At 29.9% G+C, this 47,690-nt stretch carries 40 protein-coding genes, 1 rRNA gene and 1 other annotated feature; of the genes, 20 read left to right on the top strand and 21 right to left on the bottom strand.

The genetic code is table 4. The features are described from left to right. Positions 1–333: 333 nt before the first annotated feature. On the bottom strand, positions 334–1,242 hold the full coding sequence (locus tag OF377_RS03000; protein WP_263836404.1) for a DegV family protein: 909 nt from the start codon (positions 1,240–1,242) through the stop codon (positions 334–336). Between the two features lie 104 nt (positions 1,243–1,346). Between OF377_RS03000 and thrS the strand changes: the two genes are divergently transcribed. From thrS to OF377_RS03010, 3 genes are all read left to right on the top strand, one after another. Beyond that, positions 1,347–3,059, top strand: a complete 1,713-nt coding sequence (gene thrS, locus OF377_RS03005) for a threonine--tRNA ligase (RefSeq protein WP_263836405.1) — start codon at positions 1,347–1,349, stop codon at positions 3,057–3,059. A 223-nt stretch (positions 3,060–3,282) separates the two neighbouring features. After that, complete coding sequence (locus OF377_RS03300; protein WP_443080806.1) at positions 3,283–3,408, top strand: DNA methyltransferase; 126 nt, start codon at positions 3,283–3,285, stop codon at positions 3,406–3,408. Between the two features lie 579 nt (positions 3,409–3,987). Beyond that, on the top strand, positions 3,988–4,260 hold the full coding sequence (locus tag OF377_RS03010; protein WP_263836406.1) for a hypothetical protein: 273 nt from the start codon (positions 3,988–3,990) through the stop codon (positions 4,258–4,260). 388 nt (positions 4,261–4,648) lie between these two features. Here the strand turns inward: OF377_RS03010 and OF377_RS03015 are convergent, their stop codons facing one another. Beyond that, positions 4,649–5,425 carry a hypothetical protein gene (locus tag OF377_RS03015; protein ID WP_263836407.1) on the bottom strand — a complete coding sequence of 259 codons (777 nt, stop codon included), beginning with the start codon at positions 5,423–5,425 and terminating at the stop codon, positions 4,649–4,651. Between the two features lie 88 nt (positions 5,426–5,513). Here OF377_RS03015 and lepA point away from each other — a divergent pair, with 88 nt between their 5' ends. The 6 genes from lepA to ruvB are packed head-to-tail and all read left to right on the top strand — an operon-like array spanning position 5,514 to position 11,925. Continuing rightward, positions 5,514–7,313, top strand: a complete 1,800-nt coding sequence (lepA, locus tag OF377_RS03020) for a translation elongation factor 4 (RefSeq protein ID WP_263836408.1) — start codon at positions 5,514–5,516, stop codon at positions 7,311–7,313. Then, positions 7,313–8,704 (top strand): MFS transporter, encoded by a 1,392-nt coding sequence (locus OF377_RS03025; RefSeq protein ID WP_263836409.1) that lies wholly within the window; start codon positions 7,313–7,315, stop codon positions 8,702–8,704. The genes lepA and OF377_RS03025 overlap by 1 nt, the downstream gene beginning before the upstream one ends. A gap of 2 nt (positions 8,705–8,706) precedes the next feature. Further along, positions 8,707–9,210, top strand: a complete 504-nt coding sequence (locus OF377_RS03030) for a hypothetical protein (protein ID WP_263836410.1) — start codon at positions 8,707–8,709, stop codon at positions 9,208–9,210. Beyond that, positions 9,210–10,349, top strand: coding sequence for a lysylphosphatidylglycerol synthase domain-containing protein (locus tag OF377_RS03035; protein WP_263836411.1), 1,140 nt, complete (start codon positions 9,210–9,212; stop codon positions 10,347–10,349). The genes OF377_RS03030 and OF377_RS03035 overlap by 1 nt, the downstream gene beginning before the upstream one ends. A gap of 42 nt (positions 10,350–10,391) precedes the next feature. Then, positions 10,392–10,994 carry a Holliday junction branch migration protein RuvA gene (gene ruvA / locus OF377_RS03040; protein ID WP_263836412.1) on the top strand — a complete coding sequence of 201 codons (603 nt, stop codon included), beginning with the start codon at positions 10,392–10,394 and terminating at the stop codon, positions 10,992–10,994. Continuing rightward, positions 10,981–11,925 carry a Holliday junction branch migration DNA helicase RuvB gene (ruvB, locus tag OF377_RS03045; RefSeq protein WP_263836413.1) on the top strand — a complete coding sequence of 315 codons (945 nt, stop codon included), beginning with the start codon at positions 10,981–10,983 and terminating at the stop codon, positions 11,923–11,925. The genes ruvA and ruvB overlap by 14 nt, the downstream gene beginning before the upstream one ends. Positions 11,926–11,972: 47 nt before the next feature. Here the strand turns inward: ruvB and OF377_RS03050 are convergent, their stop codons facing one another. Next, positions 11,973–15,941 (bottom strand): MnuA family membrane nuclease, encoded by a 3,969-nt coding sequence (locus OF377_RS03050; RefSeq protein ID WP_263836414.1) that lies wholly within the window; start codon positions 15,939–15,941, stop codon positions 11,973–11,975. A gap of 330 nt (positions 15,942–16,271) precedes the next feature. Here OF377_RS03050 and OF377_RS03055 point away from each other — a divergent pair, with 330 nt between their 5' ends. From OF377_RS03055 to OF377_RS03075, 5 genes are read left to right on the top strand one after another with little or no spacing between them, the layout of a single operon-like run. After that, positions 16,272–18,491, top strand: a complete 2,220-nt coding sequence (locus OF377_RS03055) for an ABC transporter permease (protein ID WP_263836415.1) — start codon at positions 16,272–16,274, stop codon at positions 18,489–18,491. A 2-nt stretch (positions 18,492–18,493) separates the two neighbouring features. After that, positions 18,494–19,276, top strand: coding sequence for an ABC transporter ATP-binding protein (locus OF377_RS03060; protein ID WP_263836416.1), 783 nt, complete (start codon positions 18,494–18,496; stop codon positions 19,274–19,276). Continuing rightward, positions 19,257–21,770 carry an aromatic motif membrane protein gene (locus OF377_RS03065; protein ID WP_263836417.1) on the top strand — a complete coding sequence of 838 codons (2,514 nt, stop codon included), beginning with the start codon at positions 19,257–19,259 and terminating at the stop codon, positions 21,768–21,770. Before OF377_RS03060 ends, OF377_RS03065 begins: the two co-directional genes overlap by 20 nt. A gap of 4 nt (positions 21,771–21,774) precedes the next feature. Further along, positions 21,775–22,797 carry an aromatic motif membrane protein gene (locus OF377_RS03070; protein ID WP_263836418.1) on the top strand — a complete coding sequence of 341 codons (1,023 nt, stop codon included), beginning with the start codon at positions 21,775–21,777 and terminating at the stop codon, positions 22,795–22,797. A 6-nt stretch (positions 22,798–22,803) separates the two neighbouring features. Then, positions 22,804–25,332: a Vmc-like lipoprotein signal peptide domain-containing protein gene (locus OF377_RS03075; protein WP_263836419.1), complete on the top strand. Its 2,529-nt coding sequence runs from the start codon at positions 22,804–22,806 to the stop codon at positions 25,330–25,332. A gap of 556 nt (positions 25,333–25,888) precedes the next feature. On the opposite strand, the gene OF377_RS03080 is transcribed toward OF377_RS03075, so the two are convergent. Genes OF377_RS03080 through OF377_RS03090 form a run of 3 tightly spaced genes read right to left on the bottom strand, consistent with a single transcriptional unit; the run spans position 25,889 to position 27,941 of the window. Further along, positions 25,889–26,749 (bottom strand): type II restriction endonuclease, encoded by an 861-nt coding sequence (locus OF377_RS03080; protein WP_263836420.1) that lies wholly within the window; start codon positions 26,747–26,749, stop codon positions 25,889–25,891. After that, positions 26,750–27,733, bottom strand: coding sequence for a DNA adenine methylase (locus tag OF377_RS03085; RefSeq protein WP_263836421.1), 984 nt, complete (start codon positions 27,731–27,733; stop codon positions 26,750–26,752). Then, complete coding sequence (locus OF377_RS03090) at positions 27,714–27,941, bottom strand: helix-turn-helix domain-containing protein (protein WP_263836422.1); 228 nt, start codon at positions 27,939–27,941, stop codon at positions 27,714–27,716. Before OF377_RS03090 ends, OF377_RS03085 begins: the two co-directional genes overlap by 20 nt. 442 nt (positions 27,942–28,383) lie before the next feature. Here OF377_RS03090 and OF377_RS03095 point away from each other — a divergent pair, with 442 nt between their 5' ends. The 3 genes from OF377_RS03095 (at position 28,384) to OF377_RS03105 (ending at position 29,165) form a co-directional block, all read left to right on the top strand. Then, a complete protein-coding gene (locus OF377_RS03095) occupies positions 28,384–28,521 on the top strand; it encodes a hypothetical protein (RefSeq protein ID WP_263836423.1) in 138 nt (45 codons plus the stop codon). Between the two features lie 131 nt (positions 28,522–28,652). Next, positions 28,653–28,820: a hypothetical protein gene (locus tag OF377_RS03100; protein ID WP_263836424.1), complete on the top strand. Its 168-nt coding sequence runs from the start codon at positions 28,653–28,655 to the stop codon at positions 28,818–28,820. Positions 28,821–28,835: 15 nt separating this feature from the next. Continuing rightward, the gene (locus OF377_RS03105) at positions 28,836–29,165 is read left to right on the top strand and encodes a hypothetical protein (RefSeq protein ID WP_263836425.1); all 330 of its coding nucleotides are present in this window, start codon (positions 28,836–28,838) and stop codon (positions 29,163–29,165) included. Positions 29,166–29,579: 414 nt separating this feature from the next. On the opposite strand, the gene guaA is transcribed toward OF377_RS03105, so the two are convergent. The 14 genes from guaA to OF377_RS03175 all read right to left on the bottom strand — a co-directional run bounded on the left by guaA (position 29,580) and on the right by OF377_RS03175 (position 45,250). Next, the gene (gene guaA / locus OF377_RS03110; protein ID WP_263836426.1) at positions 29,580–31,106 is read right to left on the bottom strand and encodes a glutamine-hydrolyzing GMP synthase; all 1,527 of its coding nucleotides are present in this window, start codon (positions 31,104–31,106) and stop codon (positions 29,580–29,582) included. Positions 31,107–31,108: 2 nt separating this feature from the next. Next, positions 31,109–31,690 carry a xanthine phosphoribosyltransferase gene (locus OF377_RS03115; protein WP_263836427.1) on the bottom strand — a complete coding sequence of 194 codons (582 nt, stop codon included), beginning with the start codon at positions 31,688–31,690 and terminating at the stop codon, positions 31,109–31,111. Between the two features lie 94 nt (positions 31,691–31,784). After that, positions 31,785–33,134, bottom strand: a complete 1,350-nt coding sequence (locus tag OF377_RS03120; RefSeq protein ID WP_263836428.1) for an NAD(P)/FAD-dependent oxidoreductase — start codon at positions 33,132–33,134, stop codon at positions 31,785–31,787. A 180-nt stretch (positions 33,135–33,314) separates the two neighbouring features. Further along, the gene (gene rpmA / locus OF377_RS03125) at positions 33,315–33,614 is read right to left on the bottom strand and encodes a 50S ribosomal protein L27 (protein ID WP_263836429.1); all 300 of its coding nucleotides are present in this window, start codon (positions 33,612–33,614) and stop codon (positions 33,315–33,317) included. Between the two features lie 4 nt (positions 33,615–33,618). Next, positions 33,619–33,924: a ribosomal-processing cysteine protease Prp gene (locus OF377_RS03130; RefSeq protein ID WP_263836430.1), complete on the bottom strand. Its 306-nt coding sequence runs from the start codon at positions 33,922–33,924 to the stop codon at positions 33,619–33,621. A 7-nt stretch (positions 33,925–33,931) separates the two neighbouring features. Continuing rightward, complete coding sequence (gene rplU, locus OF377_RS03135; protein WP_263836431.1) at positions 33,932–34,231, bottom strand: 50S ribosomal protein L21; 300 nt, start codon at positions 34,229–34,231, stop codon at positions 33,932–33,934. 14 nt (positions 34,232–34,245) lie between these two features. Continuing rightward, positions 34,246–34,330 (bottom strand) — a sequence feature (ribosomal protein L21 leader region). Between the two features lie 85 nt (positions 34,331–34,415). Next, positions 34,416–37,451, bottom strand: a complete 3,036-nt coding sequence (locus OF377_RS03140; RefSeq protein ID WP_263836432.1) for a S41 family peptidase — start codon at positions 37,449–37,451, stop codon at positions 34,416–34,418. 79 nt (positions 37,452–37,530) lie between these two features. Next, positions 37,531–38,367 carry a DNA-formamidopyrimidine glycosylase gene (mutM, locus tag OF377_RS03145; protein WP_263836433.1) on the bottom strand — a complete coding sequence of 279 codons (837 nt, stop codon included), beginning with the start codon at positions 38,365–38,367 and terminating at the stop codon, positions 37,531–37,533. A 10-nt stretch (positions 38,368–38,377) separates the two neighbouring features. Continuing rightward, complete coding sequence (locus tag OF377_RS03150; RefSeq protein ID WP_263836434.1) at positions 38,378–39,244, bottom strand: 5'-3' exonuclease; 867 nt, start codon at positions 39,242–39,244, stop codon at positions 38,378–38,380. 2 nt (positions 39,245–39,246) lie between these two features. Continuing rightward, on the bottom strand, positions 39,247–42,069 hold the full coding sequence (gene dnaE, locus OF377_RS03155) for a DNA polymerase III subunit alpha (protein WP_263836435.1): 2,823 nt from the start codon (positions 42,067–42,069) through the stop codon (positions 39,247–39,249). A 3-nt stretch (positions 42,070–42,072) separates the two neighbouring features. Continuing rightward, a complete protein-coding gene (locus tag OF377_RS03160) occupies positions 42,073–42,258 on the bottom strand; it encodes a hypothetical protein (protein ID WP_263836436.1) in 186 nt (61 codons plus the stop codon). Further along, positions 42,248–43,234, bottom strand: a complete 987-nt coding sequence (locus tag OF377_RS03165; protein WP_263836437.1) for a DHH family phosphoesterase — start codon at positions 43,232–43,234, stop codon at positions 42,248–42,250. Before OF377_RS03165 ends, OF377_RS03160 begins: the two co-directional genes overlap by 11 nt. Beyond that, positions 43,227–44,423 (bottom strand): tRNA uracil 4-sulfurtransferase ThiI, encoded by a 1,197-nt coding sequence (gene thiI / locus OF377_RS03170; protein WP_263836438.1) that lies wholly within the window; start codon positions 44,421–44,423, stop codon positions 43,227–43,229. Before thiI ends, OF377_RS03165 begins: the two co-directional genes overlap by 8 nt. After that, positions 44,408–45,250, bottom strand: a complete 843-nt coding sequence (locus OF377_RS03175) for an MPN551 family DNA-binding protein (protein WP_263836439.1) — start codon at positions 45,248–45,250, stop codon at positions 44,408–44,410. The genes thiI and OF377_RS03175 overlap by 16 nt, the downstream gene beginning before the upstream one ends. 316 nt (positions 45,251–45,566) lie before the next feature. Between OF377_RS03175 and rpsT the strand changes: the two genes are divergently transcribed. The 3 genes from rpsT to OF377_RS03190 all read left to right on the top strand — a co-directional run bounded on the left by rpsT (position 45,567) and on the right by OF377_RS03190 (position 47,492). Continuing rightward, a complete protein-coding gene (gene rpsT, locus OF377_RS03180; RefSeq protein ID WP_263836440.1) occupies positions 45,567–45,824 on the top strand; it encodes a 30S ribosomal protein S20 in 258 nt (85 codons plus the stop codon). A 366-nt stretch (positions 45,825–46,190) separates the two neighbouring features. Continuing rightward, positions 46,191–46,697 carry an NAD(P)H-dependent oxidoreductase gene (locus OF377_RS03185; RefSeq protein WP_263836441.1) on the top strand — a complete coding sequence of 169 codons (507 nt, stop codon included), beginning with the start codon at positions 46,191–46,193 and terminating at the stop codon, positions 46,695–46,697. Then, positions 46,698–47,492 (top strand): phosphotransferase, encoded by a 795-nt coding sequence (locus tag OF377_RS03190; protein ID WP_263836442.1) that lies wholly within the window; start codon positions 46,698–46,700, stop codon positions 47,490–47,492. 108 nt (positions 47,493–47,600) lie between these two features. Here OF377_RS03190 and rrf read toward each other — a convergent pair. After that, positions 47,601–47,690, bottom strand: a 5S ribosomal RNA gene (gene rrf, locus OF377_RS03195); the annotation flags it as partial.

Consider the following 47,690-nt stretch of genomic DNA (forward strand, 5'->3'; position numbering starts at 1 on the left):
AATGTTTGTATGGTGATACAACTTTTGGATATAAAGTTCTTTTTTAATCATTAATTTGTTAAACTACGATTTTTACCAAAACCTAGCTGTCATAAGTCTTGGATGAAACAACAAACAAAAGCGACTATTTTGAAAATCACAACGGATGATAAATGGTAAGTATTTATAAAAAAACACCACTGAAAAGTGGTGTTTTTGTGTCTAAAAATTTAAAAATCCAAGCTAAAATGCCGTTTTTAAATAAATATCTTCCTTAAATTAGGAATAATAATGTTAAAAATAAAAAGTGTTGGGTAAATATGAATTTTAATTGTTAAAAAATATTAAAAATTGTTATTGTAGTGGATAATACTCTTTAACAATAACCTTCTTAATCTTAGTTACAACTTGAATTGCATATGACTTTTCCCGTGTATAAACAGTAAAAACATTTGGTCCAGGTCGATAAACAATTTGGTTAAGGTTCAACCCATAGTGTTTAATCAAATAACTTGTAATTTTATTTAAATAGAAATCATCCAAATTGGCATGTAAAATACAAATTTTTTCGATATTATCCTGATCTAATTGATTTGCATAAACTTGATCAATTAAATCAACCATTTTAATATACGCTTCATCATATTTACGTGCCAATCCACCGTAATGATTCTTATATTCCTGTTTTATAATCGGAGAAATATGTGTCATCTTTAGAAAAACACCTTTTATTTTAGAAATTCTTCCCGATTTAACTAGACTCTTGATATCTTTGCATACAAACATACTTGATGTTTTAAGTGCGAACTGATTAATTAATTGTCGAATTTCTATTTCACTTAAATCTTTTTGACTCAATGTTTTTATTAGCAACTCCGCTAAATATTCAAGGGCATAACCAAAAGTTTGTGAATCCTCGACAATTAGTTGATTCGGATACTCGCGTTCAAGAATTTTCAAATTATTGTATTGTGAACTAAAACCTTTAGAAATGCCAATATAAATAATGCGTTCATACTCCTGAGCAAGTTGAGCAATTGTTTCATGAACCGTCCCTAATAAACTTGTACTTGTCATAAAACTATAATCCTTGTTTAAGTATGCAAAAACTTCGTTATGGGGTAGTGTTGTTGGCTCATCTACAAAAAGTTTTTCATCGCTTCGCATGATTGTTAGCGGAAGAACTCTAATCGCTAATCCGTTTGTTTCATTAGGATTAACTGTTGATGATGAATCAGTTAAAATAATAAATTTTTGTTTCATAGTACCACCTTTTATATAAATTTTATAACAAAAGACTAGATTAAAAAATAATATAATTATTATTAGTGTTTAATTATGAAATAAATTTAAAACAAGGAACAAAAATGGACAATATTAATAATAAACTTAACTGACAAACTGCTTTTGGATTAGCTTATACACTAACTCGTTTATACAAAGATGTGCAAATCGCAACTATTAACTTACAAGACGAAGGTTTTTATGTTGATTTTAAGGTCAATGATGATCTTAAAATCAATTTAAACGATTTTAAAAAAATCAAAAAAAATTTTGAAAAATTGATTAACAATAAAACCGAAGTTTCACTAATTACAGATGCTTCGATTAGTAATGTTTATCTTGCTGATTTAATGAATCAAGAACCTAACTTTAATTTATTTAGTATAGATGATTTTATTTTTGGATTAAACTTAGACAAAGATTTCAACCTTTTTAACAGTCGACATTTTGAGCTCTTAAATTTAGGCGGTAGTTACTACCAAAACAACGCTAAATTAGATCAATTAGTGCGCATTAGTGGAATCTGTTTTGCATCAAAAGAGGAATTAGATAATTATTTAATCCTTTTACAAGAACGTAAGGAGCGCGATCATAGAAAATTAGGAAAAGAACTTGATTTATTTACATTTAATACTCTAGCGGGACAAGGATTGCCAATCTGAAAACCAAACGGAACAATTATCAAACAAAAAGTTCAACAATTTATCAATGAATTAGAGTTTATGTATGATTTTACGCCTGTTATTACACCAATTCTTGGAAGTATTGATTTATACAAAACCAGTGGACATTGAGATCACTATCAAGAAAATATTTTTCCGCCAATTAATGTAGATGATGAAACTTTTATTTTGCGTCCAATGACATGTCCACACCATACATTAGTTTATAGTGATAACCTGCGTTCTTATCGCAATTTACCTGTCCGTTTATCAGAGCATTCAATCTTACATCGTTATGAATCATCAGGTGGTTTAACAGGCTTCGAGCGAGTACGAGAAATGATTCTTGAAGACTGTCACGTCTTCTGCCGTATGGATCAAATCGAAGAAGAAGTAAAAAATGCTTTTGAAATGATCGATAAAGCTCATAAGGGTCTAAAAATTCAAGCGTTTGAAATTCATTTATCTTTATATGATGAAAATGATCATGAAAAATTCTATAATGACCCAATAATGTGAAAAAACTCGCAAGACGCATTACGTGCAATGTTAACCAAGAATAACATCCCCTTCAAAGAAATGGTTGGGGAAGCTGCTTTCTATGGCCCGAAAATTGATTTCCAAGTTAAAACTAGTTTAAACCGCATCATTACTATCTCAACTATCCAGTTAGATTTTTTATTGCCGAAACGTTTTGAATTAACTTATGTTGATTCACAAAAAAATCTTGTTCCACCAGTAATGATTCATATCGGTATTATCGGAACTTATGAACGTTTTTTAGCAATTTTATTAGAACAAACAAAAGGTGTTTTACCATTTTGATTAGCCCCTGTACAAGTTATCATTATTGCAGTTAATGAAGAAATTCACGGTGTATATGCCCAAAATTTACATAAAAAACTTAAATCATTAATGTTACATAGTGTTTATGACGACCGTAATGAACGAATTTCTAAGAAAATCCGCGAAGCTCAAATGAGTAAAATTCCTTACCAAATTGTGGTTGGGGATAAAGAAATCGAAGATGAAAACTTGGTGACATACCGAGAGTATGGACAAGAAACAACAAAAACTGTTTTATTTGATGATTTCATCCAGTTATTACAAACCAAAATTGCAAGCAAACAATAATTAAAAAATTAAAAAACCAGATTTTTCTCTGGTTTTTTAATTACTCTAGCTGTTAAAATCTAGAGGTTACTCAAGCGATAAAAATTTATTGAACTTTACAAGGAAAAAAGACATGTTTTTAAAGATGGGCGTCCTTATTCTAAAAAATATTTAGAAGAGGCGACAAATAACGCTCAATCGGTCTTGATTTTTTTCAAGACAAGGAACGAATCATTTAAAGAAAATAGGTTTAACAGGTTCATTCGATACTCCCAAACCTGTTGAACTGATTAAATTTTTGATTAGAATTTCAACAAATGATGATGACATTGTTTTGGATTATTTTGCTGATTCAGGAACGACTGCTTAATTTGTTTATGAACTTAATTTATTAGAAAATAGGAACAATAAATGCATTCTTATTCAAACCAAAGAACCGGTTAAAACTAATACGTCTGTTTTTAAAAAATGTATGGATTTAGGAGTGAATCCTTTTATTAGCGATATACTTCTTTTTAGAATTAATAGATATATCAAAACTAAAGATTACGATTTAGAATATATTTAATATTAAAAGGAAGGTAAATAAATGAAATAAAAATAAAACTTGAAGAACTTTTTGATAAAGGTGAATTTCAAAAAATCAATTTATCTTTTGTAAAAGAAGGCGTTGATGTTTTACAACAAATAAATTTAGTACAAGAAAAATACGATAAAAATGATACAGATACATTTATAAATGAATTAAGGGACTCAATTGTCGAAAATACTTTAGGATATGGTTTAGTTAACATCAGAAAACACGGTTTTAATTGTAAAAAAGAAAACAAAAATATATCTTGAAGTTAAAGATGCTAGTTTTACATCTGATTCTTGACAAGCAACATTTAACGATACAACACTGGAAAAAGCAAAAGCGTTTCAAGACCCTAGACTTTATTTGGTGCTAGTGGTATGAAAAGGTGCAAGTGATTTATTGGTTATATGTTATGGTCAAAATAAAGAGATAGGAAAACTTCTTGAACAAAAAGTGAATGCTTTCAAAAACAAAGGAAAAGTTGTAAGAAGCACACTAAGCATAACTTTATCAAAATTAGTTTTTACTTATGGTTTTAAAATATTCCCCGTTTCTAAATCAAAGGAAGAAACAAAGCAATTATTAAAATTAATGAATAGAAGTTTTAGTAAATTAACTGATGATATGTTTGGAATTTTAGATTAATAGAAAAAATATATTGTATGTATAAAAATAAAAAACAACCAAAAATAAAAGATTATGATATAGAAAAATTCAAAAATCTACTCAACAAAGCAATAATTAATACTAAAACTAAACAAAAAGCACAAAAGCAACCTTAATAGTTGCTTTTTCTTTACCTTTTGATTATTTCAAGGTTGTGTTTTACATACATTGCAAGGATATATACCTTATTTTCATTTAAAATGTTTTATCCTCAACACATGCAAGTAGATCAAAATAGCAATAATGCAGTTCTTAGGACATAAAAATAAAACCGAGTTCTAACTAGAATTAGAACTCGGTTTTTAATCACATTTTTTTAGTAAACCTTAATATTCTATATCATCAATCTTGTTAATATCAATAGTTATTAACGACCAAAAAAACGCGCAATTCATCGCAAACGAATCAGTAAAATTAATAATCATAAAAGAACTTGTGCATATGCATAAAACATTGTATTGCTTAAATACATAATTAAACCTTTATGTTCTAAATTTTGATTGTCTTCGGTTATGCTACGCAGATCATTCATTCTCATAACTACACTAATACTAAAAGTAATCACAAAAATAATTGAAATAATTAAATCGATTCAACTTACTGTTTTAAAAACTGTTTGGTTTTTAAAAGCAACAAAATATAAAACAAACGACAAAATCATTAAAACAGATGCAATTCCAATAATCACACGAGTAATTGTATATAAAACAATTACGGTTTTTTTACTAACAAAATAACCAATAATGCTTAATGTTATAAATAAAACTAAACTAATTCCTATCATCACTAGAAATGTATAAAATTCTAACGCGCCTGCTATAAAAGCGATCACAACACTATACACAATCATCATAAAAATGCCGTAGATAATATTAAAGGCAAAGTTTAATTCGTATTTTTCAGGTTTAAAACGCTTCATTAAAAACATAATAAGCACCCCAATTAAGCTAACACCCCCAACGGATGCAAACCCTATTATTGTGGGAATAAAATTAGTTGCTCAACCATATTTTAACAAGAAAGTTAAACCAATCATTAAGGCAACAAACAAAGTAACTTGAATTGTCGTTGCTATCATTGTTTTTGCAAATAATTTACTTTGTTGTTGGTTGAGGGGTTGTTTCTGTTGATTTCAAAAATTCATATTCGCTCCCATATTTATAATGTATTCCTATATTTTAGCACCTAAATATTATAAAATATAAAGATATACTTGAAGATGCGTGATCCTTATGAACAAAAATAACATTAGAAATTTTAGTATTATTGCCCACATTGACCATGGGAAATCAACCCTATCTGACCGAATTATTGAAATTACTAATACGCTCGAAAAAAGAGAAATGAAAGATCAGATTCTAGACTCGATGAGTATTGAAAAAGAGCGAGGAATTACCATTAAACTAAATGCTGTGCAAATTAAATATGTTGCAAAAAATAATCAGGAGTATATTTTACACTTAATCGATACTCCGGGACATGTTGATTTTACATATGAAGTTTCACGTTCACTTGCGGCTTGTGAAGGAGCAATTTTAGTTGTTGATGCCGCTCAAGGAATTCAGGCACAAACATTAAGCAATGTCTATTTAGCATTAGAAAATAACTTAGAAATTATTCCAACAATTAACAAAATTGATCTTCCTTCGGCTGATATTGACAAAGTCAAAAAAGAAATTGAAGATGTTATTGGTTTAGACACAAGTAATATTCCTCTAATTTCTGCGAAAACAGGCTTAAACATCCAGGATGTTTTAGAAGCAATTATTGAGCATGTTCCTCCACCGATAGATAGTGATGATAATAAACCTTTGCAAGCCTTAATTTTTGACTCTTACTATGATGCTTATAAGGGAGTTGTTTGTTTAGTCCGAATCAAACAAGGGACTTTAAAAGTAAATGATAAGATTCGAATGATGGCCAATAATAAAGAATATACTGTTACCGAAGTCGGAGTGCGAACTCCCAAAATCGTAAATAAACAAATTCTTGTTGCAGGCGAGGTTGGATGAATCGCCGCTTCCATTAAAACCGTTAAGGATATTCATGTTGGGGACACAATTACATTAGCAAACAATCCCGCGCCCGAACCATTAACAGGTTACAAGAAAATTTCCCCAATGGTCTTTTGCGGTTTGTATCCAGTGGATACAGCACAATATGATGATTTCAAAGAGGCAATGGAAAAGATTAGTTTATCGGACGCTGCTTTGATTTATGAGTATGAAACTTCGAAGGCTTTGGGTTTTGGAATTCGGTGTGGTTTTTTGGGTTTATTACATATGGATGTTATTCGTCAACGAATTGCCGATGAATTTAACATCGAGCTAATATTAACCGCTCCATCAGTAATTTACAAAATCACCCTAACAAATGATGAAGAAATTTTCATTGATTCACCCGCTAAAATGCCTGAAGTTACAAACATCAAGATGATCCAAGAACCATTTGTGCGTTTAAGTATTATCACTCCAGATGAATATGTTGGCGCAATTATGCAATTATGCCAATCAAACCGTGGTATTTATTTAGATTTAGAAGTTATCGACTCAACCCGTCGTAAGTGTGTTTATGAAATGCCATTGGCCGAAATTATGTACTCATTCTTTGACCAATTGAAATCAGTTACTCGTGGGTATGCAAGTATGGATTATGAATTAATTGGTTATGTAACTAGTAAATTAGTTAAAGTGGATATCATGCTTAACGGAATCAAAGTTGATGCCTTAAGTATTATTTCGCATAAAGATTTTGCTTATGAAAAAGGGAAAGTCATTTGCGAGCGCTTGAAAGAAGTAATTCCTAAACACCAATTTGAGATTCCTGTTCAAGCATCGATTGGTTCGAAAATTATCGCTCGTGAAACCATTAAAGCAATGCGTAAGAATGTACTTGCAAAATGCTATGGGGGAGACATTAGTCGAAAGAAAAAATTACTTGAACAACAAAAAGAAGGAAAGAAACGTTTGAAGGCTATTGGAAACGTATCTGTTCCTCAAGATGCATTTGTGAAGATATTGAGTGAAAAATAATGTTTTTTGATAATCAGCAAAATATTATTAGTTTTAGCGTTAATACAGCAGTTTTTGTCGTAGTACTAACTGCTACCATCATTTTTTTAACTAAAATTAAAATTCCCAACAAAAACTACTTAATGGCTTTTATTTACTATCTTGTATTGTGAATTCCTATTATGTTGGTGCGAAGTCAAAATGCACGACTACAAATACACTTAAACGAATTTGATTTAATGTGAGTGGTAATGAGCGCATATGGATTTGTCGGAATCTTTATGCGCTTATTCGCCGATTATTTATATTTTCTAGTTCGCTACCGTAAAGCATTTTTATTATTTGCCTTAATTGGTGTAATCATTAGTTTTATTCCAATTATTGCCCACATCAATACCACAACTAATATTATTCAAAGTGTAGGTGTGGGAATCGCTGCCAGTTGTATTGGTACTTACCAGTTATTATTCAAAGAACAATATATTCAGGAAAAAACATTTTTATCAGTTTCTTTACTATCCATTCCACCGCTACTAGCAAGTTTTTTAACAACTCCTGTGCGCTCTGTAATTTCTGTGTGGGCAAACGACCGTATTCATCACGTTATTAATTTTGAAGCAATACGACTTTATTGAATTATTGCAATTATTTTCTTCGTTATTGCTTTCATTTTATGGTTTTTTATCAAGGAAACACGCGGAATTGGGCTGTTAAAACATCAACCAATTCATTTTAAATCCCAAGTTGTTAATAATTTAGGATTTATGCTTATCGCTATGACTGGATTAATAATTTTAATGATGAAGTTTTCAAATAGCGGTTCAGTCGCATCTATTCATATTATGATATTAGATAAACACCAACCAGAAGATGCATTATTTTACAAATCATATTTATCCTTAATCCATAACTTCTTCCAATTATTTGCAAGTATGTTTTTATTACATTTTTTAATTAAAAAACTGTCAATGCAAAAAATTATTTTTTTAGGGATAGGGTTGTTTGCAATTTATCATACTATCATCATCTTTATTACATCACCAATTATGTTCATTAGCGTACATTTTATTAATGGAATTGCTTATGGAATTGTTTATAATGGATTAATTTCAATTGTTTTAAGATTGCACATTAAATCTAAGCATTTTACCACAATGGGAATTTATCAGTCTTTACTATCCATTGGGATTATGCTGGCTGGTGTTATTGCCAACTTTGTAAAATTTGGCTTTAATAACAATAAAGAATCTTATGATAGCTTTTTTCAACACAATTTAAACTATAATTTAATTATGTTAAGTCTATTATCTGTTGCAAGTGTGATGTTAGTAATGGGTAATTACTTGATCAAAAAAAATACATACTACATCAAATTACCAAACTATTTATATATGTATAAAAAAGGGTTATAGATATGAAACAAAAAATACAAAAGCGTCTAAAAATTTTGGGCTTGTTATCAGGCTTAACAGCTCTAATGATAACTCCTATCATTGTTACTGCATGTAGCAGCAATAAAACGCTAACTTTTGATCAATCAAAAGCTAGTGTTACGGTTAAAAATGGTCATTATTTCCTAATCATTAATGATGCAGCAATTAAAAATTACAGCAAAAAAATAACTGTTGATGCATTAACAAAAAGTATTTGAAAAGTACAAACACCACAAACTAACGGAATTGCAAATTATGAATTAAACAGTATTCCAAAAGATGTTCAAATCCAAACAAAAAATAACGAAACTTTTTTAACACTCGCTTTGGATTTAGGGGAAAAAGTTGTCCTTGACCAAATTTTTGAACAAGTTAATCAAGCTGCAATTAATGAGGACACAAAAGAAAAAATTGCAACTCTTGGTCACCAAATCTTGGTTACACCTGATCAATTTTTTGTTAGTATGGTTTTAAATTTTAAATAATGCAAACGAATAAACAAAGTATCTTTACTAAAAAGAACATTCTCTTCATCATCACAAGTTTTTGCTTTGCTTGTCTAATGGTGGTTGTGAGTGTTCTTTTTGTCTTGAAAATTGATTTTTCAACACTTAAATCTACTTTAAAAGTATGAAATAAATCCAATGACAAATTTATTTTATATATATTTGCACTTGCCTTATTTAGTGTTTTTCGTGCTGTAATTTTTGTGCTTGTGATTATTATCCAAGCGCATAAGATGAAAAATAAAATCAAATGATACCATTATATTGCTTTGGGTTGAATGATCATTTTCTTATCCAATGTGACTCCCTTTGCCATTGGTGCTGAACCTTATGTTATATTTTTTATAAATAAATACTTGTTTAAAAACATTAAGCAAGCGACAGCCTTTTGGTTAGTCAACAATACCTTTGTCCAGCTTGCGCAAATCATTATTACATGACCTTCTTTTTTTTATGTTACTGATCAATATCTGCAATTAAGTTATCAAAATCAATTCAATTTTCCTTACTACTACTGGTTAGCTCTAGGTGGTTTGTTGCTGGATATTTTTGTTACAAGTTTATATTTTGTGCTTGCATTCAGTATAAAAGTACATATCTTTTTTCATAAAGTGATAATATGATTCAAAAAAATATTACATTTAAAATATTTACCAAAAAAACAATTAAAGACTAATTTTAATTGGTATGTCCGTTATTATTACTATCAAAAATGATTAATCCTTATGGGCTTAGGCGTAGGGTTTGTCTATAACTTTGTCTTGTATAGTTTGATATTTATTGTTTTTTTATGGTCAGACCGTCAAACTAACAATCTTAATTTTATAGATTGATATAACTTTACTAACATTTCTGTTACTGCTACTAATTTCCTCCCTATCCCAGGATCCGAAGGAGGAGTCCAATTTATATTAAAAACTTTTATTCAAAGTTTAAGTAATTTACAGACAACATCATCCGATGTAGATATTATTGTTTTTTTATGACGTTTTTTTAGTGCTTATACTGGAACATTTATTGGTTTGTTGCTGTTTATGATTTATTTTCCGATGCATTCCTACCAGTATTATCAGAAACTAAAAAAACCTAATTTAAAAGTATTTAAATTTAATTTTTAGTAAATTTAGTTTTTCACACGGTTAATTAAACGAGGTGAAGTAATGAATTATATTATCTTAAAAATTACACAATGCTATAGTAATTATTTACTAGGAGAGAACTCGTTTGTTGGCTATCTTATTAAAACACCAAAGGATTATGCCTTAGAAATCAATAAGTACGCAAAAATTTTTATCTACGAACATCTTGTTCAGGTGAATAATAAAAATAGTTTTCGTAATGAAATGTATGGCTTTAAAACCCTAAATGAACGAAACTTATTTATTGATTTATTAACCATTAACGGGGTTGGTGTTAAAATTGCTTTAACTATTCTTAAACATGATTGTGATCTAATTATCCAAGCATTAGCCAATAGTGATATCGATACTTTATGTAACATTAAAGGTTTCAATCAAAAACTAGCTAGTCTAGCTGTTGGTTTGCTAGGTAGTAAATATGCAATGCGCTTTGCAAATGAACAACAACCTAAACTAAATAATACAACGAAAGAATTAGTTAACGGTTTAAAGAGTTTGGGGTATGACAAACAAGCGATTAATTATGCACTCAATAAGTTACAGGAACAAAAAGAAGAAGTACAAATTAACGAACTTTTATCATTAGCAATAAAGGAAATTAGTTTATTAAATGCCAAACAATAGTTATGATTTGCGCCCCAAGAAATTAGCTAATTTTATTGGCAAACAAAGTCTAGTTAATAATTTAGAAACCGCAATTCAGGCAAGCAAACAACGTGGAATCAATTTAGATCATATTCTTTTTTATGGATATCCTGGAGTAGGAAAAACAACACTGGCGTTTATTATTGCTAATGAATTAGGAGCTAATATCCACATTACCCAAGGAAATCTATTAACAAAAACAACAGATATTATCAATTTATTATCCTTGATTAAGGAAAATGATGTCGTTTTTATAGATGAAATTCATTCGTGTCCACCCATCGTTTGTGAAACACTTTATTCTATTATGGAAGATTTTGCAATTGATGTTAATTTAGGCAAGGAAATGAACTCTAAAATGACTCGTTTAAAAATTCCACATTTCACATTAATTGGAGCAACCACATCTTTAGGTAAAATTCCTCAACCAATGGAAGAACGATTTGGATATCTATATTATTTATCTGAATATACAAATGAAGAAATTAGTCAGCTATTGAAGCGAAATATGCAATGTTTTCATCTAGATTTGTCTGACAATGATCAAATGCTAATTGCTAGTTACTGCAAAGGAATTCCTCGGATTGCGAATCGATTGATGAAACGCATTGCAGATTATAAACTAATTCATCCCAATTTGTCAGTTGATGAAATTTTTAAAGCAATTAAAATCTTTGATGATGGTTTAGGGGAAGAAGATGTTAAATATCTAAAAGTTTTATATATGAATGAAGACGAGGTTGGCCTAAAAACAATAAGTCAAATTTTAATGACGGACCCGTTAACTATTGAAACTAAAATCGAACCTTTTCTTATTAAGCATCAATATATCAGCAAAAACCTAAAAGGCCGCAAAATTACAAGTAAGGGTTGCCATTTTATCGAACTAAACCACTTACAAAATTACTAAAAATAAAAACTACTGAGAGGCAGTCTTCAGTAGTTTTTATTTTTATACTATTTATTATCTCTTGGATCTAAATATAACTCAAACGATGTTGGGCTATGATCCGAAATCATTTGACGAATTATTTCTCAATTTTCAAATGATCCCCAGCTAATATCCTTGTAAGATTTGTATGCAAGATTTAATCAATCTTGACCTACAATCCCTTTTTTAAAGAAATCTCAAATTGGAAAAATATCTGGATTGGTTGTCTTTAAATTAGTGTTTACAAAAATTTTATCATATGGATTTGCGTATACTTGGTCCTTGTTAGAAAGCGAAGTTTTATAACGTTCGCTATCTTCGTATAAATTTTTAAAACCAGTTTCAATAAAATGTTTGAATGCTCATCATTCTTGGTTAATTTTAGTGTTAGTATCGCCCATAAAAATAAAATCATCATCACTATTATTATCCAAAACTCTAATTTCTTCAATAACTTTAACTAAATCATAAGCATTATCCGCTTCTCTAGAACCAATTCCAAAACGTGCATTAACGAATTTATTACTATCAAACCCTTTTGAGGTTAACAACTCTCTTGTAATTTCTGTTTCCGCTTGAGACGCTTTAACTCCTGGAGAATCAAAATGGCCAATAACTAAAGTAAAATCATTAACTATATCTCCCTTAGATTCAAATTTAATTGCATAAGGTGGTCGTGAATAATCAATTTGTTCACCTTCTGTGAAATATCCAGAGTGTCTAGCGTTTGAATAAATATGTCCAATGTTTCCATCTGCAAACGCTTTTGGCACAACTTTATCAAGTTTATAAATCACACCTACTCGTTCAGTTGACGTATGTTGGGAAGTTGCTAAACGTTGGTTATCGGCACCTTCTAAATTTCTCGAAACAATATAACCATAAATTGGTTCTTCTAAATTTTGATTTAATAAATCCACAATCGATTTAACTGGTGTATCATTTTCTGTTTCATCAGTTTTTAATGGCATAATTTCCGTTAATGCAACCAAATCATAATTATATTTTTTGATCAAATTTGCTAAAGCAATATTCTTTTCATTGTTCTTCCCATCTTGGTGTAAAACATTTCAGTGTCCGATTTTAAGCTTCGGTGCTGCAAATTCAGTTTTCTGCTTCTTACCTATTTTAATATTTCAAAGCAATTCTAATAATTCTGTTCTTAATAATTCAGCGACTGTTGATTGATTATCTGCGAGCTCTTTTATCTTTTCAAATCTATTACTAATTTCATTTTTCGTAGATTCATCACTAACTAAATCTAAATATGTTTGTTTTTGTTCATATAAAAATTTTGCTTTATTTTTATAAAAACTAGATTCGTTGAAATCGCTTGAAACAAATCGATCTTGCAAAATATTGAAAATAAAATCATCATATACTTTATCAATATCTGTTTCATTTTTAAGAGCTCGAATTAAAATTTCGCGAATTGGTTCTTGATCATCATCTTGAATCGAACGTGTTACAGCAACTGTTTTGAAAGCGAGTTTTTTCTTATCCTTTGCAAAAATAAAATCATTATAGATTACATCTGGAATTAAAATAGTAATTTGATCGCTATTATTTTTTAACTCAAATATGTTTGTTTGGGCATTTTTAACATAAACCTGTGTAGCGTTGCCATTTTCATCATGTACAATTCGAATCGTATTTGATCAAGAGAATGCATCTCCTTCACTATTATACAAGTTTAAATGTTCAATAAGCTTTTCGATAGTAATATCAATGCTTACAAAGTAATTACTAAAATAAATCATTTGAAAAATATCGTTTAATGTTAAATTTTCTTGATTAATTATGTTTTTGTAAATACTTGAACTATTTAAGAAAACACCATCAAATGGTTTAGAAGTAAATTTAAATTTATGTTCTCCAGTAAAATTAAAATTATAATGTTGATATGTTTTTTGAACTAGATCAGCTACATAACTATTTGCAGATGCAACACTGGTTTGATTTTTAATTAGATCAATACTATTTAAATTATTAAATATAACTTCTTTTTTCTTAGTCTCTAAATCGTTTCGCAGGAATTTTTTTGCAGCAATTGCAAAAGCACTTAGCGATCAATGGTAATTTCCGTTTTTTGTTGGATCCAGTAAATCCTGCTCAGTTGTAAATTCATCCGATCCTTTTTTATTTTTTTTATACTTACCAGATGTTGTAATTTTTTTAGTTGTTGATGAAATGGTTGGTTTGTTATCACTAAGTAAATGATCAAAATTCAAATCTACAACCACAAATTCACGATTATGTTCTTGAATATGAACATAAGGGACATTTTGTTTATTTTTAAAATTAACTTCGGTTTGATTTTTTGATTGTTTGATCCCAAATACTAAATCGATTTCACCATTAATGTGCTCTGCAATCTTATCGATTTCACTTTGTTTTTTATTTTTGTCGCCAATTTTAATATTTTGACTTGATGTCATTCAAACAATAAACTCAGCTCCATCTGCTTTTAATTTTGTGATTTCTTCATCAATTGTGTTTGCGATTTCTTCATAGGAATTATTTTTTAAATTTTTAATAACATTGTATGCATTAGTTCGGTTCATTTTAATTGTTGATGAACCAACTATTCCAATTTTATGTCCTTTAAAATTAATAATCTTTGAACCATCAGTTAGTTTTTTATTTTCATTGTTTTTTAAATTAGCACTTAAAAAGTTTGCTTCATTAGGGTTTGCAAACATCGCTTTAGTATACGTACGAAGATTTGCAACTTCTTGGTTATTAGACACTAAATCAAATGATCACAATAAATCACGCTCATTAATTGTGCTAGCTTGTGGTTTCAAAAAGGATAAAGCAAGTGCGGCATATTGACCTTGAGATAAATCATTAATGTTATTTCCTGCTACATGAGTTTGGCCAGTTAAATTAGAACCATTTAATAAAACAACAGAGTTTGCAAAACCTTTTTCTTTTTTAACTTTATTAACTTCATTCAATAAACGTAGAAATCCTTGTTTTTTCAAGTAAGTCTTCTGATCAGATCAATCATCGTATGTCTCTTCACTAATTTGACCATTAATACTTCCGACTAATATTAAAGACAGTATGTTTGAAGATGGATGGTTAGTGTTCTCATTTTTGATTTGATTTAACTTTTCTAATAGCTTTTGTTTTGTATTCGGATAAACGTTGTTCAAATTATTAATTTTAATTTCAACATTATTTAATTCTTCCTCAGTTGCTTGTTTATCCGAAATATCTAACAATGATTGATAGGTTGATAAGTAATCTTCTTGCCCTGTTTTGTATGTTTGTAATTCAGCACTAAGAACGTTTAATTGTTGAATATCACTTAACATTTGAACCTGATTTGTTTTTTGATTAATTAAATCATTAGTTTCTAAACTCAATGATGATAAAACTTCGTCATGTGTTTGATAGATATATGAATCAAACAACATGATATCATCCATTTTATTTTTGATTATATTTTTTTGTTCACTAATTGCCGGATTTATTTCTGCAGTCGAGTTTTCATCGTTTGAATTTTTGGCATTATTTATTTTATTTGAATCTGTTGCCTGTTCTGTTGAGTAATTGTTGTTAATTGCAGATTCATTAGATTCAACGTTTTTATTTGTATCTATATTTTTTGTCTCTGATTGATCATTTGTTTTTGCCGACTCAACTTGGTTTTTATCGATTGATGAATTTCCTAAATCGTTTGTATTCGATGTTGATTCTTTGATCTTTGATACTTCTTTTTTTGTTTCCTTTAATAAACTAGCTAATTTTGTGTTAAAAAAATGAGCATCGTTTTCGTTTTGTTTTAGTTTATCATACGCTTGTTTTGCGTTGTTATAAACAGCACGAAATTGCTCATTATTTAATGTATTTAGATAAGTTTCAAAAGTTTTCATCATTTGCTCATCTCTATGAATTTTTGCACAAGCAAAACTGATTGCAGTTAATCCGCTTGCTAACAACAATGATGATATAGTTGAAATAATAATTTTCTTTTTACGTCGCATTCTCTTCTTTCCTTTTTGCTATTACTATATTTAAATAGATAGGAATATAATAAACCATAAAGCCCAAAGAAACTAGATAAAAATAAAATTTTTTTAGTGTGCAAAAATCATATTAAATTGTTATAATATTGCTTCATTTTATCTTAAAAATATAAAATTTTTGTTCCTTAAATTTTGTGTAATTTAACATTGTGGGCAAAATGTGCTATTTTTTCGCTTAAAAAACACCATTTTTTCTATTTTCTAGGAAGAAAATGTTAAACCTTTTTTAATCGGAATAAAATTTTTGTGTAATCAAAAATATAATATTTTTTAGAAAGGAAATTAACCTTGAAAACAAAACATATGGGTTTGTCTGAAGCTTTTAAAAAAAGCTATTCATACTCGTCTTTTTTGGGTCATCTTATTTTCAAGAAAGTTAGTACATGAAGCTTTGTATTAATTCTTTTCTTATTAATGATCCCTTTTACCCTAATTGCTCGATTTGTAGCACAAGATTTGAAACAATTTTTAATTATTTCTTATGTCTACATTTTCGTCAATCTTTTATTAACTGTAATTTTAAGTGTGATTAAGTCGTTAAATTTATTTAAGGATTTATCGCGAACCGGAATTGATATTTTAGTGTATTCTAAATCAATTTCACGAAACAATATTATTCTCACAAAAATTGGTTTCCTTGTTTTTATGGGAACAATTTGAAGTGTTTTAACTTTTATTAGTTTTATTGTTTTTTATCTTGGTAATTTTAATTACCAACACGAAGTAAACTATTGATATGTATCAGGTTTCTTCAGTGTAATCTTCACTTTCTTAATTTTCGGATTTATGACAAGTGTTATTGCATTAAAAGCATCTTCAAAAGTTGCAATTATTGCCCCTATTATTACTTTTATTCCGCTTGCAGTAGTTGGATCAATCGCTGGAATTGTATCAACTCCCGCAAACAATAGAATGGCTGAATATTTAAATACAAAAAAACCTGAATACCACAGTGGTACTATTGGTAACGTTGAACGTTTTTATTTAAATAACAACCAAGATGAAGTTTTTATTATTCCTAAATTAGAGGAAGAAAACCAAAAAGTTGATGTTCGTAAAGAAAACGCTTTTACTTTACGTCAAGATCAACTATTAACTGATATTAATAGCAAAGCGCAATCTGCTGCATCGCCTTGACAAGCAATCTCATGATTGTCAGTTCCTTATCAATTTATAGATGTTTTTGCAACACGTGACCGAGATCCGATCGCATTAAATGTAAATTCACAACCTAATTATTTAAAGAACTATTTGTATGCAAATAATACACAATCATCAGAATACAACTATCACATTACAAAAGATGTTACAACATTAAAAAAATATAATGTGAGTGCAAATCCGCAAGCAGGAACTGATGTCTCTCCTAACTATTTAGTCCCTGGACTATTGCGTCGTTATTCTTTAATTTCAGAACAAAACATCAATGCAATCAAAGATCGTGAACTTGTTTATGCACGTAAAAACGCTGATAACATTAATGTTGAATTTAAGGAAGATAACAATATCTTTGCTGACCCTTCAAATCTTGTCGGAAAAATTGGTTGACGGGTTGTTAAAGATACGCTTGATTCACCAATCTTTAACGCAAAAGCTGCTCAGTTTTATGACAACGTATTAAAAAATCTATTTGTTAACAAAAATGATTTAACTGATTTAGAAAAGAAACAAGAAATCTTAACCCAAATTAGTTACATTACTCGTTTTGATAACGACAAAGATCAAACATTTAATGCTGTACTAGTTTATCTAGATGAAGTTTTAACTTATCTAAATAACAAACAAAAAAAATCAGAAAATATTGGTGGTAACCCAAAATCTAAAGCAGTTACATTAGAAGAAGTAACAGAACAAGTTGATACAATTCTTGAAGATGAAATTATCAATACAATTCGTCGCAAAGACCTGCAAAAACAATTAAAAACAATTACTGCTACTGATTTAAAATCTTACATTGCAGCTGCGAAGGATATAATTAATTCTTTACATGAACAATACACATATAAAGAGCAAAAGAATTCATTCTTAAGCTTAAATGATGATGAATCTGTATCACCATTATTAAACTCTAACTTCGTTAATGAATTAGAAAATCAAATGCAAAAAAAAGTTTATCTAATTACATCAATGATTTACTGAATCTACTTTAACAAACAAGACTCAGATATTTTAGATTACTTGTTGAAAAACAATAACCCAAATCTAGAATACACACCATCACAAATCGAAGTTACGATTGATGGATATGTATACTACATCGGTGGATATGAATCATATTCATTAACTCAACATAGTAAAGAAAACAAACAAGGTTTAAGAACAATTGTTCACCGTTATGAATTAAACCGTTCAAAAAACTTTGTTTTCCAAAACGTTAGTGAAGTTCAATCAATTAAACGTTCTCGCAAAGTTGTTGTGAAAGGTGTGTATAGTGTTATTTGAATTTCACTTGCCGCTTTACTAATGATTGGTACTTACTTAGGATATGCACGAAAGGATTATAAATAGTTATGAGCGAAATTAAAAACAAAGCAACTAACCACAATCCCGAAGATATTTTAGTAGTAAGAAATTTAACGAAAATTTACAAAAACTCTGACCGCGGTGTGCGTGATATCAACTTCGTTGTAAAAAAAGGTGAGATGCACGCCTTCATTGGGGAAAATGGTTCAGGAAAAACAACAACCATCAAAACCATTATTAACGCTTACACTAATTACCAAGGAGAAATCCTTATTGATGGGTTTGATCATAAATTACCAATTTCACGTGCAAAACTAGGTTATGTACCTGAAGTTGCATTGTTCCCAGAAGAAGTTACAACTTTTGAGTATCTATACTCATTAGCAATTCTTTCGGGGGTAAGCAAAAAAGATGCGAAAGAAAAAATTCGTTTTTATCTAAATAAATTCGAAATTAGTAATTTAGAAAATAAAAAACCAGTATCTTTTTCGTCTGGTCAAAAGAAAAAAGTCTTATTAATTCAGGCGTTAATTCATGATCCAGAATTGATTATTCTAGACGAACCAACCGCAAACTTAGACCCTTCTTCACGTCATGAAGTGTTTATGATTTTAAAGGAATTAAATGATAATAACAAAACTGTTTTCTTATGTTCGCATATTCTTCGGGAAATGGAATCGTTTGCGAACTCTTTAACTTTAATTCACCGTGGTGAATTAGTGTATACTGGACCAAAATATGATGAGTTAGAAAAAATCTATTACGACCGTGTAATTAAATTAGAAAAACTTAAAAAAGAAGGTCATAACAGTGAAGAACAAGAAGCTTAAAAAAATTATTTTGCCAAGTGTCCTTGGCACAATTGGAATATCTGCAATGATCACAACTCTTGCAGTTAGTTTGGGTATTAAAAATAATGAAAATAAACAAACTGGCGCAAATTCACAAAAAGTTAATAGTTTATTAAGCCAGGAATACGAAACATTATTAGAAAATTTCTTTGACCAAGACGCAAGTCAAGCGGCACAATATGCCTTTTCACAAAAACAAATTAGTACCGCTCATATTCAAGATTTGAAGCTTGCATTTTCATTCTTCAATCCCCATCGAACACGAGGTTATTCAGAAAGTCAAAAGGATGATTTAAGTTTTAACAAACGTTACAAACGTACGCGAATCCGTTCTCGTGACCAAATGTTTAGTACAATGACCACTGATTGATTGTGAATGCTATTAAATATTGATAAGTTTGAATTTTTATTTAATCCTTACCCCCATGACGGATATAGCCGGTTTGATAACGAAGAAAACTTATTCTTACGTTCTAAACAAAATTTAACTACGACCATTGAACAAGTCGATAATCATTTGGTTGCAAAATTTGACACTGATCAATTAAAAAAAGGTTATTACTATAACTTTTCAGGGTTAGAACCTGATACTAACAAAATTGATATGATTCGTCGGGTTAATACATTAACTAATAACGAACGATTAATTAATAAAGTCTTTATGTTAGAAAACAATCAATTATTCACTTATATTGATTTAAAAAATGATACAAGTCTAACAAACATATCACTTTCATTAATTGATCGCCAAAATAAAGAAGTTGTCTTACACGCAAATCCAGAAAATGGTTTATTATCTTATAATTTGACAAAATCAGATCTTGAACCAAACAAGGAATACCAAATTAAGCACTTATATGCATATAATGATCAAAATCAAAAAATTAATTTGGATCAATACTTAACAGTAATGCATTTAAATTGATTTACAGTTAATGATTTAACTTTTGAAATTAACAATACTCGTCATGAGCGTTATCTACCATTCAACGTGAGTTATGATAGTAATATTTCTGAAACTGAATTGTTTGAAAAATACAAAGACGGAATGAGTGCCACTGGTGTTTTTGAAATCTGAAACGAAAATCGAAATGTGTTAAGTATTGAAAATCCAATCTATAACCTATCTTATGAAGTTAACTGAAACTATAATCAAAACAATACTTTTCAACACAAATCAGTTTTTTATCTAGTTTTCGACCACAACAAAATTCTACGTTTAACTAAACTTAAAGACCATTCACTTTTCTATGGGCGTTTAGATTGAGATTTATTTGTTTTCGACCACAAAATTGATTATAAACAACTACAAACATTTGCTGAAGACTATGAAGCTGAAACTAAAAAACAATACGCTTTAGCCATTGAACAACGTATCGAAGATTGAAAAGATAGTGTTTTAGGTAGCGTTTCTGAAGAGAATGAAGAAGAAAAAAGAAAAGAACTCGAAGAATATGCTTCTGAAAAAAGAGCAGTTTTCACTAAGGAATTTGAGGAAAGTGAATTCTTCTTTAACACTAAACCGCAAATTCTTGAACTTAATTACCGAACATCAAAAGCTTTAGAAAATAAATATCCATTTAAAATGTATACTTTACGTTCGGTTAAAGCTGGTGTTTTCTTAGATACTATTGAACCAAAAGTAAAAGAGAAAGAAAACAAAGAAATCATCAAAATTCCAGAATTCTTAAAAAAATACGATGATGAATCATTAAATGTTATCGCTAAAAATGAAACCATTGAGCAAAAAATTTCTAAAGGAATTATCGATAGCCTATTAAATGAAATTTACGATTATGATACACTTTTAATTCACGATTATGTTCAACAACAAGAAGATCCTGAATACCAAAAAGAATTAATTGCTCAATTAAAATCTTATTCACAAGAATATCGCAAGGAATACCAAGGGCATTTAGCAACTACTGATAAACGAAAAATCTTTGATTCTCGTACTGATGCATATTCACAACTTTTATCAAAAAACTGATACTTTGTGTTTACACACCTTGAACATTTTGAATTCCTTTTCATTGACTGATTCCGCTTACCAAAAAACCTTGATACTGGAGCTGAACATTCAGCCGCATATGAACAACGTCTGCAACTTGCTGATCCATATAAATCATTCCGTTTCGGTGATAATATTCTAGAAGAATTAAGCGAAACCGATGTGTCAAAAGCACATAATAATGATGCTCGAACTCGGGAACTAATGTTAAAGAAAAATAATTCATTATTCTGATTTAACATTTACACAAAAAACCGTATTAATGATAATATGGGGATTAAATTGTATCCATATACAATAACATTTAAGAATTCAAAACTTAGTATTTCAATCAGCACACTAACAAGTAACTTCCACTTGTCATACATTCACGGTGATATTAGACATTACAAAATTTTTGAGGATAAACTAACAGCTCAATGAGGTTTACCCGCAAAAATGTTAATGGTATGAAAGGATTAAGACAATGAAAAAACATTGAATAAAATGATTAAGTATTCCTTTATCCTTAACCGCTGGTACAACCATCATTGCAACTGCAGCTGCTTGTAAATCAACAAGCAGCAAAACAGCAAATTGATTGGATAATGAAAAATATCATATTAATAACGAAACAAAGGCTTACGACTGAAAATTATTTTTAGATAACATCCCAATCAGTTTGATTTTAAAGGATATTTTTCCTAACGAAGAAGATCGTGAACGATTTATTGATCAACAAAAAGCAATTGATGATGGTTATCTAACTGAATTACGAAGTGCGTATGCATATGCTAATCCATTAAATAACGAAAACGACTCAAAAGGTTTTACACCTTTTAACCAAAACACACCTTTTATGGCAAAACGCCAACGTTATTTATCAACATATGGACCATTTACTAATAACTGATTGTGGTTTTTATTTAATATTACTAACTTTGTATATGTCTTAAATCCTGAAAAATCAGACGATCCAACAGTTTTAATTCGTCAAACTTTAAGTGATTTGATTCGAGACAACACTTTAAACGAGAAATTTTACCGTCCAAAAACTAATAAATTTGTTGATTTTGTTAAAATCATTAACAATAACAATCTTGAATCAACTAAAAAAACAATTCAACACCCTATCACAAAACAAATGGTAGAAGTTGTCGAAACTGAAGTTGATTATTATTTATTAAGTCAAGATGGATACTGAATTCGAATCACAACAATTCAATCATTAGACGAAAATAGTAAACAAGTTTTACTAAACGGTGTTACTTTGTATGAACGATTAACTACTTTGCCTAAGCTGAAAAGTTTCAAAAAAGATTTATTAAAGAAATTTAATTTATCTAAATACTTTGATGCCAAACGAGGTAGTGAATCGGGAACGAAATTAATTGCTAAATATTCGGAACTACACATCAATAATATTAATGATTATTATGGTGGTGAACCCGTTGACTACTTAGTAGTTGAAATTTTAGATGAAAAAAATGAAAATAAACGAGGAGAATAGTTAATAATGAAACTCAAAAAAACAAATAAACGCTTATTAATTGCTAGTTTAAGCTCAATTGCTCTAATTTCTGCTGTATCTGCTGTGGCTGCAAGCTGTAGCAAAAATACAGACGCAACAGCTAATTGAAGCGAATTAAACAAACAAACGATAATCACTTATAACAATGCCCCAAACACAGAATTTGCAAACGTTCCTAATTCTTTAAACAAAACTTTATTTACTTTTAGTAACTCAAACGTTGGTGTAAGCATTGAGTATGTTGCTGCAACCAAGGAAACAAATAAAATTGTTGTAAAATACCAACTTAAAAAAGAAAGTAAAATCTCTGCTGTTTTGACAAAGGAAATTAGTGCAGAAAGTTTTAAACACGATCATAACCATGCGCATGATCATGGGGATGAACATGATCATGAACACAATCATGGCACAGATAACAACACAGAAAACGAAACAAACACACCAAGCCAATCAGGCGATAGCAACAGCTCAAGTGGTACTAGCAACTCAGATCAACCTGCACAACCAGAAGACACACCAGTTGTTGACCGCGAAGTATCACTAATGGGAAGTGTTGTTAGCTTGAATAACAAAGAATTAAAACAAACAACCCTTTCATACATAAGTTTATCTAAAGGTTTTGTTCGTTTTGTTACTTCAAGCTCAACCAATGAACCTGACTATGTACTGCATCTAGGCTTAACATTTAGAAATAATGCTTTTGTTAAAGTTTATTTAAAAGAAGTTAATGCAAATAACGAAGCAATTGGCGATTTAATTCCCGCAACAAGAAACGCACAAGTTGAACAAGGAACATTATCAGCACACTTCTCAAACATTGACGTTAATAAAAAATATACTGTTGCCAAAGTTGAAATTTTCAAAAACGAAAGAGATGCTACGCCATTTGAAACAATTGAATCAAATGACCTACCTGGTTTTAAAGTTTACGCTGGTTCATATAATGAAAAAATGCTTAATTCAAATGTTTATTTAGACGATCAACATGTTAATTTATACCGAAGAAGAAATGGAAATTATGCTTTAACTTTGCGTTTAGATAACCCCAGTGCATTTTATGGTAAGAGCTTTTCTGTTCGTGTAGGAACTAACGATAAATTTATTGGCTTAAATGACACAAGTGATGAAGATGATTTATATTCAAGTAGTGAAACAAATGTTGATTCTGATGGTAATTTAATTGTTTATTTTACAAGAAGTGGCTTGGCATATGAATCATCGCCAAAAAGATACTATATAAAATACATTCAAGTTAAAGATTCTAACGGCGAAGATGATAACGAATCAAAACAACCGAAAATTAATGTGAAAACATTAGATGCAAAACCATTCCTTTCTGCTGTTAGACTTAGAAAAGAAGATTTAGATAAGGAAGAGATAGAATATCTAAAATCAAATAATGTTTGATATAATTACGAAAAAATAAAAACTTTAACATTACCTGAATATGGAGAACTTCATGTCGATGATTTAGAGCCTAACTACTTTAATAGATTAACACTTGGTCAATTAAATTCAGGAAGCGTATCCGAAGAAGTAATTAAAGACCAAAAAGCAAGTCATAGTTTTAATCTTCGTTTACGTATGTTAGATAAAGATAACAATCGTTTAATTAATCTAAGCCAGGATTCTTATATGGTTATTGAAACCGTAGAATACGATGAAGATGGATACCGAACACACAAACCACACGTTTTCTCAGAACCAATGCAAATTAAATCAAGTGGACGTTTCTTATTAGAATTTCATGGTAAACGTTCATACGATGGGGCAGTAAAAACTGATTTAATGACACAAGATAGATACTATAAAATTGTTGGTGTTAAATTCTATTCTGACTATAACAAAACTCAAGAATTAACAAATGTTGACTTTTCTAGTTTAAACGGAATATACTTAACAACAATTAATAGTTATAATAAAATTCCGAATTTCAATGCAGTAGATTTTTCTGATGAATATAACCCTAATGAAGAAGGTTATAATCCTAATGAAAAACCAGACTCAACATCAGGCTCAAACGATACTAACCCAAGTACAGGAGAGTCAACAACTCCTAAACAACCAAGCAATGAAAACCAAGAAAACAATGCTGGTAGTGTAGAAAATGCACCAACTCCTCGTGGAGTGTTTGGTGAAAACTACAACACTGGAACTTGAACAAAAACAAGCGACAGCATTAAAATTACTCTAAACAATGTAAATATTAATCTTAATGCAATTAAAAAAGTGTTTGAAAGTGATGGTACAGAATTAGATTCATTAAATTTCCCTATTGTATTTAAATTTCAAATATCATACACTAACGACGAAGGAACGTCTTCAACTGCATTTGGTTTAGCAAAAGCAACTAATGCTACTGATCCACTTGTTATAACAATTGATAAATCTAATGCGGCAGATAATACACAATTTACCTTTGATTGAGTCTTATTAATGGATAAAGAAAACGAAGAAGAAGCCGAATTTGTTAATTTAGATATTCGTCAAACTTTGAATATTACAAAAGCTTAAAAAAATATTAATACAATAAAAAATCCCTAGTTAGGGATTTTTTCTTTTTATAAAGAATACTTATATCAAAAAATGACTTAACACGTATCTTCTAATATCTATTTTTCGGGTATATCTAAATTATATTCATTCTTATTTCTGTAACCACAATTGTGCAAAAATGTTGATTAATGAATTTATATAGCAATGAAAAAAATAATAAAATAGAAAAAACAAGCAGACTGTAAATTCTGCTGGTTTTCTTGTTTTCTCTCAAAAGTAAGTCCCTAGTTTTTTTCTTATTAAAAAGTGGTTTAGCTGGATGGGCTCAATTTTTCTAATATTCAATAGTTATTGACGTTTTAGAAAACCACTCAGCTGTTCTTACACGATAATTCCCAATAGACATTTACTTTTATATTTTGTATTTAGATACTAATTTATTTCTTTTTTAGGTGATTTTATAAACTTTTAGCATCAAAAGTGTATCAGGAGTAATGATATATTCATTTAATACTATTTCATAATCTTTCTATGCTATTTATTAAAAAATTTTAGAGAAATTTTTTTACTTTCATTATTTAAATACTTTTTTCATTATCCCTTTTTTCATATCATCAATACAGTAAATATGTTCCATTGTATCAAAAGTTTCTTCTAAGTTTCTTTTTGCACTTTTCCAACCTTCGCCATCTGTAAACCATACAAAGGTAACTCCATTAATTCTGTCCACTTCTGTTGCTATTGTCTTGTAGCTTCTTGCAGTTTCATTTAATTTGGAGCCACCACTTGCATAAAAGTTGGTTTCTATTAAATAAATCTGATTATCTGTTTTTATAACATAATCAAAGCGTTTTTCCATTTTGCCTTGATTCGATATTTCAGATAAATCGATGTTCCATTTTGACTCTATCTCGTGAATATACATTTCCTTGAAGTAGTTCTTTTCCTTCTCAAATCCCGTTTTTATGATAAAACTTTCAACCAAGTTTTCCATCAAATGTCCACCACGATTTTTTCTGCCATTTGAGCCAAGTCCAGTTTCAACGCCTGTTACATAATCATATAGATTGTTAACGATATGTTTTTCTAACAAGTCAAACAAGCCTGTTTTTTTCATAAATGAAGCGTATTGTTCAGGAGAATGATTCATTTTCCTGAAAGAATATGTAAACTCCCCTTCAGCATCAACAGTATATATTTTGTTAGTTCTTACTGCAAGTAGAATCGGAATGCATTTTAAAGTTTCAGGATATCTATTTACTAAATCAATGAATTCCTTTTCAATATTTTTTGAGCCAATTAAAGAATTAAGGATATTGAGTTCAACTTTTATTTTTTCAACATTTTTATAAACTTTTTTAAAATCCGTGTAGTATCCGTAAGATGCAATACTTTTTCTAAACCCATTTAGCCATTCTTCAAACACTCTACTCATTTACTCTCCATCCTTAAAAAAATTTGTAATTAGTAGCTCATTAACATTTCCACGCTTACTAGCGTTTGAATTAATTCTTCTTTTTGACTGAATTCTATTAATATGAAATCCTTTGTACAAATCATCAAAGAAATTATCTTCTTCATCAGTATTCCTAGGATCTGAATTACTTAAAATACACACAGCTCCTTTGGCGCTTACTTTTTTATAATATTCTGCCAATTCTATTTGTTCCTTATCGCCAAAGACCGATTTATCATAAGATGTAAAACTTGCCGTTTCTGTAAGTGGTCTGTAAGGCGGATCAAAATATACAAGTGTATTTTCATCAATAAAATCAATGGATTTATCATATTCAGCATAATGTATATTCACATTCCTTAATTTGAGCGATATGTTTTTCAAATTCGCCTCATCGCATATCTTAGGATTTTTATAGGAACCTATTGGTACATTAAACAACCCTTTACTATTTACTCTATATAACCCGTTAAAACAAGTTTTATTTAAAAATATAAAAAGCGCTGAACCATAAATAATATCATCCGTTTCTTTTCTTATATACTTATTAAATTCATCTCTTTTTGCATAATAGTATTCTTTTCTTTTTTCAGTGTCTAAATAAATATATTCATTTTGTATTTTTTTTAAAATATTGACTAACTTCTCTACGTCTGATTTAATGCTTTTATAGACATTGATAAGTTCATTATTCACATCACTAATATAAATTTTATCCAAGTCATAATTCGATAAAACATCAAACAATACTGCTCCGGCACCTACGAAGGGTTCACAATATTTATCGATCTTTTTCCCCAATGTGCTTGGATAAAATTTTCTTATATCTTGCAGTAATGCTGATTTTCCGCCTGCCCATTTAATAAAAGGTTTAACATCAATTGAAATGTTAAACGATGTATTTTTCGAAATAGGAACTTTTATTGATTTTTCTAAGACTGCATTATTCTTTATTGCCCCCATTTATACACTCTTTCTTCAATTCTATCACATCATCTAGTTTGCAATTTAAAGCTTCACAAATCTTCACTATATTTTTTAAAGAAATAAACTTATCTTTGCTCATATTGGCCATTAAATTTGGCGAAAAATTACCAAGTTTCATTAAATCAACTTTCTTCATATCTTTATCTAAAAGTTGTCGCCACAATGGTTTATAACTTATATTCATATTTATTCCTCCGATTTCAATTATACAAGGTTTATCCGTTTTTAATAGTAAAACTTTCGTAAACAAAAGTTTTTTGAAAAACAAGGTATAGTCTTTAAACTATACCTAATTTCTCTTATCTACTTAACTGATGAGATTTCTAAATTCCATTTTCAAACTGGTTTTAATTATTCCTACATTCTCTTATCTGCTGCAAAATACTCTGCTTTTCATCATCCTTAACCTCCGCTACAAACTCCTTATCCAAGTCTTTATGTAGCTTCTTGATAAATCAATCGTCACATTATAGCCTTTATCTTAATACTTAGGCTAATTCCTTACTTCCATTTATTCCAATTTCATCATTATCTAACATTAAGTTTATACTTTCAGTTTATTGATTTTTCTTTAAATATTGCTATAGTCTTTAATTTAATATGAATATAATCGAATATATGTAAGAATGAGACCAGGCACATTAGATAAAGATTCGACTTTACTTGATAACATTAAAGTACTTCATCAAGAATTTGAAACTAAATATGATAACGCAAAAAATACGTGATCAGAAGAAGAAATTAACAATTTATTTATTTTGTAAGCGGACAAATTACTGAATTAAAAGGTATTAAATTTTATGAGTAATGGAGGTATTATTTATAATGATGGTGAATTAAAACTCCATGAGAAGTTACACTTGATAAAGAAACCGTTTGGTTAAGAGCTGAAGAAATGGCAAAACTTTTTGGCAAAGATTGTTCTGTAATACAAAGACATATTAAAAACACATTTAAAGAGAATGAATTGAAACAAAATTCAACTTGTGCAAAATTTGCACAGGTTCAAAATGAAGGCGATAAATCTGTAGAAAGAATATATGCTTTAAGGCTATGCAGTTAATAAAAAAGATTAAACGTGTTAAACAAAGTAATAGAAATTCAATTAAACATAATCACTGATGTTCTTAATTTGAATTCTAAGAAAGTTCTTATGTTATATAAAAATAGGCAAGCTCTTGTGTTATTAGATGATTATGACCATCAAATTGTTAAAAAACCGTTTTTGTCCAACGAGGAAGCCTATAAATTAAACTATAAAGAATGTTGTTATCTAATTGATAGTATCACGTTTAGCGAAAGATCAACTATATTTTGTAAGGAGAAAAGTAAAGGTGCATTAGAAGACATTATTGATTCCGTTTATCAAACTACTTTTGAAGAAGATGTATATCCATCTGTTCAATAAAAAGATGGAAACATTCTTTATTTTATGGTCAAAGATCATCTTATGTTGATGGATACAAAAGAATTGCTGCAATTATCTTCCTACATTTCCTAAACAAAAATAATTTACTATTTAAAGGATAATGAAAAATAATTTCTGGCGGTACATTAGTAGCAACCACATTATTATTAGCCAAGTCAAAACCTGAAGAAAAAGAAATCATGATTAATGTTATTATGAATTTTTTAGGGTGGTAAGTTACATTATTTTCATACTAAAAAAGCCAACAGAATTGACTCTGTTGACTTAATTATTTTCTCTTAAAAGTGGCTTACCACTTTTTTCTTATGAAAAAGTACTCTAAAAATATTTCAGCTAACCACATGAAACCTTAGAATAATCAGCAATATCAATGGTTCCAATTACTGTTTGAGGCTACTCCCACTCAATAGTTCCTGGGGGCTTACTTGTAATATCGTAAACTACCCTATTAATACCTTTAATCTCATTAACAATTCGCGTTGCTGTTCTTCCTAATACATCAAAAGGAATTGGCGCAAACTCAGCTGTCATCCCATCAATTGAATTAACTGCACGCAAAGCTAAGGTGTATTCATATGTTCTTTGGTCGCCCATAACACCAACGGTTTTGTTATTAATGAGAACTGTGAAATGTTGTCAAATATCTTCTTCTAATCCTGCCTTTTTTAATTCTTCGTTAAAAATTGCATCACTCTCACGAACTAATGCAAGCTTTTCTTCAGTGACTTCTCCCATTACCCGAATAGCCAATCCGGGTCCAGGAAAAGGCTTACGTTGCACAAATGCTAGATTTAAACCTAGTGTTTTTCCCAATTCTCGCACTTCATCCTTAAATAAAGTTTTTAACGGTTCGATTAAACTAAAACCTAAGTCTTTAGGCAACCCCCCAACGTTATGGTGAGATTTAATTGTCTGTGCATTTTTAGTTCCCGACTCAATGATGTCAGTGTATAAGGTTCCTTGTGCAAGGAATTGCACATCTTTAATTTTGCGAGCTTCTTCTTCAAAGATCCGGATAAATTCAGCCCCAATGATTTTACGTTTTTGTTCCGGATCAGTAATAGTTGCTAGTTTATTTAAGAAACGTTCGCGTGCATCGACATAAATTAGTGATGAGTTAAATTGTTCCTGAAACATTCCAAGCACATTTTCTTTTTCGTTCTTTCGCAACAAACCGTGATCAACAAAGACACAAGTTAATTGATCACCAATTGCTTTATAAATTAATGAAGCAGTTACCATTGAGTCAACTCCACCACTAAGCGCACAGATAACTTTTTTATCTTGGACTTGGTTTTTGATTGCTTGAACTTGCTGGCCAATAAAATCTTGCATTGTTCAATTTTTTTGGGCCTTGCAAATGTTATAAACAAAATTAGCAAGCATTTCTTTTCCAAATTTTGTGTTATTAACCTCGCAGTGGAATTGAATTCCATATAGTTTTTCAGTGTGATTTTCAATCATCACATTAGCACAATCTTTTGAAGATGCAAAAGTTTCGAAGCCATTTGGTAAAAGAACTACACTGTCTTGGTGCGACATTCAAACCGTTTGGTTTTCATCTAACCCTTGTCCAATTTGCGAAGATTGATTGACTTGAATTTGTGTATACCCATACTCACCTACACCTGTTTGCGCAACTTTACCACCCAGTAAATGTGTCATTAATTGCATTCCATAACAAACACCCAAGACAGGCTTATTTAAAGTGAATATTTTTTTATCAATACTCATTGCGTTTTGTTCGTAAACTGAATTTGGCCCACCTGATAGAATAAATCCAATCACATCTTGGTCGTCAAAATATTTACTCACATCGAGATGGTCTATTAGTTCACTATAAACACCTAGTTCTCGAATCCGACGCACTAATAATTGGTTGTATTGACTTCCAAAGTCAACTACTAAAATCTTTTGCATATTTACTCCTTAACAAATTGAATTTCTTTACTTACCGGATCTAGTTTTCAAACCCGTGCTAGAGATAAAACATCAAAGTTGTGAGCATCCAGTAAAGCACGACCGGTTTGAAATGATTTTTCAATTAAAATACCAAAACAACGCATTTGCGCTTTTGCTTGCTTAACTAATTCAACCGCCCCTAAACATGCTTGACCGTTCGCTAGAAAATCATCAATAAATAAACAATTGTCGTTTGAATTCAGTAATTTTTTAGAAATTGTTACTTTATAATTAATTTTTTTAGTAAACGAATCTACGTATGCACTATATACTTCTTGATCAGTTGTTACTGCTACTGTTTTTTTAATAATCACTAATGGAACTTTTAGTTTTAATGCTACAAGAATTGCACTAGCAATCCCTGATGATTCAATAGTAATGACCTTAGTAATTTGTTTGTTTTTAAAATACTCATAAAAAGCATCTGCTAATTGATCCATCAGGATTGGGTCAACAGCGTGATTAATAAAACTATCAACTTTTAGGATTTGTTCACTTAAAACAATGCCATCAGTCTTAATACGTTCTTCTAATAATTTCATCATCTTTTTCCTTTTTTCCTTTTTTCATTTTCTTATTGATTTTATTATAAAACAAAAAAGACTACCCTAAATTGTCAGCCTTTATTTATTTTTTCTATTTATCCATTCTCTCTGCTAAATAACGAGCGACATAAACACCACTGGCAGAAGCATGTGATAACGAGTGAGTGACACCGGATGCATCCCCAATACTAAATAACCCTGGTAAAGTTGTTTCTAAATTATGGTCAACATCCACTTCCATATTATAAAATTTAACCTCCACCCCGTATAATAATGTATCATCATTTGCTGTCCCTGGGGCAATTTTATCAAGAGCATATAACATATCTACAATGTCATCTAATAAGCGTTTTGGTAAAACAAGCGAAAGATCACCTGGTGTCGCCTTTAATGTCGGTGTTAAAAAACTACTATCAATACGTGATTGTGTTGAGCGGCGTCCACTAATTAAATCACCTAAACGTTGAACAATAACTCCTCCACCTAGCATATTGCTTAAACGAGCGATATATTCCCCGTATTCATTACTATTTTTGAAGGGTTCGGTGAATTCTTGTGAAACTAATAAAGCAAAATTTGTGTTATTCGATAACATATCCTCCCCTTCATAACTATGTCCATTCGCTGTTAATAAACCTTCCGTGTCTTCTTGCACAACATATCCACGTGGATTCATACAAAAAGTTCGCACTTTATCCCCGTATGTTTTAGTTTGGTGAACAATTTTTGATTCATATAACACATCTGTTAAATGTTTAAAAATTTCGTAGGCCAATTCAACACGTACACCAATATCAACTTTATTGCTTTTGGTTTTAATATTTAGTTTTTTTGAGACTTCTTCCATTCATTTTGAACCACTACGTCCTGTACTAATAATACATTTACGCCCTGTAAATATTTGGTGATCCTCATTTGTAATAGCAAATAAACCATCATTATTCTTAACAACATCAACTATTGCTTTATTGAAATAAAAATCTACTTTATCTTTAAGTTTATCATATAAATTACCCAAAACTACTTGGTTAATATCCGTTCCCAAATGACGAACTTTTGCTCCCAATAAATATAAATCATTTTTTAAACATATGGTTTTTAAGTGGCTATCTACGTTCGCATACATTCGCGCATTTTCACCCCCATTAGCACAATTGATTTTGTCAACGTATTCCATTAAAGAAGTGGCCTCGTCTTTTCCAATATGTGCATATAAAGTTCCACCAAACTCATTAGTAATATTAAATTTTCCATCACTAAAAGCTCCAGCGCCTCCAAAACCATTCATAATTGAATAGTTTCCATTAATTCGAGTTTGCAAGTCTGGTCCCTTCTCAAAAACCGCAATTTTTAAATCAGGCCTTAATTGACTTAATTCATAGGCAGAATAAATACCACCAGGACCAGATCCAATTATTAAAACATCATACATATATCTCATTTACACCTTTTCTTATTTTGTTTGCATTTACGCAATTACTTTTAATTATATTAAGGACTGTTTTATTCTGCACAAGGAATTTTAAAAAATATCTTTTTGTGCTGTATGTTGTTAAATATAGTCCTTAGAAGGATAATAAAAATCGAACCAGTATAGTTCGATTTTTCATGTTTTTTATTTTTATTTATTATCAGTTACTAAAACAGATACTTTTGTTTTAGTTCCCATAAATTTAGTATATTTAACTGTGCCATCCACTTTAGCAAAAAGTGTATGATCTTTCCCTTGTCCAACATTTAAACCAGGATAAATACGGTTTCCTCGTTGACGATAAATAATTTGTCCAGCTTTTGTGAATTGTCCATCACCTAATTTAGCACCAAGATACTTAGGATTTGAGTCACGACCATTTTTAGATGAACCTACCCCTTTTTTTGATGCAAAAAGTTGTAAATTCACATTTCATAATAATTTTTTCATCTTACTATTCCTTTTTCAATTCGTATGTAAATTCATTAATTTCTATATATTGGTTATAACTTTGTGCTATTCCTTGGAGTTGAATAAACAACAAGTTAAGCAGTAAACTATTGTGTTTAGACTTCTTTATGATGATTAATTGGTAGTCACCATCATCGATTTGAACACTAATTGTTTTTTTATCAAACCAATTAAGCGCACTTAAACTAACTGCACTTACCCCTGCACACACTAAATCCTGCCCATAAGGAGCGGACATTGCGTGGCCTTGAATGATTAAACCATTTGGGTATTTATTTATAGAAATCATGATTTGATTAATTATTAATTGACTCAATTCTTAGTTGAGTATATGGTTGTCGGTGGCCTTGACGTTTCATATGGTGTTTTTTAGATTGGTGTTTAATAATGTTAATTTTCTTTTGTTTTCCATGTTTTAAAACAGTTGCTGTTACATAAGCATTGTTTACATATGGGTTTCCAATTTTATTTTCTAACATTACTACTTTGTCTAGTTTTACACTAGCATTAACTTCAGCATCTAGTTTTTCAACATAAATAATATCGCCTTGTTGAACTTTATATTGTTTTGCACCAGTTTGAATAATAGCAAACATATAAGTTCTCCTTTTTATCAACTTAGACTCACCATAGAGGTATTTTAATTTTTTAAAAATTAAAAGTTTAAGACCTGTTCTGCGTGGTTGAAGCTGCATATGAAAGCATACACAGCACCTATTATTATAAAGAAAAACAACTTAATTTGCAACTCCAAGGTTGATTAAGTTGTTAATTTATGTTCTATGCAATTGTAGAATTTGTTGCTTCTGATGGGTTAAATTTAATAACTAATTCTTCTGTTTGTACATTTCTCCCAATTTCATAGAATGCAATACGAATTCTTAACTCATTATCATTATAAGCACGAACAAAGAAACCTCAAGCATTAGGAATTTTTTCACGTGTAAATTCTGTTGTATCCTTGTGTAATTTGCTAATTAAATCAATAATTCGTGCGTTATTAATTGCTAATGGATGTCCTGCGGTTTCACCCTCGCTTAATTGATTATCAGTTGGAACAATTACGTAGTTTTCATTAATGAAATCTCCAATCGTCTTGTTAGGCATATTAATTGTAAGATTTTCATTTTTTCATTGATTAAACAACGCATCAATTGCTGCTTTTTGTTCATCAATTGTTCTTGGTTTTTGTGATGTACCTTGAGTAGTTGTATTTGTGCTTGGTTCGGGGTGGGGATTTTGCACATCTACACCATTAAACTTATTAACTAAATAGTTAATGTACGGTAAATCATAGTAGTCAGCAAAACTAATTTTGTGCTCATCAGTTGGTGCTACACCTTTTTCCAAATCGGTTAAATCACTAATATTATTAATATCAGATCAAGGTCTATTAGTTGTAAAATTACCTTCCACCGATGAAATTTGCAATGATGTTCCGTCCGGTAATGTTGTTGGTAAGATTGCATAAGCGCCACCACCGGTACGATTTCCAATAACAGTTGCTAAATTATTTTCTTTAGCAATCCCTGTCATAATGTTTGCGGAACTAAATGTAACAACACTTGATAAAATAAAGAATTTAAATTTATTTTTATAACTATCTAAATCAGCAAAATCACCATCTGCATTTGTGTCTACTTTAAACTCCTGACGTGAAATAGAACCACTTAAACGATTTACACTGTAGTTAACAATTGGATCATCGGTTAAAAAACCTAGTGCTTTCAACAAAGCAGCAGACATTCCACCACCGTTAAGCGAAAGGTCAATAACCACATTTTTAATTTGTGTATTAGCTGGATTTTCATTATTTTTCGTTGCTAATTCTAATGCTTTTTTAAATAAGGTAAAAGTGTCTTGACCAATTGATTCGTTTTGAATTGCTCTTTTTGAACCTACAACAAAGTTCGGAGGCATTACAAACATTGTTGAGCCATTTGAAGATACTAATGTACCATCTGGATTTTGAATTCCTTGTTGTGTAAAGTAATTACGTTTTTGTTCACTTAAAAAGATACTTGTTAGATAAACATTTTGGAAAGCTAAGTTCTGGTTACCCAAACGCTGGTTTGGTCCAACATTGTAGCTATTATAGAATGAAACTGATTTTATAGATGAGTGTAAATCCTGCAAATTATTTTGAATAACATCAATATAACCATTGTTATTGTCTTCTACATTTGTTGATAGCAATAATTTCTTTTGGTATGGAGATAAAGTATCTTCCCATTTTTGACCATTAGGGAATTTTTCATACTTTAAACCATAAAAGTTATTCATCAAGAAACGTAGTGTGTTGTAGTTGTACTGACGATCTTTTTCTGTTTGGGTAGCAGAATTTAATTTATTTTGCTTAATCTCTTCGTATTTTGGACGGCCAGGAGCTACAAACATGGAAACCCCACTAATATATTCCCCATTAAAGTTCAAGTTGTAATAGTTTGGGGAATTAAAAAGGATATTAAAAATTGATAATGGTATTAAAACATCATTCCCATTTTCGATAAATTTAAGATCAGCTTCCTGCAATGAAAAAGTTCAACTTCGTTTGTTTGGATCGCTCTTTGTCTGCGTTTCTGAACCTTCTAAAAATTGTAGGTAATCTAAATCATTATTAGCGTGTGTGAATCTGTTGAAGTAAGGTGAATCAATTGTAAAAGTATTATTTGCAGTATCAACAATTACCTTTGCATTTTGGTTGCCAAAACTAATGTTATACGTTCAAATACTACCTGTATGTTCAACTAATGTAAAACGTTCGCTTTCAAACACACCCTTCATACGATAAACCATATCCATTAAACCAACATAAAGTACTTTATCACCATTTTCTTGGTAAGTCGTAACTTTACTTTTTTGAACATCAAATGCAGGAAAGAAATTTAAGAAAGTATATGATTCAGCAGTTAAATTTGCTGCAGTCGCATTCTCCTTTTGTTTTGCATTAATATTATTTCTAATGGTTTCAGACAATTTTATTAATGCATCTTTATTTGTTTTAATTGCAACTGGATCAGAGTTTTGGGTAATTTCGTTTGTTAATTCACTAAATTGAGATTGAGAAGATGTTAGTAATTCGCTGTATTTAACCTGATCTAAAAATTTCAATATAGTTTCAACATTTGTTTTAGCTTTTTCGTATTCTGCAAAAGCAACTGATGTTTGCGCAAACGCATCTACTAGTTTCTTTTTCCGAGCACTTAGATTTGCAAAACCTTCTTTAATGGCCACAATTTTTAGATCTAGATCAGCCTTAGTCGCCTCCTTATCTACTAGTTCTGTATTCGCTTTTGTAAATAGTTCATTTGTATCACTAAGTAATTTGTTATATGTTTCTGAAGTGCTGTATTTTTTAGATTCTCTTTTTAAACCATCTAAAAGAGATACGACATTAGTAATTTGTTGTGCAAAATCAGCGCGTGTCTTTAATAAAACATATGCACTACTGAATTTATCGGTGTTTGCTTGATCATCATTTACAATAACATCTAATTCTGCTAGTACTTCTTCAGCAAGTGTCGTTAACCCAGCATAATCAACTTTACTTGTTTTTTTCTTTACAAAATTTGTTTTTAATTCCTCGATTTTTGTCTTAATTGATGCTAAATTATTATCATCTGTTGTCTGAGAAGCAGAAGTTGATGGTTTATCTTGATTTATATTAGGATTCGAAGTTGATGGTTGGTCTTGCTTTGGGTCTTCGGTTTGATTTTTTTGAGCATTACAAGCGGCAGCTACAGCAAGAATCATAGTTGTTAAAGGTACAGTTGATAACGCTCATCATAATTTCCTTTTAAGGTTTTGTTTTTTCATATTTTTTCCTTTCGGTGGCCATTTTTTGAGTATTATAAATTATAGCACACAGGTTTTTCGTTCATAAATAAAGGAGTATTTAATCTTTTGATTTTTGGCAATGTTCACAAAAATATGTGCCACGGCCATTTAATTTAATTTTTTTAACTGGATTGTTGCATTGATAACACAATTGTTTATCACGCCCGTGAATCTGCAAACAATTTTGGTAAGAACCAACACGGTCTTGATCAATCTGGAACGTGTGAATACTCGTTCCATCGTGATCAATCGAATCTCTTAATATGCGTTTAGCGTGTTGGTAGATATTTTGATAATCAAACAATGTTAGTTGAGTGCATTGAACAATCGGGTGAATCTTTGCGGCAAACAAAATCTCATTTGCATAAATATTCCCAATTCCACTAATTCGTTGTTGATCTAATAGGGTTGTTTTTATATCTTTTTTTAAATGATGCAGCTGGTCATAAAAATACTGACCGTCTACTTCTGGATCCAATGGATCCTTATTTACTTTTTTTAATTCTTTAGATGAAACTAAATCATCACGATGATATACATGAAACGTTCCAAATTGGCGAGTGTCATAATAAATCAAACGCTTCTGATTGTCTAAATGAAAGATAATGTGTGAATGTGCACGGTTAATAAATTCGTCTTCGTTAACATAATAAAACCGCCCTTCCATTCGTAAATGAACTTGCAAAACATAATCATTACTCATCATAAACAATAGGTATTTACCAACCCGTTTGATTTCACGAATAAAAGTATTAGTAAACATCTGCACAAAATCTATCGGTTTTAAATTTTTAATGATTTTTGGCAGATGAACATCAATATGATTAATATTTTTAGCACAAACTTGGCTATTTAAATGATTAACAATCACTTGGACTTCTGGTAATTCTGGCATATTTCAAATCCTAATCCGCAAATGAAAAATTAATTTTTCATTTGCTTAAAAATTCTTTTAAATCGTCATCTCTGCGGGTTTTAACTATAAAATCGTGCAGTGGTTGATCTTTTAATAAATCTGTTTTAATTCGTGCTAAATCATAACACATATAGGCACTATTCTTTCCATTAATTAATTTGGTCCTTAATCCGTTGGGATGAACATTGATTTGTTCATAAATGTTATTTAAATCATGATAGTCATAAAGCAGTTGCAGTGCAGTTTGTTTTCCAATTCCCTTAACCCCTAGTAAGTGATCTGAGCTATCACCCGCTAATGCCTTAAAATCAATAATTTGAGCAGGAGTAAGTTGGTTGTTTTGTGATGCAAAATTACTTATTGTATTAGTTTGCAAAACACTAACACCTGTTTTAAATAAATGAACATCAGTTCAATTATTTACAAGTTGCAGCATATCCTTATCCGAACTATACACATCAATTTTAATCCTATGTTCGTTGCATAATGCTGCAAATGATCCAACAAGATCATCCGCCTCATAACCTGGATAAACATAAGTTTTTAGACCAAGTAAATGAAATAATTCATTAATTGGCTCAAGTTGTTGAACTAATGCCTCATCCATTGGTTTCCGATTTTTTTTATAATCCTCATACATTCCTGAACGCAGGGTTTTGTAAGGGCTATCAAGTGCTACTAGGGCGTAATCATATGACTGAAACTGCATTATTTTTTTCAACATTTGACAAACCAATTTAATCGCATTGTTGGGTGGGAGATTGTGTTTCTGATTATACTCAAGTTGTTTATATGACGCAAAATATGCCCGATAAATCAAAGCACTCGCATCTAAAACAAAAGCTTTTTGACTCATTTTTATACCACCCGTACATTCGTGACCCTAAGATAACGATCATTTTTTTCTAAATATATTTCATATTGGTTGTTAATGATTCATTGGTAATCATTAAAACAATTAACATCATAAATATGATTCTTATATGTAAATCTGACACTTCAAAATTTGTTTTTATTCTTTGTTATTTTTTGTTTAACATCATTAATTTGAACACTAATTCACTCTCGAATAGGTAACGCTGACTGTTCTTCTTTTAGAAGATCTAGTCAACTTGTTCCCAAATAATTAATTTCGTCTGCGATAAATTCACTATTACTTGCGAGATTAAATTCATTTTCTATTTCTTGTTTATCAATACTAAAAAAACCATCAGGGATTAATTCGAGCACAGAGAAGTGCTTAATTAAATTTGCTAATAAAAATTTACGTGACACACCATAACTATCAAAGGCACCAATCTTAATTAAAATTTCAACGTTTTTCTGGCTAACCTTATTGTTTTTTAAGTTTAAAAAACATTCTCAATAACTTTTTGTCTTGCGGTTAGTTTGCATAATTTTTTTACAAATTTCATTCCCAAAACCTTTAATGATTTGAAATCCAAAGTAAATTGTTTTATTTTGCACATTGCCATAAAAACCGGTATGACTGTGACGAATATCGATTGGCAAAACATTAATTTGATACATTCTAACTTGTTGTAGATAAGGTTTTAGTTTATTTTTTGCATGGCTCTGGTTATTCAAAAGCGATATCATAAAATCCATTGGATAATGGTGTTTTAAGTAAGCTAATCAATAACTCACTAAAGAATAAGCTAATGAATGTGAATGATTGAATCCATAATTACCAAATTTGTGGATATATTCATATCAATGTAATGCATCAGCTACTGAGTAATTATTTTTAACAGCATTACTAACAAAATGTTCTTTTAATAAATCTAATTGTTGATTATCCTTTTTAGAAATTGCACGGCGGAATAAATCCGCTTGTGCAGCATCAAATTGGGCAATAATTTGAACTAATTTAATGACCTGCTCCTGATAAACAATAATCCCATAAGTTGGAGCAAGAATCTCTTTAATTGCATTATTTGCATATTTCACTTGCTGTGGATATCGCCGGTTTGCTATGTATTGATTGATTTGTTCCTGAGCTCCCGGTCGTAGTAGCGCAGAAACCAATGATATATCTTCAATACTTTGCGGCTTAATGCGCTTAATTAAGTTAGTCATTGCAGGTGATTCTAGTTGGAAAATCCCATGGGTTTGACCGTTTGATAAATCCTTAAAAACAGCAGAATCATTGTAGTTAATATTTAGTAAATCCACTTTGATATTGTAATTTTGTGTTAGTCGCATTTGAATATCTTGTAGAAATGTCAAATTTATTAGACCTAGCAAATCGATTTTAATCAGTCCGAATCGTTCTAAATATTCCATACTGTATTGTGATAAAAAACGATCATTCATTCCTTTCTGCAAAGGAATAACTTCTCTTAATAATGATTGTGAAAGAATAATCCCTGCTGCATGGGTTCCAATATTTCGAGGAATATTAATTAATTTAATTGCTAAATCAAATAATTGTGGATAGCGTTCGTAGTCTTGATGAAGTTTTTGCAATAACAAGGAAATATTATTATCATCATCAAGATTATCAATGCTCTTGCAAATATTATTAATAGTATTCAAATTAATTTGCAAAATTCGACCAACATCACGAATAGCTGTTTTGATTTTAATTCGCTGAAATGTCACGATGTATGCAGTGTGCTCGTTAGTATATTTATCAAATAAATACTCGAATACTTCATCTCGTCGACGATCCATAATATCAATATCAATATCTGGCATTGTCTTTCGCTTTGGATTTAAAAATCGCTCAAAGACTAGGTTATATTTAATCGGATCTACATCTGTAATATTTAAACAAAATGCAACTAATGAACCCGCTGCACTCCCACGTCCTGGTCCAATAAGAATATCCTGATTTTTTGCATAATTAATAAAATCCGCGACAATCAAAAAATAATCTTCAAAATGCATCTGAGTAATCACATTAATTTCATATTCAAGACGTACTTGATAATTTTTATATAAAGGATGATTGTTCCCAATACGTTGTTCTAAGCCATCCTGGCATAGTTGTTCTAATAATGCCGAAGAAACAATTAAACTACTAGGTTGAAATACTGGAATATTCATTGGTAAGTTTTTGATTTCTAAATGAACTTGGGTTAATAACTTATTTAAATTTTCTAAACCAATAGGTAAATAATTATTTACTAAATCGTCAAAATTATACAGATATGCATCACGATTATTTTCTAAACCAGTTTCTTCTTCAAATAACTTATTATTTTTAATCACATGTAAGGCAACATATGCTTCATAATCATCTGCGTCTTTAAAATAGGCACTATGGCAAGCAATATAATTGGGTGCCGATAAATCATCAGCAACGAAAAAATGCGGGTCATCAAATGTGATATCGCCCTGTTTTCTAATGATAAAAAGATGAGGGGTAATATTTAATAAAAACTCTTCTTCTAGCATTAAATGAGATGATATTTTCATCAACTGCTGATAGCCATAATAATCCTTAGCAATCACAACAAGAAGACTATTTTTATAAATAAACTCTAATCCCAAAACTGGCTTCAATTGGTGTTTAATTGCTAGATCGTAAAATTCCACTGCTCCGTACATATTATTCACATCTGTCAAGCAAACGTATAACATTTGGTTTTTTTTAGCAAATAAAACTAGATCTTCAATACTGAGTGTTGAAGATAAGAGTGAATAGTGTGAATGGGCATTGAGATTAGCGTACATAAATTATTTTTGTTTCTCTTTTTGTTTAATTAGTTCTTTAATTTGTTTACGTTTTTTAGGATCAGTTACCTCATAATCTAATTGATACTGAAGATCTTCAATTGATTGCTCATGTAATGGTTTATCTGTAAAAATGTCATTAACATCAAAAACTGACGTGACTAAATCATGTTTTTTCTTATTGTTCATAATTACTCCTTTGATTATCAACTTCACATATTAATGTTTGTAAATCGTTAATAAAGTTTTTTAATTCATCTAGACTTTTTAAATAACAACCAGATGCTAAATCATGTCCCCCACCATTATATTTATTTGCTACTAAACGAATCGGATAAACACTAGAGCGTAAAGAAATTTTATAATGGTTATCTTCAGGTACATAATAAATTACAAATCAAATTTGCGCTTCTTTAATACTTGCAAGTAGATTAACTTTTTCTCCTCAACGGTCAAAATTATATATTTCATTTCATGCAGGATCAACTAATAAATAACCAATATTGTTTTCAATATGCATTTTTGTCATTAATTGAGCATCAAACAAAGCTTCCTTGTATGATCGACTATACAGTTTACTATAAATTGGATGATGTTGAACGCCATTTTCATTAAACCAAGCCATTAAGTAATATGTATCTTTATCAACCTTATCGTACATCAACCGATTTGAATCAGTAGTTAATCCAATCAATAAATACTCAAGAGTTTTACGGTCATAGTTTAATTTGCTTTCTTTAATTGCTAAACCTATTATTTCACATGCTGCAACCGATGTTTCATCAACATAAGAAAAATTTGTAAACGTTGGGTTTTTAATATGGTGGTCAATCAATATCGTTTTTTTGCAAAAGCTATGTTGATGAGTTAAAACACGTTCATCATTTGCTGTATCAACAATAAACCCTACAGAATCTTTAATAAAATCAAGACTAACTTCTTCGTTACTGAATTCAAAAAAACCTTTAAAATCCGCCGAATTTAAAATATTAGTTCCAATAATTTTAACATCTAATCAAAAGGCATTTAATCGTAAAAAACGGGCCAACGCAAATGCACTTCCCAAAGCATCTCCATCGGGATTAATATGCACAAAAATACTAGCTTTATTATATCCTTCGGTATGTTTAATTCATTCGAATGCAGCAGTTTGATAATTAATCATTATTTTTATTTAAATCCTTTACATTAATTTTTGTAATATGGTTATTAATCGTTGATTCTAAAATACCTTCAATAACAATTGATTCATTTTCTAATGCTTTAACCATCGCAAGTTTTGGCGATGTTGCCGGAGCGGGAGGAGCAAACGCGGAACACGAATCATCATAAGGTAATATACTTGTTGCATAAGTATTATATTTAATTGCTAATTCAATGATCTCACTCTTATCATAGGTCACCAATGGACGAATGATCAAAAAATCTGAAATTGCATCCGAAATCACTTTCATTGAGGTTGTAGTTTGGCTAGCAACCTGATTTAATGATTCTCCAGTTACTAGGAAGTCTGCGCTGTTTTCCAAAGCAACCGCTTTTGCAATTCGCATAAAATATCGACGCATCAAAATAATACGATAAGAAGGTTTTGAGACATGCCCTAATTCTTCTAACATTGGTGTAAAATTACAAATAAATAAACGAGCATTGCACAATTTATTGCCTAGGGTAATTAACGAAGATAAATCTTTAACCTTATCTAAAGCTTTTTCTTTTGTGTGTGGTGGGGTAATAAAAGTAATAAAATCAACCGCAATTCCTCGTTTCATCACCTGACGAGCTGCAACAGGGGAATCAATTCCACCTGATAATAAAACTAATGCACGTCCATTAATTCCAACAGGCAAACCCTTGGCTCCCTGAATTTTTTTATAATATATAAAACATTCATTATAATTAATTTCAACGGTAATTAATAAATCTGGCTGGTGAACATCAACTTTTAATGTTTTATTGTTGCGTAATAAGACACCAGCTAAGTGGCGTTTTAATTCGTCAGAATTGTACCCAAATGTTTTATCTTTGCGCTTTGCTTCGATTTTAAAAGTTAAATTATCCTTTTTGATTAAAGATAAAGTTGTTTGTTCAATAAGATTAATATCCTTAGGAATTTTATATGCTAAACTAAAATGAGCAATACCATTAACTTCTTTTAAAATTTCTATAATTTTTTCTAAATCATTATCTGTAAAATTTTCAATAAGTGCAAAATCATACGCAATTTGAAAAACCAAATTATCGAATTGCGCTAGTGCTTGTTTAATGTTCCTTCCTAAACATTGAACAAAGGATTGTCTATTTTTCCCTTTTAATGTTAATTCGCCGTATTTAATGTAAATTATTTGTTTATTCATATATTAAATCATTTCTTATCTTTAGGGGTTAGTTCTGGAGAAATTCCAGTTTCAATATGTTGTTTATATCATTCTTTGCAAGGGTCATAAACAACGTTTTTAAATTTTTCCAAGTCAACACTAAAATCTTGGAACCATAAATCAGCTGTTGCAGGATCATAGCTGTTTGGGTCAATGTAATGTTTTGTGTCTAAAAAACTAACCACAAACATACCTTTTGTCTGGTTACGCAAATATAGATATAAACCTAGTTGTAACATATAATTTTTAGGAATTGTGAGCTCATTATTAACAAATCAGCTGGCTTTTTTTGCTCCTATTTCCTTTACAATTGGATAATCATTTTGATCTTTTTGTAAAACCGGAATCTCATCAACAACTTTGTACAAAAACTTATCCACTGAGGATGTTTTAATTTCTAACATTGGGCCATAATTGTAATCAACGGCATTTTCCAAATTAATTGGCTCGCCATCTGGAATACCACCAAAAATTGGATCTTCTTTGAACATATCAAAACCAATTTTAATTGGATCGTATGAAACAAACCTATGAGGAAGTCGCAGATGAACCTCGTTAAAAATTTTACTTTCAATGATATTCCCCGCATTTGCATGTATTGGATCAATGTCTTCTTTGTAGATACGCACCATTGAACATCACACTTTTAATGGGGAGGCATATTCTCCTAAACCCATAATCTCTCCCAAACGACTACCTGTAATTTTGGCAAAACGGTGCTTATTCTCTTCAACATATTTTTTAGTCAAAATAATCCGATTATCTTGAAGAATAAAATCTTCTCCGTATTTTTTAATAAATGGCATAATAATTCCTTATTTTTTAGTATTATATATATTTTACAAGGTTATTTACTAAATTATTAAACCTATTTTCTAATATAATTAACCGTATTAAAAAAACAAATTACTATCAACAAACCATGTTTTTTAGAATTTAATAAGAAATGTTGCCATTAGCATTTGACATTTAATTTTAAAATCCTTAGAATTATTAGTTTAATAGTAATTACAAAATCTGTCTTGTGTCATTAACAATAGATAATAATTTTTCTTATTTTGTGTTATAATATTAAAAGACTTATAAACTGATTTAATAAATTTTCACTGAGGAGGCGATTATATGGCTAATATTGTATCAAACGAAAAATCTTACCGTCACAACGAAAAGGTTCGTAAACAAAATCACTCAAAGATGTCTAAATTACGTACTGTGGTTAAGAAAGTGCGTAATTCTGAAAACCTTGAAAATACAGCAGTTGCTTACTCAGTCATTGATAAAACTGCATCAAAAGGTGTTATTCATAAAAACAAAGCGGCACGTTTAAAATCACGTACAGCTAAGGCTTTAAATAAAACTGTTGCTCAACAAGCAGCATAGTTATATAAAAATGAAGTAAAAAAACAACACTGTATGGTGTTGTTTTTTTATTTTTTGCCGTTAGGGTTCATTTGAATTCCTCTGTTGCCTTGGTTTTTAGCGTAGGTAGAATTTGTGCCTTTGGTCCCTTTATTCGGATTCGATATGTCTGCGTTATGATTTCGGGCCATTAAATAATACACCACCTTTCTGTTGATTAAATATTTCTTTCGAATTAAAAAGTAGCATTTTCACACTTATATTATATCTGGTTTTAAAATAATAAATATTCCTTCAATAATTAGTTGTATAAATAAATATATATTAGCTTTGCTAAAAATATGCATTTCAGTTAAAATTTATCTATATCCAAAAAGGAGGATTATTATGAAAAAAACAGTTGTTTTATACGCACGGATTTGTCCAACAGATCCAGTCCATACAAAATACTTATTTGATGCGTTTGCAAATGAAACTAATTTTGACACACGCTTCATTGATGCATCGCAACCGTTTGATTTTGAAAAAGAAAAAGAATTTATTTACCAATACGACCGAATTATCTTCTTATTCACAATTAATTGATTTAATATGCCATGATCATTATCACGTTATTTTGCAGAAGTATGACGCACTAAACCGTTTAATGTAACTGGCAAAGATGTTTATAAAGTAATAACAACCGGTCGTAAGCAAGAACATTACCAACGCACAGGTGAAAATGCTAGTGGGTATAATGTAGATGATTATTTAAATAATATGAATGGAATGTTGAAATCCGTAAAAACTAACATTAAGGAAACATTTACTTACCATAACTGTGTAGAATACAATCCCGAAACCCTTAAAGAATTTAAAGACGAAGTTATTAAGTTTTTTAACAATCTAGATTAAATGCAATTAATAAAAATTCTTCATAATTTTATTAAAAATAAACAATATCAAAAACAAAATAAACATGATTGAGCCTGAACTAATCATGTTTATTTTTATGAATATGAAAACAAAAACTATTATATCCGTCTTAAAAATAACTTTCTAAATCCCTATGAACCTCTGTTGTTTAACCATTATTTTACTGCCGATCATTATTACGATCCAATCAATCATAATTTAATTAGTGTTGCACTTGCTACTGATAAAAATAATATAGTTGATGATTGATATTTAAATCATTTATTTACTTTTTTAGTAGATTTAGAAAATAATGAAATTGTTGATATTATTGCTCAAAAAATGTATTTTGACTTCCAAGAATATATCAACATTGTTCCTAGTAATAAATTCAAAGATAAATTTTTGAGCTTATACGAAGAATTTAAAAGAAGTTTGACATTAGTTTTATCGCATAATGATTTATCAATCTTTAATATTATTACAAACAAAAGGACTAATTTATTTCAAGTTATCGACTTTGAACTTGCAGCATATAGTTTTAAATATTATGATTTATTTAATTTTATACGTTCAATCGAAGATATAAACCAACAGCATTTAGTACTTAATGTTATTAAAAGTAAATATCTTTTTAATGATTCATTTATTTATTCATATATGTTTTTTGTAAACTACTTTGCTTACACATGAGCGGTTTATCAAACAAAAATAGGGCATAAATCATTTATTAAACCATATATCAAACACACAGAAAATCAATACGAATATTGGTATTATAAAATAAAATTGTAATGTTTAAACATTACAATTTTATTTTTATTCCATTGCTTTTTATAGCTTAAATATTTTGTCTTTTTTAAAACAAAAAAGAACTGATTACTCAGTTCTTTAATTTAATTTGCGTGGCGATTTCCTATTTTGTTTTAAACTATCTTCGGCTCGAAAGTGCTTGACTTCTGTGTTCGGGATGGGAACAGGTATTTCCACTTT

The sequence above is a fragment of the Ureaplasma sp. ES3154-GEN genome (assembly GCF_025780075.1).
Classification (GTDB): Bacteria; Bacillota_I; Bacilli_A; order Mycoplasmatales; family Mycoplasmoidaceae; genus Ureaplasma.